The organism is Indibacter alkaliphilus LW1 (assembly GCF_000295935.2).
Taxonomy (GTDB): Bacteria; Bacteroidota; Bacteroidia; order Cytophagales; family Cyclobacteriaceae; genus Indibacter; species Indibacter alkaliphilus.
Window position 1 is genome coordinate 1 of record NZ_ALWO02000015.1, and the last position, 46269, is coordinate 46269.

General features: G+C 39.6%; 47 protein-coding genes. 25 read left to right on the forward strand and 22 right to left on the reverse strand.

What is annotated here, in order from left to right; genetic code table 11:
- Positions 1-111: 111 nt before the first annotated feature.
- Both A33Q_RS03315 and dnaK read right to left on the reverse strand, forming a co-directional pair.
- Positions 112-486 carry a co-chaperone GroES gene (locus tag A33Q_RS03315; protein ID WP_009035815.1) on the reverse strand — a complete coding sequence of 125 codons (375 nt, stop codon included), beginning with the start codon at positions 484-486 and terminating at the stop codon, positions 112-114.
- Between the two features lie 267 nt (positions 487-753).
- Positions 754-2682: a molecular chaperone DnaK gene (dnaK, locus tag A33Q_RS03320; RefSeq protein ID WP_016254586.1), complete on the reverse strand. Its 1929-nt coding sequence runs from the start codon at positions 2680-2682 to the stop codon at positions 754-756.
- Positions 2683-3131: 449 nt separating this feature from the next.
- On the opposite strand from dnaK, the gene A33Q_RS03330 reads away from it, so the two are divergent.
- Entirely contained in the window at positions 3132-3932 is an 801-nt protein-coding gene (locus tag A33Q_RS03330; protein ID WP_009035817.1) for an MOSC domain-containing protein, read from the forward strand.
- A gap of 71 nt (positions 3933-4003) precedes the next feature.
- Here the strand turns inward: A33Q_RS03330 and A33Q_RS03335 are convergent, their stop codons facing one another.
- The 7 genes from A33Q_RS03335 to truA all read right to left on the reverse strand — a co-directional run bounded on the left by A33Q_RS03335 (position 4004) and on the right by truA (position 10879).
- Entirely contained in the window at positions 4004-4762 is a 759-nt protein-coding gene (locus A33Q_RS03335) for a DUF6733 family protein (protein WP_009035818.1), read from the reverse strand.
- A gap of 253 nt (positions 4763-5015) precedes the next feature.
- Positions 5016-6041 carry a uroporphyrinogen decarboxylase gene (hemE, locus tag A33Q_RS03340; RefSeq protein WP_009035819.1) on the reverse strand — a complete coding sequence of 342 codons (1026 nt, stop codon included), beginning with the start codon at positions 6039-6041 and terminating at the stop codon, positions 5016-5018.
- Positions 6042-6178: 137 nt separating this feature from the next.
- Positions 6179-6733, reverse strand: coding sequence for a hypothetical protein (locus A33Q_RS03345; RefSeq protein WP_009035820.1), 555 nt, complete (start codon positions 6731-6733; stop codon positions 6179-6181).
- Positions 6734-7066: 333 nt separating this feature from the next.
- The gene (locus A33Q_RS03350; protein ID WP_040489818.1) at positions 7067-7582 is read right to left on the reverse strand and encodes an AraC family transcriptional regulator; all 516 of its coding nucleotides are present in this window, start codon (positions 7580-7582) and stop codon (positions 7067-7069) included.
- 4 nt (positions 7583-7586) lie between these two features.
- Positions 7587-8171 (reverse strand): hypothetical protein, encoded by a 585-nt coding sequence (locus tag A33Q_RS03355; RefSeq protein WP_016254588.1) that lies wholly within the window; start codon positions 8169-8171, stop codon positions 7587-7589.
- 167 nt (positions 8172-8338) lie between these two features.
- On the reverse strand, positions 8339-10114 hold the full coding sequence (locus A33Q_RS03360; RefSeq protein WP_009035823.1) for an ABC transporter ATP-binding protein: 1776 nt from the start codon (positions 10112-10114) through the stop codon (positions 8339-8341).
- Between the two features lie 12 nt (positions 10115-10126).
- A complete protein-coding gene (truA, locus tag A33Q_RS03365) occupies positions 10127-10879 on the reverse strand; it encodes a tRNA pseudouridine(38-40) synthase TruA (RefSeq protein ID WP_009035824.1) in 753 nt (250 codons plus the stop codon).
- 106 nt (positions 10880-10985) lie between these two features.
- Here truA and A33Q_RS03370 point away from each other — a divergent pair, with 106 nt between their 5' ends.
- Positions 10986-11468, forward strand: a complete 483-nt coding sequence (locus A33Q_RS03370; protein ID WP_009035825.1) for a DUF4293 domain-containing protein — start codon at positions 10986-10988, stop codon at positions 11466-11468.
- Positions 11469-11552: 84 nt separating this feature from the next.
- Positions 11553-12656 carry a trans-sulfuration enzyme family protein gene (locus A33Q_RS03375; protein WP_009035826.1) on the forward strand — a complete coding sequence of 368 codons (1104 nt, stop codon included), beginning with the start codon at positions 11553-11555 and terminating at the stop codon, positions 12654-12656.
- 240 nt (positions 12657-12896) lie between these two features.
- Here A33Q_RS03375 and A33Q_RS03380 read toward each other — a convergent pair whose 3' ends face one another.
- The 9 genes from A33Q_RS03380 to A33Q_RS03420 all read right to left on the reverse strand — a co-directional run bounded on the left by A33Q_RS03380 (position 12897) and on the right by A33Q_RS03420 (position 21369).
- Complete coding sequence (locus A33Q_RS03380; protein WP_009035827.1) at positions 12897-14435, reverse strand: YifB family Mg chelatase-like AAA ATPase; 1539 nt, start codon at positions 14433-14435, stop codon at positions 12897-12899.
- Positions 14436-14510: 75 nt separating this feature from the next.
- The gene (locus tag A33Q_RS03385; protein ID WP_009035828.1) at positions 14511-14876 is read right to left on the reverse strand and encodes a hypothetical protein; all 366 of its coding nucleotides are present in this window, start codon (positions 14874-14876) and stop codon (positions 14511-14513) included.
- A 36-nt stretch (positions 14877-14912) separates the two neighbouring features.
- Positions 14913-16745 carry an ABC transporter ATP-binding protein gene (locus A33Q_RS03390; protein WP_009035829.1) on the reverse strand — a complete coding sequence of 611 codons (1833 nt, stop codon included), beginning with the start codon at positions 16743-16745 and terminating at the stop codon, positions 14913-14915.
- 58 nt (positions 16746-16803) lie between these two features.
- Positions 16804-18489 (reverse strand): hypothetical protein, encoded by a 1686-nt coding sequence (locus A33Q_RS03395; RefSeq protein ID WP_009035830.1) that lies wholly within the window; start codon positions 18487-18489, stop codon positions 16804-16806.
- A gap of 112 nt (positions 18490-18601) precedes the next feature.
- The gene (locus tag A33Q_RS03400) at positions 18602-19333 is read right to left on the reverse strand and encodes a hypothetical protein (RefSeq protein ID WP_040489820.1); all 732 of its coding nucleotides are present in this window, start codon (positions 19331-19333) and stop codon (positions 18602-18604) included.
- Between the two features lie 30 nt (positions 19334-19363).
- Positions 19364-19690, reverse strand: a complete 327-nt coding sequence (locus A33Q_RS03405; protein ID WP_009035832.1) for a hypothetical protein — start codon at positions 19688-19690, stop codon at positions 19364-19366.
- A 61-nt stretch (positions 19691-19751) separates the two neighbouring features.
- Positions 19752-20045 carry a winged helix-turn-helix domain-containing protein gene (locus A33Q_RS03410; protein ID WP_009035833.1) on the reverse strand — a complete coding sequence of 98 codons (294 nt, stop codon included), beginning with the start codon at positions 20043-20045 and terminating at the stop codon, positions 19752-19754.
- A gap of 1 nt (position 20046) precedes the next feature.
- A complete protein-coding gene (locus A33Q_RS03415) occupies positions 20047-20655 on the reverse strand; it encodes a hypothetical protein (protein ID WP_009035834.1) in 609 nt (202 codons plus the stop codon).
- Positions 20656-20751: 96 nt separating this feature from the next.
- Entirely contained in the window at positions 20752-21369 is a 618-nt protein-coding gene (locus tag A33Q_RS03420) for a Uma2 family endonuclease (RefSeq protein ID WP_009035835.1), read from the reverse strand.
- A 141-nt stretch (positions 21370-21510) separates the two neighbouring features.
- On the opposite strand from A33Q_RS03420, the gene A33Q_RS03425 reads away from it, so the two are divergent.
- The 16 genes from A33Q_RS03425 (at position 21511) to cysM (ending at position 34577) form a co-directional block, all read left to right on the forward strand.
- Positions 21511-22392, forward strand: a complete 882-nt coding sequence (locus tag A33Q_RS03425; RefSeq protein ID WP_009035836.1) for a hypothetical protein — start codon at positions 21511-21513, stop codon at positions 22390-22392.
- Positions 22393-22582: 190 nt separating this feature from the next.
- Positions 22583-22828: a type B 50S ribosomal protein L31 gene (locus A33Q_RS03430; RefSeq protein WP_009035837.1), complete on the forward strand. Its 246-nt coding sequence runs from the start codon at positions 22583-22585 to the stop codon at positions 22826-22828.
- A gap of 71 nt (positions 22829-22899) precedes the next feature.
- A complete protein-coding gene (locus tag A33Q_RS03435) occupies positions 22900-24099 on the forward strand; it encodes a GlmU family protein (RefSeq protein WP_040489823.1) in 1200 nt (399 codons plus the stop codon).
- A 9-nt stretch (positions 24100-24108) separates the two neighbouring features.
- Positions 24109-25257 (forward strand): DNA polymerase III subunit, encoded by a 1149-nt coding sequence (locus tag A33Q_RS03440; protein WP_009035839.1) that lies wholly within the window; start codon positions 24109-24111, stop codon positions 25255-25257.
- Positions 25254-25685, forward strand: coding sequence for an ATP-dependent zinc protease family protein (locus A33Q_RS03445; protein WP_009035840.1), 432 nt, complete (start codon positions 25254-25256; stop codon positions 25683-25685). Before A33Q_RS03440 ends, A33Q_RS03445 begins: the two co-directional genes overlap by 4 nt.
- Positions 25682-26596 (forward strand): 30S ribosomal protein S6--L-glutamate ligase, encoded by a 915-nt coding sequence (gene rimK / locus A33Q_RS03450; RefSeq protein ID WP_009035841.1) that lies wholly within the window; start codon positions 25682-25684, stop codon positions 26594-26596. Before A33Q_RS03445 ends, rimK begins: the two co-directional genes overlap by 4 nt.
- Positions 26586-27524, forward strand: a complete 939-nt coding sequence (gene hemC, locus A33Q_RS03455) for a hydroxymethylbilane synthase (protein WP_009035842.1) — start codon at positions 26586-26588, stop codon at positions 27522-27524. The genes rimK and hemC overlap by 11 nt, the downstream gene beginning before the upstream one ends.
- Positions 27521-28366, forward strand: a complete 846-nt coding sequence (locus tag A33Q_RS03460) for a peptidylprolyl isomerase (RefSeq protein WP_009035843.1) — start codon at positions 27521-27523, stop codon at positions 28364-28366. The genes hemC and A33Q_RS03460 overlap by 4 nt, the downstream gene beginning before the upstream one ends.
- Positions 28363-29280 (forward strand): SDR family oxidoreductase, encoded by a 918-nt coding sequence (locus A33Q_RS03465; protein ID WP_009035844.1) that lies wholly within the window; start codon positions 28363-28365, stop codon positions 29278-29280. Before A33Q_RS03460 ends, A33Q_RS03465 begins: the two co-directional genes overlap by 4 nt.
- 39 nt (positions 29281-29319) lie before the next feature.
- Positions 29320-30708, forward strand: a complete 1389-nt coding sequence (locus A33Q_RS03470; protein ID WP_009035845.1) for a sodium-dependent transporter — start codon at positions 29320-29322, stop codon at positions 30706-30708.
- 127 nt (positions 30709-30835) lie between these two features.
- Positions 30836-31207 (forward strand): response regulator, encoded by a 372-nt coding sequence (locus A33Q_RS03475; protein WP_009035846.1) that lies wholly within the window; start codon positions 30836-30838, stop codon positions 31205-31207.
- A 79-nt stretch (positions 31208-31286) separates the two neighbouring features.
- Positions 31287-31877: a porin family protein gene (locus tag A33Q_RS03480; RefSeq protein WP_009035847.1), complete on the forward strand. Its 591-nt coding sequence runs from the start codon at positions 31287-31289 to the stop codon at positions 31875-31877.
- Between the two features lie 146 nt (positions 31878-32023).
- Positions 32024-32311 (forward strand): FtsB family cell division protein, encoded by a 288-nt coding sequence (locus A33Q_RS03485; RefSeq protein ID WP_040489826.1) that lies wholly within the window; start codon positions 32024-32026, stop codon positions 32309-32311.
- Positions 32292-32843, forward strand: coding sequence for a hypothetical protein (locus A33Q_RS03490; RefSeq protein ID WP_009035849.1), 552 nt, complete (start codon positions 32292-32294; stop codon positions 32841-32843). Before A33Q_RS03485 ends, A33Q_RS03490 begins: the two co-directional genes overlap by 20 nt.
- A gap of 22 nt (positions 32844-32865) precedes the next feature.
- The gene (gene epsC, locus A33Q_RS03495; protein WP_009035850.1) at positions 32866-33702 is read left to right on the forward strand and encodes a serine O-acetyltransferase EpsC; all 837 of its coding nucleotides are present in this window, start codon (positions 32866-32868) and stop codon (positions 33700-33702) included.
- Positions 33699-34577, forward strand: a complete 879-nt coding sequence (cysM, locus tag A33Q_RS03500; RefSeq protein WP_009035851.1) for a cysteine synthase CysM — start codon at positions 33699-33701, stop codon at positions 34575-34577. Before epsC ends, cysM begins: the two co-directional genes overlap by 4 nt.
- Positions 34578-34631: 54 nt before the next feature.
- Here the strand turns inward: cysM and A33Q_RS03505 are convergent, their stop codons facing one another.
- From A33Q_RS03505 to A33Q_RS03520, 4 genes are all read right to left on the reverse strand, one after another.
- Positions 34632-35324: a DUF4397 domain-containing protein gene (locus tag A33Q_RS03505; RefSeq protein ID WP_051394806.1), complete on the reverse strand. Its 693-nt coding sequence runs from the start codon at positions 35322-35324 to the stop codon at positions 34632-34634.
- Between the two features lie 130 nt (positions 35325-35454).
- On the reverse strand, positions 35455-36819 hold the full coding sequence (locus A33Q_RS03510) for a Gfo/Idh/MocA family oxidoreductase (protein ID WP_009035853.1): 1365 nt from the start codon (positions 36817-36819) through the stop codon (positions 35455-35457).
- An 86-nt stretch (positions 36820-36905) separates the two neighbouring features.
- Positions 36906-37976: an Ldh family oxidoreductase gene (locus A33Q_RS03515; protein ID WP_009035854.1), complete on the reverse strand. Its 1071-nt coding sequence runs from the start codon at positions 37974-37976 to the stop codon at positions 36906-36908.
- Between the two features lie 32 nt (positions 37977-38008).
- A complete protein-coding gene (locus tag A33Q_RS03520; RefSeq protein WP_009035855.1) occupies positions 38009-38965 on the reverse strand; it encodes a Ppx/GppA phosphatase family protein in 957 nt (318 codons plus the stop codon).
- Positions 38966-39130: 165 nt separating this feature from the next.
- On the opposite strand from A33Q_RS03520, the gene A33Q_RS03525 reads away from it, so the two are divergent.
- From A33Q_RS03525 to A33Q_RS03550, 6 genes are all read left to right on the forward strand, one after another.
- On the forward strand, positions 39131-40714 hold the full coding sequence (locus A33Q_RS03525; protein ID WP_009035856.1) for an acyl-CoA carboxylase subunit beta: 1584 nt from the start codon (positions 39131-39133) through the stop codon (positions 40712-40714).
- 258 nt (positions 40715-40972) lie between these two features.
- Positions 40973-42040 carry a M42 family metallopeptidase gene (locus tag A33Q_RS03530; protein WP_040489829.1) on the forward strand — a complete coding sequence of 356 codons (1068 nt, stop codon included), beginning with the start codon at positions 40973-40975 and terminating at the stop codon, positions 42038-42040.
- A gap of 133 nt (positions 42041-42173) precedes the next feature.
- On the forward strand, positions 42174-42929 hold the full coding sequence (locus tag A33Q_RS03535) for an ABC transporter substrate-binding protein (RefSeq protein WP_235062769.1): 756 nt from the start codon (positions 42174-42176) through the stop codon (positions 42927-42929).
- 94 nt (positions 42930-43023) lie between these two features.
- A complete protein-coding gene (locus tag A33Q_RS03540) occupies positions 43024-44373 on the forward strand; it encodes a Gfo/Idh/MocA family protein (protein WP_009035859.1) in 1350 nt (449 codons plus the stop codon).
- Positions 44370-45131: a 3-keto-disaccharide hydrolase gene (locus A33Q_RS03545; protein WP_009035860.1), complete on the forward strand. Its 762-nt coding sequence runs from the start codon at positions 44370-44372 to the stop codon at positions 45129-45131. The genes A33Q_RS03540 and A33Q_RS03545 overlap by 4 nt, the downstream gene beginning before the upstream one ends.
- Before the next feature lie 231 nt (positions 45132-45362).
- A complete protein-coding gene (locus A33Q_RS03550) occupies positions 45363-45968 on the forward strand; it encodes a 3-keto-disaccharide hydrolase (RefSeq protein ID WP_009035861.1) in 606 nt (201 codons plus the stop codon).
- The last annotated feature ends 301 nt before the right edge of the window (positions 45969-46269 follow it).

Below are 46269 nucleotides of genomic sequence, written 5' to 3' on the forward strand. Positions count from 1 at the left end.
AGAGTTTAGATTACAGTCTCTTATAAAATTTATCGGATAATTAATTCTCAAAAAAAAGCCCTGTCAGATTTAGAAACTGACAGGGCTTTTTTGACCTTGTTTATTTATAAATCAAAAATCCTCCTCTCTTTCCAACATCAAAATAGAGTGTTGCGGTACAATAAAGTATTTTTCCCCTTCGTACATTACCTCGTATGAACCGTTGACCAGAAATACTGCCAAATCTCCTTCCTTGGCTTGTAGTGGAATGTATTTGATGCTTTCATCCCGGTCTTTCCATGGTTCATCATCTTCAACGGGTGAAGGGATAGGATAGCCAGGACCTGTTTTGATGATGTAACCTTGTTGTACTTTTTCCTTTTCCTGCACTCCCGGAGGAAGAAAAAGGCCTGAGGAAGTTTTTTCATCCGCTTTACGGAGTTTGATCAGGACCCGGTCGCCGACGATGATCAGTTTTTTCAGTTTGTTATCTGGGGTGAGTTGCATTTTTTTGGCGTTTAGAAATTAAAAGCGAGAAGCTAGTGACAATTTTAGATTGTAAATTTCAGAATTTAGATTTGTGACCGAGAAAACAAGGCAAGACATGCAAACAAGATCATATACAGATAAACTTTATGAATTGCTCTTTCAAATGATTTGTTGCAATGAACACAAAAAAGTCTTGTAATTCGTAAATCGTAATTGTCCCTAGCTTCCCAAAAAAAGAGGCATCCATATCAGATACAGATGCCTTCTTTTGAGTATTGATTTATTTTACTTTTTGTCTTCAGATACTTCTTCGTAGTCCACGTCAGATACGCCATCACCTGATTCAGAGGATGCGCCAGTACCTGCATCTGCAGCGGCACCTTGATCAGCACCTGGCTGAGCGCCTTGGGTTGCATTGTAGATTTCCTGAGAAGCGGCTTCCCAAGCTTTGTTTAGGCCTTCCATTGCGGAATCTATTCCTGTTAAATCTTGGGACTGATGTGCTGATTTTAAAGTTTCCAATGCAGAAGAAATATTGGCTTTGTTGCCATCAGAAAGCTTGTCTCCGTATTCTTTCAATTGCTTTTCGGTAGAGAAAATCAAGCTGTCAGCCTGGTTAAGTTTTTCGATTTTTTCTTTTTCGGCTTTGTCCGATGCAGCGTTGGCTTCTGCTTCCTGTTTCATTCTCTCTATGTCGTCTTGAGACAAACCTGAAGAGGCCTCAATTTTGATCTTCTGCTCTTTACCTGTGCCTTTATCTTTTGCAGACACATTGAGGATACCGTTAGCGTCAATATCGAAAGTTACTTCAATCTGAGGAACCCCTCTTGGTGCTGGAGGAATATCACTCAACTGGAACCTTCCGATTGATCTGTTGTCTTTTGCCAAAGGTCTTTCGCCTTGAAGTACGTGGATGTCCACTGCAGGTTGATTGTCAGCTGCTGTTGAGAATACCTCTGATTTTTTGGATGGAATGGTCGTGTTGGCTTCTATCAATTTGGTGAATACACCACCCATTGTTTCTATACCCAATGAAAGTGGAGTCACATCAAGCAATAATACGTCTTTTACTTCTCCGGTCAATACACCACCCTGAATAGCTGCCCCTATGGCTACAACCTCATCTGGGTTTACACCTTTTGAGGGTTTCTTGCCAAAGAATTTCTCTACTTCTTCCTGAATTTTAGGGATTCGTGTGGAACCACCTACCAAGATAACTTCGTCTATATCAGAAGCTGAAAGTCCTGCATCCTGAAGTGCTTTTTTACAAGGATCCATAGATCTTCTCACCAAATCTTCGGAAAGTTGCTCAAACTTAGATCTGCTCAAGTTTCTAACCAAGTGCTTAGGCCCTGTCTGAGTAGCCGTGATGTAAGGCAAGTTGATCTCAGTAGAAGACGAGCTGGACAATTCGATTTTAGCCTTTTCTGCGGCTTCTTTTAATCTCTGAAGTGCCATTGGGTCTTGTCTCAAGTCAATTTGTTCCTCAGCTTTGAACTCGTCTGCCAACCAGTTGATGATTACTTGGTCAAAGTCATCACCACCCAAGTGAACATCACCATTAGTGGATTTTACCTCAAATACACCATCGCCCAACTCAAGGATAGAAACGTCAAATGTACCACCTCCAAGGTCATACACTGCGATCTTCATGTCCTGATTTTTCTTGTCCATACCATAAGCCAGAGCAGCTGCAGTAGGCTCATTGATGATTCTTTTTACTTCAAGCCCTGCGATTTGACCAGCTTCTTTTGTTGCTTGCCTTTCTGCATCATTGAAGTAGGCCGGTACAGTGATAACTGCTTCGGTTACCTCTTGGCCTAAGAAATCTTCCGCAGTGCTCTTCATTTTTTGAAGGATCATTGCTGAAAGTTCCTGAGGGGTATAAGAACGATCGCCGATTTTCACTACAACGGTGTCGTTAGTCCCTTGCTCTACTTTGTAGGAAGCATGTTTTTTCTCTTCAGATACTTCGGAGAATTTTTTCCCCATGAATCTTTTTACGGAGGAGATGGTGTTGGCCGGATTGGTGATGGCCTGTCTTTTGGCAGGATCACCTACTTTTCTTTCTCCATTACCATTGTCCAAAAAGGCAACAATGGACGGTGTTGTTCTTCTACCTTCGGAGTTTTGGATTACTACCGGCTCATTTCCTTCCATTACGGCTACACATGAGTTGGTTGTACCCAAGTCTATACCTATGATTTTTCCCATGATTATATATTTTTCAGTTATAGATGCTTATTCATTGAACACTTGCTTCATGACAAGGGATGTGCCAATAGAATTATTAAGTGTTTTTGTGTCAGATTGACAGGATTCTGTCAGGTGAGTGTTTCTGATTTCCACAAGATGTCACCTAAGAAGCATCCGAATTGTCAGTTTCATTCCGGCAAAAGATTAGGGTATCCAACTTTTTGTCAAATGGAAAGCAACTTTTGCCGCTGGTTGTGTATCTGAGAGGTATGGTGTCCAGAAATATTAAAAAGGAAAGGTTACGTTGGCTGATGATAGGCCTTATTTGTTGGTTTTTTACTTTTTGGAGCTCTACTGAATCCCTTCCTGTCTTTTCTTTATTGAAGCTTTTTCAATCTGTCTTTTGAAAAATAAGTGTTCCTAAAGGGAATGTGCTTAAATTCACAGTTCGGACAAAAGATTGAAATATGCAGCTACAGGATATTTATATATACCCTATCAAGTCTTTGGGAGGCATCAGGCTTGATTCTTGGGTTTTGGAGGAAAAAGGATTCAAATACGATAGAAGGTGGATGCTAATTGATGAGCGGGGTGTTTTTCTGTCTCAAAGAAAGCATCCAAAAATGGCATTGCTTCAAGTGTCTTTGGGGAAAGATGGGCTTAAGGTAGTTTCGAAAACTGATTCTGAGAATTATTTGGAAATACCGTTTGAATCCAAAGCTGAAGGGAGAACCATGGTTCAAATTTGGGAAGATGAAGTAGAGGCAGAGGTTTTGGAATCTAAATTTTGTACTTGGTTTTCTGATTTTTTAGGTTTTTCAACCCGACTTGTAAGTATGCCTGACAGCACTGAAAGAAAACTCAAACCCAAATATGCTATCAATGATGAGTCAGTCAGCTTTGCTGATGGGATGCCATACTTACTGATAGGTCAATCATCTTTGGATGATCTGAATTCCCGTCTGGAAAAACAGATCCCTATGGATAGGTTTAGGCCCAATCTTGTCTTTTCGGGTGGGAGTGCTTTTGAGGAGGATACTTGGGATTCTTTGAAAATAGGCGACTCGATTTTTAAAGTGACCAAGCCATGCGCCAGGTGTGTGATGACGACTGTTGATCAAGATACTGCCAAAAAGGGGAAGGAGCCTCTCAAGACTCTCTCTTCTTACAGGACAGTCGATAAAAATGTCTTATTTGGTCAAAATATGTTGCTCATAGAAGGGAAAAAGGTGTCGGTGGGAGATGTGTTGATACCCCAAAAAAAGTAAGGCCGGAAACATTCCCGGCCTTTACTTGATAGTTTAGCTTAGTTGATAATTTGGCTGTAGTCAATAATTTTTTAGAAGCTATACCCAACAGTTAGCTTGAAGAATGAAGGTTGGGTCCAACCGCTTTTTGCGATCATATCATCACTTCTTAAGTCTGCACCCGAAGTGAATCTTGCAAAAGCACCTCCATTAGGATCAGCAAATTGAACGTATGGGCCCAATGCTAAATAAAAATCGTATGCAGGATCCTCGGGTTGATTCATTCCTCCTGTAAATCTTAATTGTTCCAGGTGAAGGCCAGCTGAGAAGAAAGGGGAGAATTTGACCCCATAATTGACCCAATAGTGAATATAGTTATTGGTGTTTGGATTGCCGTGATCAAAACCACTATAATACCCGAAGTAAATTTCACCTTCAGTTCTTGCCTTATCTATCCCGATAGTCAGGTTGGGAACTATGCCTTCCCCAAGTACCGGAGTACCTAAGCCTGATGTCAAGCTACCACTAAGTAACCCGATTTGAGGGTTAATATTGATTCCCTCTGCTACTGTGAAGTCCATACCGATACCAAATTCAGTCCAGTTTCCCCAGCTTCCACCGGCAGCTCCTCCAGACCATAAGATCCCATAAAATGTAAAGGCTGATTTTTCACTTAAACTGTAAGACCCTGCAAAAAATGGATAGAACCCGAAGAAAATGTCTGAATTGAGAGTGACATCCATGGAGAATCTGTCGTCATCCTGCGCTTTGGATTCATGTGGTAAGACAATAATCATCACGAAGGCCAATAACATGGTTATTAGACCTGCTTTTGTAAATCTTCTTTTCATAAGTTTAATAGGTTTTGTTGTAAAATAGGTTTTAAAATGAACCAGTATTTATAAAATTAATGTATAAATCCTGAATTCAAGGTTTGAAATTACCTTATATTTTTAAAAATGCAATAGAAATGATTAAAATATGTTAAAAATTTAAGCAATTGAAGTTTTATTAATGACTATGTAAAAACATTACGGAATCGTTATAAAATAAAAAAAGAGGCCTTTTGGGGCCTCTTTGTGGTATTGCTAATGAATTGATGTTTTATTTAAAATTTTTCACGGTTTCTATGAAAATCTTTACCATTTCCGGATTGATGTCGGGATAAACTCCATGTCCCAGGTTGGCTATGTGCCGGCTTCCTCTAAACTGTTCCATCATGTTTCTGGTGGCAGCTTCTACTTGCTTGGGAGAGCCATAAAGAGCTGCTGGATCCAGGTTTCCCTGAAGGGTTTTTCCATTTCCGATCATTTTTCTTGATTCTGCAATTCCCATGTTCCAGTCCAATCCAATAGTTTGGCATTTGAGTTTTGCCATATCCTCTCTTGCAAAGAAAGCACCTTTCGCAAAGACTGTTTTGGGTACTTCAGTAATGGCATCACAGATCTTGGAAATGTAGCGAAGAGAAAATTCCTCGTATTGGTCAGGAGGCAGTATGCCTGCCCAACTGTCAAATAATTGTATTAAGTCCGCACCGGCCTTGATTTGGGCTTTGAGGTAATTGATGGTGCTGTCTGTGATCATCTGCAAAAGCTTATGGGAAAAATCAGGTTGTGTATAGAGCATTGCCCGGGCTTTTGAGAAAGTTTTACTTCCTGAACCTTCGATCATGTAAGCAAAAATAGTCCATGGGGCACCAGCAAAGCCGATCAAAGGAACTCTTCCGTTTAGGGCTTTCTTGGTGATTTTGATGGCGTCAATGACATAACTCAGGTCATCTTCCCCATCTGCAATTCTTAATTTTTTCAGATCGGTTTCCGATTGCACAGTCTTGGGAAACCAAGGGCCTCTTTTTTCAACCATCTCGTAAGGAAGTCCCATGGCCTCTGGGATTACCAGGATATCCGAAAAAATGATAGCAGCATCTACTCCAAGCAGGTCAACAGGTTGGATGGTGACTTCTGCGGCAAGTTCAGGTGTCTGGGCAAGCTCAATAAAACCACTGACACTTTCTCTTACTGCTCTATATTCAGGAAGAATTCTGCCAGCTTGTCTCATCAGCCAAACAGGAGTTCTTTCTGTCTTTTCGCCTTTGGCTGCACGTAATAGTAGGTCGTTTTTCAATTGCATGGCGCAAAGATAAAATAGGAAGCGGATATATCAGGGCTATAATCCAAAACATTCAATTATCTTCTTGCTTTTATTGGAAATAAAAAAATCCCGACATAATCAACAGGTCGGGATTTTAAATAACAAATGGAAGAAGTTTACTTGACTTTCCTCTCTAATTTAATGAAATCTTTTTCTTGGATTCCTGTCATTCTTAGTAGCTCGTCCATATCTGAAAGATCAAGTCTTCCATTAGCAAAATCTACCGGTAGGACAACAATTCTAAATCCTACATCAAGTTTCCAAGAATCATCCAATATTTCCGGATCAAAATTGGTTTCCAGAAAAAGTGCAATATCAAATTCCGTGAAGTCGTAATTATATCTCAAAAAGCCTTCCTCGAAAAAGACCATTTGAGGTAATAGTCTCCATACCCTTACTCCATCAAATGTTTCCCAATTGATGAAAGTCAATACGATATCACTTTCCACTAAAGGCTCTGGAAACTCCAATACTTCAAAATAATCGTTTTCTGCTGTGAAATCCAGTGTTACTTCATAGGCCAGACCAACAAAAGAATCTCCAGGCTGTCCTTGAGGCCCTTGCTGACCCTGCTCACCTTGTGGTCCCTGTGGACCTTGAGGACCCATTGGTCCTTCGCATGCCTGAAATATCAAGGCAAATAGTGCGATTGCTCCAAGTAGTTTTTTCATTTGATTATTTTTTAGCGGTTAAATTTTTGGATGAAATTTAGAATGAGATTTTGCAATCTAATCTCTGATTAAATCCAGTGCAACTTCAAAATTTGAGTTAGGTTAATTTATAGCATGATTGTCCGCTCGCAGGACAGTAGAACCTTTATAATAGAATAAGTCTTTGATTTAAAGCGAATCCCGATAAACCGGGATAAATATCCAATCCCGAAGACTCAGGATGGGATTGATTCAAGACCCACATTAAATAGGTTGCTGATCCAATTGCCGATATACATAATCTATAATTAACTACCAATATATTTGAAAGTTATAGATTTTCCTTTTTTTTGATCATTTTTTGACTCCAATGACACGTACTTTACTTGGGCTGAAAATCTGGTCAATATAGAGGTCAGGAGTTTCTTTGTTATTTTCCAACGCATATGCTTCGATTTTTTTCTGAACCTTTTTTGGTCCAGGCATCACAAACCTATGGCCTTGTATGCTGGCAATTATTGCGTCTGAGCCATCAAAGCTTTTCGAATCCAGCCCATCAACATTCTCTATCCATTGCTTCTCGACTCCCACAAAAACTTCCATGGTATCTAGCTTGCCTGCGGGCTCTATATAGTAGATTGTATTCAGGAATGCCTCAGGATTAGCATTGGCAAATTGCTCCATTTTTTCAAAAGAAGCTTTGAGTTCCGGGTTTTGGGGGGTGCCTTTATAATGAACCCCAACTAATTCAATTTGCCCCAAGTCTTCACTGGAAATTTCAATTTCTTCAAACCCACCAAACATATAAAACCCTATTACTGCTAAAACAAGCATTAAGATTAAAATAAAAAGGAGAGGTTTTTTTGACATGATCTTAGAATATATACCTTACACCAATTGCTCCTTGCAAGCGAAGATGGCCAAATCTATCCAAAAGCTCCATAAATAAACCAATCTCAGCAAATACATTTAACGGGAGATCATCAAAATAATATTCTCCTCCTCCATAAACCTCAGGTCCAAAGTCAATGTTTCTTCTACTATCTCTCAAAGTGTTGATCGGAGAAATCGAAGTGTCTGTATATGCATAGTCAACCCTAACAGATCTAATTTGGGCACCTACTCCCGCATAACCCAAAAGGTATCCTTCCGTGATACCAAATTCGTCGGTAAAATCCTCATTGTACGCAATCCGCCCACTGAGAGAAAGTGCACTTCCTGCGCTATGACCGGAATAAAAGGCATTGGCACTGGGTCGGTTGTTTTCAAAAGATCTGCGGTAATATTGAGCACTGTTTACACCTGCTCTTCCAAAAAGTCCTTCTACTGAGAAGTTTTCATCCAAAAAAGTTTTGTAGGTGATAGAAAGCGGTTCTCCTAATCTTAATCCTACACTAGATTCCTGTGCAAACGTTGCCAATGGAATTAAAGTCATTAATAGTAAAATAATTTTTTTCACACGCTTTTGTTTTTTGTTTTCAACTTGCCTTAACGGGGCAAAATTATGTTCTGTTCTATCAAATTTAGGACCTCATTCAAAGTATTCCCTGAATTTTTTTGTAGTCTTTTGAAAATTAGAGTTTTAATTTTTGACCAAAGAATCAAAAAATTAGAAATAAGGCAGAATCAGCCAATTGCCATTGTTTTTAGCTGCATTTGATGGAGTTGGGCATAGTAGCCTTCTTTCTCTAAAAGGGAATCATGTGTGCCAACCTCTTTGATTTCTCCTTGATGCAGCACAATGATTTTATTGGCTTTCTGAATTGTAGAAAGCCTATGAGCAATGACAATGGAGGTTCTCCCTTTCATCATTTTTTCAATGGCTCCTTGGATCAGTTCTTCCGTCTCTGTATCCACAGATGAAGTGGCTTCATCCAATATAATGATTTCAGGATTGTAGACCATTGCCCGCACAAATGAGATCAATTGCCTTTGTCCTACAGAAAGAGTAGCTCCTCTTTCCATTACATTATAATCCAACCCAGCTGGCAACCTTTCTATAAACTTTTTGGCTCCAACCAATTCCGCAGCTTCCATTACCTGTTTCCTGCTGATATTTGGATTGCCCAAGGTGATGTTGTAATAAATAGTATCAGAAAACAGAAATACATCCTGAAGAACCACACCTATATGTTTTCTCAAAGTATCCAATTCAAACTCACGGATGTCTGTTCCGTCAATTTTGATAGCTCCCTTGTTGATTTCATAAAATCTGCTGATAAGGTTGATGATAGAGGATTTGCCTGCACCGGTGGCTCCTACCAAGGCTACAGTTTCGCCATGTTTGACATCAAAGTTGATGTTTTTCAGTACCCATTCCTCATTATTATAGGCAAACCAGACATTTTCCACGTTGATATTTCCTTTGATCTTCGCCGGACTATAATCTCCCTCATTGGGTATTTGCTCTTTGGATTCCAGGAGTTTGAAAATCCTGGAGGAGCTTACTACACCAAGCTGTAAGGTATTGTACCTGTCGGCAATCATTCTTATTGGTCTGAAAAACAGCTGAAGGTACATGATAAATGAAATCAAAACCCCTACTTGAATATCGGTGTCGAAAACCCCCGTGGCACCGTACCAGACCACTAGCCCTATTCCTATGGCTTGAATGATTTCTGCCACGGGGAAGTAAATGGAATAGTACAGAACTGATTTGATGTGTGCTTTTCTGTGGTCTTTGTTTATTTCTTTGAATTTTTCAAATTCCCGTCCTTCTCTATTGAATATCTGCACGATATTCATTCCGGTGATATGTTCCTGTAAAAAAGAGTTGAGATTCGAAACGGCGTTTCGAACATCGTTAAAAGCTACTTTGATTTTTTCTTTGAAAATGTAGGTGGAAATAATCAGAAGTGGGAGGGTGCATAAACTGACCAAAGTAAGCCTCCAGTCTATGTAAAACATCACTCCTAAGATAGTAACTAGCTGCAGCAGGTCTCCTATAATGGCTGCCAGTCCTTCACTGAAGACATCAGCAAGGGTTTCTATATCAGAAATATTCCGTGTCACCAGTCTACCTATGGGTGTGTTGTCAAAAAACTTAAGTCGCATTTTAAGCAAATGCTTATAAAGCTTAATCCTGATATCTTTGATGATAACCTGACCAATCCATCCTGACAAATAGGTGTGTGCAAACTGAACGATTGCCTGAAGCACTAATAGAAAGACCAATAAATAGATGATTTTTACTAGGCCTGGTCCGTCTCCAACAGCAACATAATCATCTATGGCTACCTGAATAAAATAGGGTCTGGTGGGTGCAAGTATCGCCAATGCAATGGTGAGAAATACTAAAAAATAAAACTGTGCCTTGTAAGGCTGTACAAACCTGTACAGTTTTTTCAGTACTTCGGTGTCTATGATTTCACCGCTTTTGACATTTTCTTTTTCCAGGCTCAATGGGTAGTCTATTTAGATAAATATTTTTTCGGGATACGTGACCCTGCAAAGGTATAGCCCTTGCGCGGGAGCGGATGATTTGGCTTCTTTACGGTTCTTACTTTCTATAATGGTTCTGAAATCTTCAACGGTGATTTTTCCAAGCCCTACTTCCATTAAAGTACCAACGATGGCCCGGACCATTCCGCGCAAAAATCTATTGGCAGTTATATGAAATAACAATTCATGGGCATTTTGTTCCCAGATGGCTTCTTTTATTTCACAGCGAAAATTATTGACTTCTGTTTTCACTTTGCTGAAGCACTCAAAATCATCGTATTCGAGAAGAAGTTTGGCAGCTTGATTCATCAAATCAATGTCTGGATTGCTGTAAATCTGCCAAGAAGATTCCGATTCAAATGGATTTTTCCGCTTGATACAACGGTAAAGGTATTCTCGTTCTACAGCATCAAATCTTGCATGGGCCTCATTTTTAACTTGTATCAGATCGTAAATAGCAATGCTTTTCCCTAAGATTCCATTTAATTTTTTAGTGAACAATTCTTTTTCCAACTCAATGTCTGAATCAAAATGGGCAAAAGTCTGACTGGCATGTACCCCGGTATCGGTTCTTCCACTGCCTACAATAGGAGTGTTTTTTCCCAATAAAACACTCAATGCTTTTTCTATTTCTTCTTGCACCGAATTGGCGTTTTTTTGGATTTGCCATCCATGATAGCCACTTCCTTTATAAGCCAATTCCAGAAAATATCGCTTTGTTTCCATTTTTCTCCTGCAAAGATACTATTCCGCTCCAAAATTAAGCGTCCATTTATACAAACCTTGCGAATCAGAAAATAAGGCGTTTTCTTTGTCAAAATTTAAAAAAGACATGATACAAAGAATTCAGACTGTTTTTCTTTTTTTATTGGCAGTAGCCATGATTTTGGTTTTGATCTTTCCTATATGGCAACAGGTAAACCCTGATCAAACCCAGCTCATGACCCTTACTGCTTGGAGCTTGACAACTATAGATGTAGCCAGTGAAGAGGTCTTGGCCAGCGAATCTAAGGCGATTGTAATAGGCATACTGGCTATTGTTTCAGTTGCATTGGCCCTTTTCAGCATATTTTCATATAAAAATAGAGGAAAACAAATGATGCTCAATATGTTCAATTCCCTTGCGATGGTAGCAAATGTAGGCCTGATCGTCTGGTTTACGCATACTGCCAATGCGGATTTCAATCCTAATGTCAATGGAGCCTTTGTTTTGGGATTTTGGGCGATATTTGCAGCTCTGGTCATGAACATGCTGGCCAACCGCTTCATTCGAAAAGATGAAAAATTAGTCAGATCTGTAGATAGAATCAGGTAATTCAAAGTATTCTAAAAGATAATTAGCCAGCGAGTAAATCCGCTGGCTTTTCTTTTTTAATATTATGTGCCAAAACTTAACGAAATGAAACTTGAAACTATAGCCATTCATGCGGGGAATTATGTCAATGATTCAAATAAACCTGCAGTCCAACCCATTACCACTTCCACTACTTTTCTTCATCAGGAAGATTCTATGGTTTATTCCCGGGCAAACAACCCTAATAGGTTTGCTTTAGAGAACCTTTTGGCAAAGCTGGAGTTCGGAGAAGATGCTGCTTCCTTCTCCTCAGGAAATGCTGCTGGGATGGCTGTCTTTCAGGCTTTGGAGCCGGGAAGTCATATTGTTGCACCTGATGACATGTACCATGGGTTACGGGCTCAGTTGGTTCAAATGTTTCAAGGAATCCACACAGTCAGCTTTGTGGATATGACCAATCCTGAAAATGTAGCAGAAGCAATACTTCCCGAGACAAAATTGGTTTGGGTGGAAACACCTTCAAATCCACTTTTGAAGATTTCTGACATTAGAAAAATTTGTTCAATTGCAGCTGGAAAAAAGGTAAGAGTGGCTTGTGACAACACCTTTGCTTCTCCTGTTTTTCAAAATCCGTTGTTAATTGGAGCAGATATTGTGATGCACAGCAGTACCAAATACCTTGGTGGGCATAGTGATATTCTAGGAGGTGCTTTGGTGGCAAAACATAAAGATGATTTTTGGGAGAAAGTGAAGTTTGTACAAAAAACAGGTGGTGCAGTCCCTTCTCCATTTGATGCCTATCTCCTGTGTAGAAGTATTAAAACATTACCGTACAGGATGAAAGGACATGCGGAGCATGCAGGGATATTGGCAGAATATCTAAACAATCATTCTCAGGTAGAGGCTGTATATTATCCAGGAATAAAATCACATCCCGGACATGAAATTGCGGTCACCCAAATGTCAGGCTTTGGGGGTATGCTTTCTTTCTTGGTCAAAGGTGATGCACTTAGGGCAGATGAGGTCATCGGTAAATTGAAGTATTTCACCAATGCCACAAGCCTGGGAGGCGTAGAAAGTCTGATAGAAAGAAGAGCTGCTTCAGAAGGTCCTGATAGCCTTACTCCTGAAAATCTGATTAGGGTATCGGTCGGGCTAGAGCATATGGACGACCTTTTAATGGATATGGATCAGGCATTATCAAAATAGAAAAAGGCTGTACTAACAGCCTTTTGGGTACTATTTTTTAATATTTAGATAAAAAAACAGGGTGATTAAAGCAACTTGTAGCTAAATGTCTTTAATTCTACCAAATAAATGCATGTTTTTTGATTTTGTAAAATTTTTCACAAATTATTTTCGCCTTTCACAAAATTTTGTGAAAAATCAGGTAGAGAAATGTTTGAGTCTGAAAATGTGTTTTAGGTAATATGGTTAAAAGCAATTTGGCTACCCTGCCCAGCCTTCTCTGTCTAAGCTACGATATTGTATAGCTTCAGCGAGATGTTCCACTTTGATTTCTTTGGATTGGGCTAGGTCAGCGATTGTCCTGGAAACTTTGAGAATACGGTCATAAGCTCTTGCAGAAAGGCCAAGTCTCTCCATGGCTGTTTTCAATAGTGTCTTGCCAGCCTCATTGATTTGACATACCTCCTTGACTACATGAGATGGCATCATGGCATTGCAGAATACATCGGGCTTGTCCTTGAACCTTTCGACCTGGATGTCTCGGCCTATGATGACTCTATCTCTGATAGATTTACTGGATTCAGTTTTTCTGGTAGAGGTCATTTCATCAAATTTCACTGGGGTGACTTCGACATGAAGATCTATTCTGTCCAAAAGTGGGCCACTGACTTTATTCAAATATCTCTGAACGATTCCCGGTCCGCATACACATTCTTTTTCCGGATGATTGTAATATCCACAAGGGCAGGGATTCATGCTTGCAATCAACATGAAGTTTGCCGGATAGTCTACAGAAACTTTTGCCCTTGAAATTGTGACTTTTCTTTCTTCAAGAGGCTGTCTCATGACTTCCAATACGGTTCTTTTGAATTCGGGCAACTCATCTAAAAACAAAACCCCATTGTGAGATAGGGATATTTCCCCCGGTTGTGGGTTTCCACCGCCGCCCACCAAAGCAACATCAGAAATTGTGTGGTGGGGAGATCTGAAAGGCCTTTGAGCGATGAGGGAGGCATTTCTTCCTAGTTTCCCTGCGACAGAATGGATTTTTGTAGTCTCTAGGGCCTCCTGTAAAGTTAATGGGGGGAGAATTGAAGGTAGTCTTTTGGCCAGCATGGTTTTGCCTGCTCCTGGAGGCCCAATCATGATCACATTATGACCACCTGCAGCAGCTATTTCCATAGCCCGCTTGATATTTTCCTGGCCCTGAACATCTGCAAAGTCAAACTCATAGTTTTCAACTGAGTTGAAAAACAAATCCCGGGTATCCGTCACCATTGGGGTGATTTCCATGGTTCCCTCTAAAAAGTCTATGGCCTCGTTAAGTGAATTTACTCCTATGATATCGAGGTTATTGACGATAGAAGCTTCAGGTGCATTTTCTAAAGGCAAGATAAAGCCTTTAAACCCTCTTTTTCTCGCTTCTATGGCTATAGGTAATACTCCCTTTACGGGTCTTAACTGACCGTCAAGAGATAATTCGCCCATGATCACGTATGATTCCAACCCGGGGAAATTTACTTGTTCTGAAGCTTTGAGAATTCCCAGTGCTATGGGCAGGTCGTAGGAAGAACCTTCTTTTCGGATATCGGCGGGTGCCAGGTTGATCACTGCCTTTTGCCTGGGCATGCGATAACCAAAATACTTGAGAGCGGACTCTACCCGCTGTTGGCTCTCTTTTACAGCACTATCAGGAAGACCAACCATGAAAAAACCCGTGCCTTGCCCCACATTAACCTCGATAGTGATCAGCTTGGCATCTACTCCCGATACCGCACTGCCAAAAGTTTTTGCTACCATAAAACAAAATTTTGTTCAATAAAAAAGGAATCCTTGCAGATTCCTAAATTTAACGATTTTGAATTAAAAATCTAATTATTTGAAATTCTGCCTTGGCCTAATTGTAGATGTTTCTTTGCCTTCATCTTTTTGATCGATTTTTCTTTCCAGATTAGTGAGTTTGATCCCTTTTTCAAGATCATACAGTGTGGCCTTCAATTCTTTCTTTTCAGCTTCTTTTTTTGAAATTTCTTCTTCTAGACCATTTCTGACCATTTTGCCAGTACCAAAAGCGATAAGAAAAAGGATTAGTCCTATCAGTAGGAAATATACAACTAGGGTAGAGTTTAGTTCTTCGATCCCAAACAAACCTTTGATACCATTGAAGGAAAGGAAAAACACTAAACTGATTCCGAAAAAAAGAAGCACTAATAGATGTGCTATTTTATTGATTTGTCTCATTGATTTTTGGTTTTTTTGAGTTCTGCTTTGAATATACTAAACAGACTGCATAGTAGAAAGATTCCGATAGAGACCTTCTTGTGCCATGAGTTCATGATGCGTTCCTCTTTGTACAATTTGGCCTTTTTTGATCACAAGGATTTCATCGGCATGTTGGATTGTGCTTAGTCGGTGGGCAATGACCAAGGTAGTTCTGTTGGCCATAAGGTTGGTCAGGGCTTCTTGGACCAGTTTTTCAGATTGTGAATCCAAAGCAGAGGTGGCTTCATCCAAAATCAGAATAGGTGGGTTTTTCAAAACTGCACGGGCTATACTCAACCTTTGTCTTTGGCCACCGGAAAGTTTGGACCCTCTTTCTCCAATGTTGGTTTGATAGCCATTTTCCAGTTGGACAATAAACTCATGGGCATTTGCGATTTTAGCAGCTTCCAACACTTCTTCTTCTGAGATGTTTTTTAGGCCAAAAGCAATATTGTTGAATACTGTATCATTGAATAAAATGGATTCTTGTGTCACAATTCCCATCAAAGACCTTAATCCCAAAATATCAAGGTCCCTGATATCTTCTCCATCTAGGGTAATTTTTCCCGAGCTAGGGTCGTAAAACCGGGGCAATAAATCAGCAATTGTTGATTTTCCTCCTCCTGATGGACCCACCAGTGCGACTGTTTTTCCTTTTTCCAGCCTGAAATTGATATCTTTCAGGACGGTTTCTTTTTCGTATTTGAAGGAAATTTTATCGAAAATAACTTCCAACTTAAAATCTTGAATTTTTTTGGAATTGACTTTATTGCTGATTTGACTTTTGGTATCCACCACTTCAAAGATTCTGTCTGCCGAGGCTAAGCCCCTCTGTATACTGCTGGCAGCCTTGGAGATTTCTTTGGCTGGATTTAGAACTTGGGTAAATATGATAATATAGGTGATGAAATCAGAAGCACTCAACTCTGAACTATTGCTCAAGACCAAATTTCCTCCATAGACCAAGATGCCAGCTACCACGGATACTCCCAAAAACTGTGAAATAGGCGAGGCCAGCTCATTTTTTTTAGCCATGGATACATTCACATTTGAATAAAACTCTGTTTCCTTGTCAAATTTTTCTTCTACATACTTCTGGGCCCCAAAAGCCTTGATGACCCGCATTCCTGAAATGGTTTCATCTAAAATATTGACAATCCGCCCCAATGATTCCTGACTTTCTATGGCTTTTTTTCGGAGTCTTTTGGTAATCGTACCGATGATGGCTCCTGAAATGGGAATCACCAATATGGTGAATAAGGTCAGCTTGACCGACATCATAAAGAGTACAGCAAAATAGAGAATAATGGTTGCAGGTTCTTTAAAAACGACTTTCAAAGACTGAACGACCATATTTTCTACCTCTTGGATGTCATTCGTGATTTTGGACATTAGATCACCCTTTCTTTCGTTGGAAAAATAGCCAATGTGCATTCCGGATACACGGGTGAAGATCCTCAACCTCATTTTTTGGATGATTTCAGCCCTGACCTTAGCGAGGACTACTCCTGACAGATAGGTGAATAGGTTGGAAAGAAAAACCGAAATGACTATGATCAGACAGACATAGACCAATGTGCCAAATTTTCCGTAAGTTTCTGCGGTCTGGAGAAAATAGTAATTGAACAAATGGATGAAATAATCCAAGGAAAAGGCAAAGTCTGGCTTGATAAGATACCTGCTCATTGCTTCTGGTTCCACCTGTTCGAATATCACATCAAAAAGTGGCTTAAGAAGCGTGAAATTCAATAAGCCAAAAATGATGGCGAGTAAAGTATAAATAATATAAACAGGGAAGTACCTTCTGTAAGGTTTGGCGAAGGATAGTATCCTGAGGTAAGTCTGCATTCGGTCAATTACGGTTTAAGGCCGCAAGTTAAACATTTTAAACCCAAAACAGGAGGCATTAGTAGTTGAAGTCATTTCGCGTCATGTTTACCCTAAGGGAGAGTTGCGTGAAGGAAGTATTTCTGGTTTGCTCTTCATTTTCCACACTCTGGGTTCTAACTGAATGGCTGAAGTCTAAAAACACATTCTGCCTTACCATGTAGCTTAGGTTGAGATTGGCCATCAAGACCCTGTTTTCTACACCTTGGCCAATAACATTTCCAAACAGACCAATCCCTGTATTTGGACTCATTCGGTTTTTCAATACATTTTTCCCGAAGTTCACCTCTTCAGATGGGTCATCACCAAAATACTGATAAAGAGCAGTCAGATTTGTGAAAAATCTCGGTGCAGGCTGATAACGAACTATGGCAACTGCCTCCCGGAAGTTTGCACCTAGTGGATGTGCTAAAGGGGTACGGTAATTGGTGAAAGACTGATTTTCGAATTTTTCCTGATAGGTATAAGGTCTTACCTGATTGTATTCCAATTGCAGGTCGAGATTGCTCACTTTGAAAGCATTGATGTATTTGTAGCCTGCCTGTAGTGCGTGTTTGTTTCGGATTGAATTTGGTCCATCTATGCCAAAAAACTCCCCAAACACAAACTCATCCAGCACAAACTGCCCATAAAATTGCATGCCTGGTGTAAAATTCCATTTAAGATCAGTTCCCAACATGACTTTATCCGGAGTTCCCAATTGATGCTCTACCCATCGGTAAAAAATCAGTGGATTCAGGTAATTCCAGTCAAATTCATTTTTCATGACCGATTCAAAAACACCCACATTTAAATTTTTACCGATATTGATGCCAAGCCTGTGGTGGGAAAACCACTTTTGTGGATATCTATCGTCTGTAGGCCTTCCTGCAAAGTCATAAGTCACATCAGCTGTTTTTTGAGACCATAGGTTGGTAAGGTTGAATTTCCAGATTTTGGTGTTGAGTTTGACAAAGACATATGGATTGGAAAAATCAGAAATGATCAGCGACCGGTAACCTTCCCCAACAAAATTTCGATCATGTCCAAATTGTGCCTGAATACTTTTGCTGATGTTGAAATTCACATGACCCATAGCGGAGAAGTAGCCGTATCCTTCCCCCTCGTACCTTTTCCAAAACCCTTCTCCGGGTACAGCACCGTTCTGTTCCACATATTCTTTTACCCAGGAGGGAAAAATGGTCTGTGTAGTAGTGAAATAGGTGTAGAAAGAGACTTTTCGGTCAATACTTCCCCTGAATTCAACCCCTCTACTGTTTCTCATTCGGAAATTCTCCTGATTAGGCTCCATACCTCCTGAAAGGTATATGACCGGATTGATGTGGAAATCAAAAATAGAGTCTCTATAATGGAAAAAATCAGAAGGTTTTCTGTAGAGGCCTCCAAGAAGGGGCTTTTTGGAGTTTTCTGTTTCCCTGTCTATAAACTCCCAGTTGTCATTGCTCAGGTAGTTAAGATTAAACCTGTCTGCATTTGATTGTATGAGCTTCCCCGTAGCCAAAGTGTCCAAGTAGGAAGCAACCTGGTCCCTTCTATAAGGCTTGAATCCAGTGTGGAAAATAGGATTGTTTTTGCCTTCCAAAATTTCATAGCGTTCGATCAGGTGATAATAATCCCTGTTGTAGGGGATGTAGGCACCTTGTCCAAATGAATTTTCACTGAAAAATAGCAAAATCGAACAAGCGAAAAGCAATTTGTTTTTCATGCGGGGTTAAGCTAGATTGTTGTAAAGCTAAAAAAAACAGGTGATAAAGAAAGTACCCCCTGTTTTTTGTTTTGGAATGAAAAAAAGAAACTCTCAGCACCCCCTTTTAAATTTAATTTCCCAGAATTTTCAAACATTCGCTTAAAGGTTTGCCGGAGATATGAATACATTGGCAAAACTCCTGACCTATCAGTTCATTTTCTGTATTGGTAAATTGGGAATTACAGTCTTTGAAGGAATTTCGGGGCATAACAGAATATCCAAAATGAGCTAGCCAAACCGTAAAGCACATCGTGGAAAAAACTCCTATGAAGAATACCACAGGAAATTTTGTTTCATATTTTTTTGGCTTAGGAAGGGAGACTGTATTTGAGTGGCAGTTGAATGGAAGGATGTATTTCAGCTTGTCATAGTGCCAGGCCAGAATGTAGAGATTGGCCAATACCATTAAAGGTGAGCTGACGAATGAGCCTTCAAACCGCACTGCAAAAGAAAGGATCCAGATATTTACAATAATGGGTAAATAGATCATTGCCCCCAAGAGTACTGTTTGGGGAATTAATAAAAATATCCCTGCCACCACCTGGGCGTATCCGATAAATGTATAATAGTATCCTGTATGGTGCAAAGCTTCCAAGTAGGCTCCCATGGGATGAAGTTCCGACAATCCGCTTGCAAATCTTTCCCCGAAGATCTTCACCAAGCCTGCCGCAATGAATGCAAAAGCCAGGAGAGCTCTGCAGATGATATACAATATCCAATGCCACCGATTTTGCTTGATGCTTCTATAATAATCTTCCAATTTGGAGAAAATTAAGGTAAGTGTTGCTTCTTGCTTTTTCATGTAGATAAAATGAAATAACACTTAAGTTTTTTAATCCCAGTGACCGGTAATTGCAAAAGCCATCACGGCCGAAATCCAAAGTGCAACAAAATAAAATATTGTGCAGAAGATGATGGCAATAAGTTGTCTGTTTCCGGAAGGAAACCAATAAAAACCCATCAAATAGAAAAATACCCCTCCAAATGCCCCTCCTGAAGGAATGATAATTAGTGGAAAAAACATCCAGAGTTCAAGTTGATCTTCTTTTGAAATGATCATGGTAATAAGCCCTATAAGTGGAATTGCTGCTCCAAAAAGGGCCGAAAGGAAAGCGTTTTTGACTACTTGTTTTTGGGGAAATTCTGCTGAAGGTTTCATAGTGTTTTGATAGGGATAAGGTTAATTCACTTTGGATTTCAAAGTAGATGGATAAATTTTTTTAGAGTTTATTTTCATGGATAAGATTTTCAAGAAAATCCAGGTGCGATTGAAAAGCTTTTTTTCCAGCCTTTGTTGCGGAATAATTGGTTAGGGGTTTTCTTCCCTGAAATGATTTTTCCACTAATATGTATCCGGAATTTTCCAGGTTTTTGAGGTGAGAAGCAAGGTTGCCATCAGTTACTTCAAGCAGCTCTTTGAAGGAATTGAAGTCGTATCGTTCATTGACCATCAGGACAGACATGACCCTGAGCCGGATTACATTTTCGAAAGCCTTGTCGTAGTTTCCTTTCACTTTATCTTTCGTATTTGAAGTACATGATACTGCCATACAGGATATGGAGGACACCGAAACCTATTGCCCAGAAGAAAAGTCCAAAAGCAGGGAAAAAGGCAGCCAAAATACCTAAAACAACTTGACCAAACCCTAGGTACCTGATATCATTCAAAGTAAACAGTGATGCCTGTATCAGTCCTATACCATAAAAGAGTAAAGTAGAGGAAGCAATCAATTCGAATTGTCCCAAGTGTAAGAGAGCAAAACAGAATAATGCCCCAAGGGTGACCGGTAGGAATAGCGCGGTTAGAAATCTTTTCCCTGCGGGTGTCCATAGTTTGCTGGAAGTACGTCGGCTGTTTTTTTGGCTCAAAAAATAGGCTGTAAAAATGGATAATAGGAGTACAGAAATGCCAATCCAAACGATACTGCTTATTCTCCCGGAAATTGCATCTGTAAGGTTTGATGTAGTCAAATTGGGTCTAGCTACCCAATAATATATCAGTGAAGCTCCTAATAAGGCATAAATGCCGGCCATGATTCCGGACAATCCACTCAAGGAAAGGAATTTGATACTCCTTTCCATCATTGACTTGATTTCTGATAGTTCTTGCTGAGGGTTTTTCATTTAGAAAGTACTTTGAAATACAAAGTAAAATCAAATAATAATATCTTGTATGCATTTCCAAAAGAAATTTTTTGAAATGGCTAAGGTTAAATTAAATTATATGCTTTCAATACCCTCAAACAATTCGTCAAGATCAAGAACAAACCCTTGGATGCATTTGGAAGCAACATGATCTCCAAGCGTAAAAAGCTTTGATGGAACATACTTTCCATGTATCAAAGCGTACACCAAAAGTGTTTTTTCATACGGGTGTATGATCCAGTATTCCTTGACACCGCTTTCCTCGTAGACCTCATATTTGTTTTGGAGTTCCTTTTTATTGTTGGAAGGAGAAAGGATTTCCATAATCAGGTCAGGGGCGCCCACACAGCCCAGGTCATCCAATTTTTCTGGATCACAGACCACACAGATATCCGGTTGCACCACGGTATTGATGTCTTGATGTTTTTTGGACTTGACAGGAAGACGCACATCGAATGGGGCAGAGAAAACTTTACATTTCTTCTTTTCTAGTTTGAGATATAATTTAAAAAATATTCTACCCGATATTTCCTGATGAATTCTTCTAGGAGCAGCGGCTGCCTGTCTAAAAACTTTTCCTTTGATCAATTCGACCATATGGTCAATTTCCCATGTCAGATAGTCTGCATAGGTGTAGCTGCCATATTCGGAATAGGGCTCTTTAAAGAGGTTTTTTTCATCTTCCATTTCCATAGGTTTAATTTAAGAAAAATTAAGATCGGGCAGAAAGTATTTTTAAGTATGTTGAACATCTAGTAAAATTAATAAATTAGTCAATTGTTTTTGATATCTGTCATTTAATTTCTAAGTTGGTTTAGTTTTCTTGGATAATCAATGGTGAAATTATTACGAATATTTTCCGCTCTGGTAATCTTTTTGATCAGCCAACAGTCCTTTTCTCAAAATTCTGAAGGCAGATCTTTCTTTAAGAATAATTATTACCCGGATTATCCTGTTGTTTTATTGAGAGAGAATTTCTTTGGTAACCCCGTCTATTTTATTGAAGGAGAAAAGGTCAGTGCTAGAGAAGTCCGTGCCTACATGGAGATCATGCCGGGAGATGCCAATGATTTTTCCCAAACCCATACCAAAGCCTTGACAGGAACGGGGGTTTTATTAACTGGACAAGCTGTTGTTTTAGGCGCCTTAGGTTATGCCTATGACAACAGAAACAGGTTGAACAATCAGATTGTGTTGAATTGGTTTGTTGCTACAACAGCTGGTGGTGTAGGTGGAGCTATAGGCAGATCGATGAACCGACAAGGGGTCAGGAAGATCAATGGTCTGATTGATAACCACAATTACTTGATTAGACAGGAAGACTTGAACAAGCCATATTTGAAAATGGACTTTAGGAGTAATTTTCTGGGCGAAAAAATAGACATTTATGATGGTCCAAACTTGTTAAGTAAAGATCGAATTGATCTATACAAAGAAACATATCCAGAATTTGCTGAATACTACAGGAAGTCACAGCGCAATCAGAATTGGAGTTTGGCCATTGGGATTTTGGATTTGGCTTCTACTTTTGTATTCGTTGGCTATATACTCTCTCCGCAGATACAATCTTCCGCTCCTAGTAACTTGTTATTGCCACTGACGATTGCTAGTTTTGGTACAACTATTTCTGGAGGGATTTTCAGAAGGGCGGCCAGAAACCAAACCCGTATGGCATTGATGAAATTCAATTTTGGAGAAGAATTTAGGGAACCTTAAGCTAATTTTTTACTCAAAGGGTTAAGTGATTGAACGCTCGCTTATTGGTTTTGTACGACTAATAGCAAGATTCTTTGCAGACTGAATAACTCAGAGCCAAATATTTTTTGGTTCAATTTGGATACATTTGGAAAAAGGGATAACTTTGTGCCTCATTTCAGAAAAGCGATCTAAGATAAATAGCAATACAATGAAAAAAGAAATTCATCCTAACTACAGAGAAGTCGTATTTTTCGACACCTCAAGTGATTATAAATTTATCACAAAGTCCACTATCGAAACAAGTGAGACAATCGAATGGGAAGACGGAAAAGAATATCCGCTTTATAAGATTGAAGTTAGTTCAAACTCGCATCCTTTCTACACAGGTAAGAAAATGTTGTTGGATACAGCTGGTAGAGTTGAGAAATTTAACAAGAGATACGCCAAAAAATAATTTCATCTCTAGGATGGAAGGTATAGGTCTCCCGGAACTTGTTTTCCGGGAGACTTTTTTATTTTTGTGCCATGGACAATATTATTTTATTTGATGACCCGGCATTTAGGGGGTCACTTTTACCGTTTACTTTTACCAGGCCTATAGCAGATATTAGAATTGGGATCCTGAAAATTTCGGAAAAGTGGATGCATTATTCGCAAAGTAAACCAGGTTTTTTGACACAAGATTATCTGAGTGAAAAGTTCACCAAACCTTCAGGTCCGGCATTGATGGTCAATGGAGCTGTTTGTCCAGATGAAAAACTTTGGCAAATCATAAGTCAGCTTGAAAAAGGGCAGGCTCTTTACTCCGACTCCTTGTTGTTGGCTTGTCATTCGGATTTTCCTGAGGAATTTCATCCAGACCATGGAAAAAACCTTGAGCGGATAGAGTTTGCTGGAGTTCCGGTTTCTATCCAGAAATCATGGCATATTTTTCAATATAATTCCGCAGAAATCAAGAAAGATTTTCACTTGATAACCAAAGGGCGTGGCTCCTTACCTATTTCAGACCAGTATACCATAGTCTACGCTAAAGAAAATATTTTTGTAGAAGAAGGAGCTGTGATAAAAGCAGCGGTTTTGAATGCTGAGAATGGGCCAATTTATATAGGTAAAAATTCAGAAATTCAGGAAGGAGCAGTGATAAGAGGTCCTTTTGCACTTTGTGAAGGTTCGACGGTCAATATGGGGGCAAAGCTGAGAGGAGATACCACTGTTGGTCCACATTCCAAAGTAGGTGGAGAGATTTCCAATTCCGTGATTTTTGGATATAGTAACAAAGGTCATGAAGGTTTTCTCGGCAACTCCGTGATTGGTGAGTGGTGCAATCTCGGCGCAGACACCAATACCTCCAATCTTAAAAACAATTATGCCGCGGTCAAACTTTGGGATTATACCAAGGGTGGTTTTGCCAATACTGGACTTCAGTTCTGTGGGCTGATGATGGGAGATCATGCCAAGTGCGGCATCAATACCATGTTCAATACCGGTACGGTTGTAGGAGTTGGAGCTAATGTCTTTGGCGATGGCTACCCTAGAAACTTCATCCCTTCATTCTCTTGGGGGGGTGCCGCCGGCTTTTCTACTTTTCAAGTAAGAAAATTTGAAGAAACGGCTTTAGCAGTAATGAAAAGAAGAGGGTTGATATATGATGAGCAAGAAAAAGAAATCATCAAAAAGATTTTTGAATTGACCAAGCATTATCGTATTTGGGAAAAAGAAGTTTAATCTGGTTTTATGCTATTTTCATCAATTCCGGGTTTAAGTGATGTCAAAAACAAGATAGTTCAGGCTGTCAAAAATAATCATTTGGCCCATGCTTTACTCTTTCACGGTCCTGAAGGATCTGCCAACCTCAAAATGGCATTGTCGCTTGCTACCTATCTTCATTGCCATAATCCCGGTGAAGAAGATGCCTGTGGAGAGTGTGCTTCTTGTCAGAAAATGGCAAAATTAGTCCATCCTGATATGAATTTTGCTTTTCCAATGCCGGGAGAGGTCAAGGAAGACGAAGAGGAAAAAAAGAAAAAAGTAGATGTAGTAGGGTCGTTTAGAAACTTCGCCATTCAAAATGGATATGGGAATATTTCTGATTGGATTTACCAAAATGATTTTGAAAAAAAACAATTGAATATTTCAAAAGGAGCGGCTCGTCAAGTAATTCGAACTCTTTCTTTGAAGTCCTTTGAAGGAGGGTATAAAATCATGATGATTTGGTGTCCTGAATTTTTGAATACAGCCTCAGCCAATTCATTGTTGAAAATACTTGAAGAACCACCAGAGAAAACAGTCTTTTTGTTAGTGACATCTCAGCCCGAGCAGTTACTGACTACCATTTTGTCCAGAACCCAAAAAATCATGGTGAGGGCTTTTTCAGATGAAGAGATAATGGATCACTTGGTTTCTGAAGATTTGTGCAGCAGAGAAGCTGCTGTTCAGATTGCTCCACTTGCCGATGGCAATATGAGGGAAGCATATCGTTTGATAGATCAGGTACAAGATGAAAATACAGCTTTGATCAGAGATTGGTTTAGAGCATGCTATACTGTTGATATCAATCAGATTTTTGATTTTGTAGATAAATTCAGCACCAGAGACAAGGAGGCCCAAAAATCACTCCTTCTTTCAGGGGCCAACGTATTGAGAGAAGTGATGCTGGATAAAGCACAGATTCCTAACCTTATGCGGAGCGCAGATACGGATAGGCAGTTTATTCATAATTTGGGAGTTCACGTGCTGGACGGTGAAAAAATCAGTCGCATTTATGAATTGATAAATCAGGCCTATTATCACTTGGAGAGGAATGCAAACATGAAAGTTCTATTTGGAGACCTTTCTTTTCAAATTGCAAGAGTTATGAAACCTAAGCAAACAGCATCTAGATGAAAAGACTGATAGGGAGAAGAGAAAAAATAGCAATTCCTGAATGGGGTCTCATCAATGTAACAGCCAAAGTGGATACAGGAGCGTATACTTCTTCCATACATTGCGAAGGGATAAAGGAATTTGAGGACGGTGGAAAGATGTTTTTGGAATTTCAGCCCTTAGAGCCAAGTCATAAATTTTATAAGCTTGGAAAGATCAGAACAAGCAACTATACTCAAAAGAAAGTAAAGAATTCTTTTGGTCAGGCGGAAATTAGATATAAAGTCAGTACAGAAGTCCTTATGTTTGGAGAGAAGTTTCCAGCAGAGTTTACTTTAACCGACAGGTCAAAAATGAAAAACCCAATTCTATTGGGCCGGAAGCTGCTTCAGGGCAGATTTATTGTAGATGTGGAGGAAGTAAACCTTTCAAAAAAGTCTTCAAAATGAAAATTGCAATTTTATCAAGAAACCCTCATTTGTATTCTACAAGAAGACTTGCGGAAGCGATTAAGGAAGCTGGGCACGAAGCGCAGATTGTAGATCACTCTTTATGTGATCTTATTATTGAGCAGGTGGGCCCGTCTATTATTTATAAAGGAGAAAAACTCGAGGGGATTGATGCAATCATCCCAAGAATCGGAGCTTCTGTTACTTTTTACGGGACAGCAGTGGTCAGGCAATTTGAGTTGATGGGTACATTTTCTGCTGTAGAATCCCAAGCTATTGTGAGAAGCAGAGATAAGCTGAGAAGTCTCCAGATTCTGTCAAGGGCTGGGTTGGGTATGCCTAAAACAGCATTTACAAATTTTTCTAAAGGTGGAGAAAAAGCCCTTATCGAGAGAGTGGGAGGTGCACCATTGATTATCAAACTTCTTGAAGGAACTCAGGGTCTTGGAGTGGTTTTAGCAGAAACAAAAAAAGCCGGTCAATCTGTAATAGAGGCTTTCCATGGACTAAAAGCTAGGATCATTGTCCAGGAATTTATCAAAGAAGCAAAAGGTGCTGATATTAGAGCTTTCGTGGTAAATGGAAAAGTAGTAGGAGCCATGAAAAGGCAGGGAGCTGAAGGTGAGTTCCGATCCAACCTGCACAGAGGAGGGAAAGCCACTGTAATCAAACTTTCAAGAGCCGAAAAAACAGCAGCCTTAAATGCCGCCAAAGCCTTGGGGCTTGATATTGCTGGAGTGGATATGCTTCAATCTGAAAGAGGTCCTCTTATCCTTGAAGTAAATAGTAGCCCGGGGCTAGAAGGAATAGAAAAGGCCACTGGAGTCAACATTGCGGGAGAAATTGTAAAATTTATAGAAGGAGCTGTAAATAAGCAGCCTTTGAAAAGGAAAATCAAAAATGAACCATAAAATCCGAATCGGTACAAGAGGCAGCAAACTGGCTCTTTGGCAAGCCTATCATGTAGCAGACTTGCTAAAAGCCAAAGGGCTTGATAGCGAAATTGTGATCATTGAAACCAAGGGCGATAAGGTTTTGGACGTTTCTATTGCCAAAATCGGGAGTAAGGGAGTCTTTACCGAAGAGCTTGAAGACCAGTTGGCATCAGGAATTATCGATATTGCTGTGCATAGCGCTAAAGATATGCAGTCTTCACTTCCTGAAGGGTTTGAACTCATTGCTTTTACTGAAAGAGAAAAAGTAAATGACATCATTTTAAGCCACCAAGAGGATATCGATTACAAGAACCCAGATAAGTCCCTGGTGCTCGGTACTTCTTCTACTAGAAGAGTAGCTACCCTCAAACACTTTTATCCCCACATCAAAACAGTGGAAGTCCGCGGCAATCTTCAAACCAGAATAGCAAAGATGGAATCCGGAATTTGTGATGCATTACTGCTTGCCTATGCTGGAGCACATAGAATGGGATATAATGAAAAAATAAGGCATCTTTTGTCCTTGGAGGAGTTTACACCTGCTGTAGGGCAGGGCTCCGTGGCGATAGAATCTTCAAAAGGGTTGAATACTGAAATAAGAAATCAAATTATCAAAGCCTGTCACCATGAGGAAACCGGGTGGCGTCTTTTGGCCGAACGTGCCTATCTAAGAGTGTTGGAAGGAGGGTGTAGCATACCTGTTTTTGCCTTGGCCATCATTGAAGGAGATATGCTGAAGCTTAAAGGGGGGATTGTTAGCTTGGCAGGAGATAAAAGAATTGTGGAAGAAGTCGAGGGAGAAAAAGTCAAGGCCGAAACACTTGGAAAGAAACTTGCTGATAAGGTTCTTAACAGTGGAGGTGATAAAATATTGAAAGAAATTAAATCCACACTGAATCAATGAGAAAGGTCAATTTATGCTTTATAGCCGTGTTTTTAGGTGTATTTCTTATTTCTTGTGTATCTGAAAAGGACTATTTGATCAAAATCGAAACCAGACATGGAGACATGTATGCAATTTTATTTGACGAAACTCCGAAACACAAAGGCAATTTCATTGACTTGGCAAAAGCAGGGCGTTTTGATTCCACGGAATTCCATAGAGTCATTCAAAATTTTATGATTCAGGGAGGGGATGTTTTTGGAAAAGAAAAATTACCGGAAGAAGAGTGGTATACAATACCAGCAGAGATCAGGCCTGGACTTATTCATAGCAAAGGTATGATAGCTGCGGCACGTCAGGGTAACAATGTCAACCCTGAAAGAAGATCAAGCGGATCCCAGTTTTACATTATTCAAGGAAAAGTCTATTCCAAAGAAGAATTGGTCACAGATATGAAATTGTTGTCAGAGACATTTTTTAAATATATTCAATTAGGAAGTAATGTCGAGCTCAAAGAAAAGTATAGCGAACTTTATGAAGCAAAAGAATTTGACGCCCTGAATAAGATGATGCTGGATGAGAAGCGCAATCTGGAGCAGTTTTTTGGAGTCAACTTGGAAAAGCCGATAACGCCGCAACAAGTAGAGGCATACACCACAGTAGGAGGAACTCCTCATCTGGATGATGAATATACTGTATTTGGGAAAGTTATTCAAGGATTGGAAGTAATGGAGAAGATCGCAGAGGAGAAAACCGGTCCTCGGGATAAACCAATCAATCCGGTGTGGATGAAAGTGAGTGTTGAACAAATGCCAAAATCTGCAATATCCAAGCAGTTTGGTTATGAATACATGGAAAAATGAAAAAAGTACTTATTACAGGATCAAATGGATTGTTAGGGCAAAAGCTAATCAAAAAATTAAAAGATAATAAGGCTATTGAGTTATTTGCAACAGGAAGAGGTGAGTCCAGACTCCCTGAAAGCTGGCAAGGAGATTATGAATGGATAAGTCTTGATGTCTGTGATAAAAGTGCTGTTTTAGAATTGATTGCGAAGAAAATTCCTGATTGTGTCATTCACACAGCAGCCATGACACAGGTAGATGATTGTGAAGCAGATCAGAATGCTTGTTGGGAATCCAATGTTACGGCTGTTCGAAATCTTATAGAAGCATGTGAAAAAAACCAAGTTCATCTTATTCACCTTTCCACAGATTTTATTTTTGATGGGAAAGACGGTCCTTATGATGAATCTGCTTCAGCTAATCCAGTGAATTACTATGGAGAAACTAAGCTTGCGGCAGAGGAGCTGATCAAGGCATCGAAATGCAAATGGGCCATCGCAAGAACTGTTTTGGTATATGGGGTAGCCGCAGATATGAGCAGATCCAATATTATCCTTTGGGTAAAAAATTCATTAGAACAAAGAAAAAAGATCAATGTTGTGACCGATCAATGGAGAACTCCTACTCTTGCCGAAGATTTGGCTGAGGGTTGTATTTTGTTGATGGAAAAAGGTTCAGAGGGGATTTTCAATATATCAGGAGAGGATTTTCTGACGCCTTATGACATGGCTATGCAGACCGCAGAGTACTTTGGGTTGGATAAATCAATGATTAAGAAAGCCGATTCAAGTAATTTTTCGCAGCCGGCCAAGAGGCCAATGAAGACAGGATTTGTTATCGACAAGGCAAAAAGGGAGTTGGGCTACAGCCCCAAAAGTTTTATGGACGGAATTGGTATTTTATCAAAACAACTTAAATTAGCCGATTCTTAAAATTAAAATTTTCACTTAAAATCAATTAATTCAAATAATATGGCAATGAATTCAGATACCCAAGGAAGAGGCCAATGGGGTTCCAGTTTGGGTTTTATTATGGCTGCAGCCGGTTCTGCTGTGGGATTGGGGAACATTTGGAGGTTTCCATATCTCACTGGAGAAAATGGAGGAGGAGCTTTTGTATTCGTTTATGCAATATGTGTTCTTCTCATCGGACTCCCCCTTTTGCTGAATGAAATTGCCCTTGGACGTAAATCCGGGAAAAATCCTATAGGAGCTATTAAAGCAACCGGTGGAAATGGGTTTTGGCAGATAGCTGGTGTGTTGTGTATCCTAGTCTGTTTCTGTGTGCTCAGTTATTATTCTGTAATTGCTGGCTGGACAATTGGGTATATTTTTACAGAATTGATCAATATCCCAGTGGATTTTGAAGAATTTCAGGATACGCCACAATATGTGGTACCGCTTTGTTTCCTATTCATCTTTATGACAATCGGAGTTGTGCTGGGTGGAGTATCGGGTGGAATTGAGAAAGCGGCGAAATTCTTAATGCCTGTTCTTTTCGTAATTATCATATTTATTGCTGGAAGGGCGGTTACACTAGAAGGGGCAAGTGCCGGGATTGAGTATTATTTATATCCGGATTTCTCCAAAATCACCACCAAGGTCATTTTACAGGCACTTGGTCAGGCGTTTTTCTCCATGTCTGTAGGATGGGGACTAATGATTACTTTTGGTTCATACTTACCTAAGAAAAGCAATATTGTCCAATCTTCAGGTTGGATTGCCGGTATGGATAGTATGGTAGCACTTTTGGGAGGTCTGATGGTGTTCCCTGCTTTATTTGCATTGCTACCTGGAAAAGATCCTGCAGGTGGTCCTGCCTTGGTTTTTGAGGTTTTACCAAAAGTTTTTGATGCAATGCCAGGAGGTAATTTCATTGGTGCAATGTTCTTCTTATTGTTATTGGTAGCTGCTTTGACTTCTAGTATTTCAATGTTGGAGGTACCTGTTTCTTATTTTATCGATGAGAAAAAATGGAGCAGAAAGAAGGCAACATGGTCAATTGGAATTGCAGCAATGTTTTTGTCAATCCCATCTGCGCTTTCCTCAATTGAAGGAAATTACTTCAATGAGTTGACCATTACTTTTCTCGGAAATACCCAAGAAGGGTTCTTTGCCATCATGGACTTCACCTTCGGTACTTTTGCAGTGGTAGTGATTTGCCTCATGTTGAGTTTGTATACTGGCTGGGCCAAAAAAATTGGCGATTATGCCAATGAGTTGGCAGAAGGTTCTCCAGGCTTCAAAGGATTTTTGAGATCAGCGTGGATTTTCTTTATCAAGTGGGTTTGCCCAATTGTTATTGCATTGGTATTGCTTGACTTACTGGGGATCTTCGGGACGCCACAGGAGGGCGGTTAAAAGACTTGTTGTGACATTAAATCAGGAAAGAGGGGTTTCGCGCCCCTCTTTTTTCGTTTATATGTTTAAATATGTATTTTAAATTAATAAATATGTATATTGTCGGACAAATCAACCCCAACTGACAATGAAAGTTCTTGTAGTAGATGATGATGCTATTAATAGACTAATCCTAAAGAAAGTTTTTGAAAAGGAAAATCACGAAGTTTTTACTGCCAATAATGGGGTGGAAGCTATTGATATTCTAGAAGAGCAGGCTGGCTTTGATCTGGTAATTACCGATATCATGATGCCTCAAATGGACGGACTGGAGCTTTTGGCCAAAATTAAACATAATAAGAAGATTAATAAGCTGCCCATCATTGGCTTGACAGCAGGAAATGTTGATTATTTTAGAAATGCTACTAAGCTTTCCTTTGATATACTTCTTCAAAAGCCAATGGATTTTTATGAAATTTATGCTATTGCTCAAAAACAGGCAAGTAAAGGGCTGGACTGATGCAATTACTGTTAATTATTTTTCGTTTAATATTTTGATGATTTTTGTGTAGATTGATTCAGCAAAATTTAATTAATAAATGAAAAATATTATTTTACTGTTTGTGGGCCTGATAGTGAGTAATTGTATTTTCGCTCAGGAATTTTCTATAGGTCCTAAAGTAGGGCTTTCTCAGGCAAACATTTCAGTAAATGGAGAGGATTTTTCTTCAGGGGAAAGTGTGACAGGTTATCATGTCGGACTTTTTGTAAGAATGGGCGGTTCTTCAATCTTTGTTCAGCCTGAATTCCTTTTTACCAATACAGGAGGTACTATAATTCAAAGAACTTCTAGCAGTACGGATGTTTCATTGGATGCTAATTTCAATAGGTTTGATATCCCGATGATGTTTGGGTTTAAGCTGGCCAACTTTTTTAGAGTACAGGCAGGGCCCATCGCTTCGATATTATTAGATTATAAATTGGAAGATGCTGTTCAGTCTGCTATTGATATTGACTATAGTAATTCAACAATCGGTTATCAGGCTGGAGTCGGGCTCGATGTTGGAAATCTTATCCTAGACTTCAAGTATGAAAACTCTTTGAGCAAGATTTCCAGGAGTGTTGCCGGGTTTGAAACAGATCAGCGTCAAAACCAATTGATTATTTCTGCAGGATTCAGGCTTTTCTAACCGTATATTCTCCAAATAAATAATTTTAATAAACTCAGGTCGTACTCATGGCCGGGTTTTTGGTTATCAATGCCAAGGGATATAGTTTTAAAAATGGTTTAATTTGTTACCATTTTCTATATTTGTTTGAGTCAACAATTCAGAAAATGCGGAAATACCTTAAATACACCAAAAACTTTTACTTTCTGTTCACACTATTTTTTATCCTTTGGATGGTATTTATTGATTCCAATGACATCATAACCCAGTATAAGCTTAGGTCTAAAATCAAAGAACTGGAGAAACAAAAAGAGTTTTATCTGGAGCGTAAAGAGAAAATCAGAGCAGACAGAGAAGAGTTGATGAGTAATTATGAAATGCTGGAGAAATTTGCCAGAGAACGATATTTGATGAAAAGGAAAAGTGAAGATTTATATGTGGTTGTGGAAGAGTAAAGTATTGCCGGTATTTGTATTGTTTTTTTTCGTTGCCGTATTTTCTTCCAATGGCCAGCGGGTAATTGATGAAGAAATGAACCCACCACTTAAAGATAGACTTTATTATGGGGGGAATTTTGGGGCTTCTTTTGGAACCATAACCTTCGTTGATATTTCCCCCTTAGTAGGGGCTATGATTACAAACAGACTTTCCGGAGGGGTTGGAGGTACTTATCAGTATTTTAATGATAGAAGGTTCTTTGGAGGCAGTAATAGTCTTTACGGGGGTAGGGTTTTTGGCAGATATAATATTTTCCCCAATTTCTTTGCTCATGCCGAATTTGAAAATGTCAATTACGACTGGTTTGATAATAACAGAAATGTATTTGAGAGAATATGGGTACCTGCCTTTTTTCTAGGAGGGGGGTATTTCGTTCCTTCAGGTGATAGAGGAGGCTTTAACTTTACTTTTTTGTACAATTTGTTGCATGATAACAGAAGATCTCCATATTTTGAACCTTATGTAATCAGAGTAGGTTTTATTCTGTAATCACCACCTATTTACCTTACCTATGTCGGATTCACTGGTTCAGAAACTTAGCAAGGCTCACAAAGAATGCCCTGAATGTCCATCACCTAAAGTCATCCAGTCTTTTTTTGAGAATATTTTAGGCTTATTATTCCCTGATTTTGCCCATGAACTGCTTAAAGAGGAGGCTCAGGTATTGGCGAAAATTGAGGAATTAAGACACAAACTCAGTAATCTTCTTATCAAAAATAAGCACTTACATAATAGTGAGGGGGGCTTGATAGCTGATCAATTTTTTGAGGAATTAGAGCATGTATATGACCTTATCCAAAAAGATATTCAAGCGATGTATGCCGGTGACCCAGCTGCAAAATCCATCACAGAAATCATTCGTTGTTATCCCGGATTTTATGCAATAGCTGCATATAGAATTGCACATTTGCTACATAGCTTTGGAGTGAATCTAATTCCTAGGATGATTACGGAGTTTGCACATAGCCGTACTGGAATCGATATTCACCCCGGAGCAAAAATAGGTCAGCGTTTTTGTATAGATCACGGGACGGGAATTGTTATCGGTGAGACGACTGTAATTGGCAATGATGTGAAAATATATCAAGGTGTCACTCTAGGCGCTTTAAGTGTGGAAAAGGAAGATGCTGATAAAAAAAGGCACCCGACAATAGAAGAAGGAGTGGTCATTTATGCAGGCGCGACTATTTTAGGAGGCAATACTGTAATTGGAGAAAGATCAATTATCGGTGGAAATGTATGGGTAACTAAGAGCATCCCTGCTTTTAGTAAAATTTATTATCAGGCCAGGATGTATAACCCAGATTCTGAACAAACTGATACATACATAATCAGAAGTCAAGGATGAAACTTGTTGATTTAATAGGTAATACACCTCTTGTAGAGCTTTCAAATATTCCCCAAAAACAGAGTGTGAAAATTTTTTGTAAGCTTGAGGGTCAAAACCCTGGAGGTAGTGTGAAAGACAGAGCTGCCTATAACATGATAAAATGTGCACTGGAAAGGGGGACTATCAGACCTGGAGATAAACTGATCGAAGCTACCAGTGGAAATACCGGAATTGCACTGGCTATGGTTGCAAATATCTTAGGTGTTGACATGACTTTAGTTATGCCTGACAACAGTACCAAAGAAAGGGTGCTTTCTATGGAGGCGTATGGTGCTAGAGTGATTTTGACTCCAGCAGCCAAGACTATCGAATATTCTAGAGCGCTGGCAGAAAAAATGGCGGAGGAAGAAAATTATGTTATCCTGAATCAGTTTTCAAATCCAGATAATTACATGGCGCATTATCACACGACAGGTCCCGAAATTTGGAAAGACACTGATGGTGAGGTAACCCACTTCGTTTCAGCAATGGGGACTACAGGTACTATAATGGGAGTTTCCAGATATTTGAAAGAGAAAAACCCAAATATTCAAATTGTTGGCACGCAACCCACTGATGGCTCCAGCATTCCTGGTATCAGAAGATGGACTCCAGAGTTTTTGCCTAAAATTTTTGAAGCCGAAAGAGTAGACCGGGTGATTGATGTAAGCCAGTCGCAAGCTACTGAAACGACCAGAAGGATGGCCAAAGAAGAAGGTATCTTGGCTGGAATGAGTAGTGGGGGGGCCTTATATGCTGCTTTGGAATTGGCTCAAGAGCTGGAAAAAGGAGTAATAGTATGTATTACTTGTGACAGGGGTGATAGATATCTTAGTTCGGATTTGTTTGGGTAAAAAATCCCGGAAGACGAACCGTCCCCCGGGCTACCACAAAATACTTGAGAAAGATTAGAATTTTATATAGTTGGTAAGTAATTGTGCACTCAATGGATTATTTCCATTTTGAGCATCTGAGAACCCTCTGATGATTAATGTATAAACTCGGTTTCCTCGGATATCTAAATTATCAATGGTAAGAACTTCCTCTCCAGAGTTATCCATGATAGTGATTTTCACTTTATTCTTTTCAATTTCTTTGAAATCAGTGATCCCTTTAAAAGGGATACTTTCTCCAAAAAAGTCAGCCTGTTCATCTATCTTGATTTTAAGATCTCCTGAGTCAGGAGACAATTGCGCCAGCCTGATCTGAGCTTTTTCAGAGGTTGGTTCTTCCCATTTGTCCTCAACTTTCAAGGCTTGAATTTCACTCATCTTGTTTACAAGAAATATAGAATAGACCTTATCCTTTTCTAGGGTATGTGTTGTCTCCAAAACAGTATTGGCGGCATTATGCGGGGTGAATCTCAGCAGTCGCTCAGCAGCAAAAAACTGACTGTATGGAAATGATGTGCTATACCTTAGAGGATTAGTATTGATCCTGTTGCTTTCTGCATAAATATCAAGGTCTGGTGAATCAGGTGAAGCATGATAAATAGTGAGAAATGCCGCATCAGGTGGAGTGACAGGGTCTCTGTCTTGTAGGCATGAATTAAGCAGCGTTGTAACTCCGATTACAAATAAGACCATTAAGCTTCTTTTCATAGCTATCAGGATAGATGAATATTTAATCATAAATAATAGTTGGTTTAGTTATTTGTCCACAGGACGCTGGAATAGTCAGATGTGCTACATAGGTAAAAAAAAATCCCCGAATTTTCGGGGATTTTTACTTTTAAACTGTATCTGGTTCCGGATGCACCCAGGGGGCTCGATAAGGTCTCCTGAGTTTAGCGGTAGCTTCTGGGTCATTCACTACTTCCATTTTTTGTGGATCATAGACTAGGGGTCTCCCGAGCTCCATTGAAATATTTGCCAATATGCATGAAGCAGTAGAAATATGTCCTTCTTTTATATCGGCCACTGGCAATTCGCCTGTTTCAATAGATTTAATCAGGTTTTGCATTTGCCTTCTTGTTGCAGGAGCGGCGTTCAATTCAATTCTGTCCTCAGTAAGGTCTTCAGGATATTTTTCTCTTTCGTAAAGCACGTCAAACAATACTTTTTCACCTTCCATTGGAATAAATTCCGCTTTCATGGTACTACCTGCTAAAGTCCCTTTTTCACCAAAGATTTTAAATGCCCATGGGTATTCAGGGTCTACCGGGGCACCCCAACTTCTGTGTTGCCAGACTACATTCAATTTATCAAATTCAAATATCGCAGTCTGGGTATCTGAAATATTTGATTTCCCATCTTTTTGAACATAAATTCCTCCAGTAGAGGTGATTTTAGTTGGCCAATCAAGGGCAAGTAGCCACCTTACTGTATCCAGCATGTGGACACACATGTCCCCGGTTATACCATTTCCATATTCCATGAATGTTCTCCACCAGCGAGTATGCGGAAGCCCGTCATATGGGCGCAAAGGTGCAGGACCAGTCCACATTTCATAGTCCAAAAAATCCGGTACTGGCTGTACATCAGGATTTCCATTGGCGCGCATATGATAATAGCAGCAGATTTCAACATGAGAGATTTTGCCCAGCTTGTTTTTTTCTAAGATTTCTCTTTTTGCATCCCAAAGATGCGGTGTGCTTCTTCGCTGTACTCCTACTTGGACCATTTTGTTATACTTCCTGGCTGCGGCCACTACCGACTCGCCTTCTATTACATCTACTGAGATGGGTTTTTGAAGATATACGTGGGAACCTGATTTGATAGCAGCAATTGCCTGGAGTGCATGCCAGTGATCAGGACTACCTATGACTGTAATGTCGAGTTTGTGATTTTTTAGAAGCTCTCGATAGTCTTTGTACAGTGTAGGTACTTTTCCTGATTTTTGTCTTTGGGAAACAAGCTCTCCGGCTTCTTTGAGCATATTAGCATCAACATCGCAAAGTGCGACCACTTCACAGTCGGCAATTTGGATCAATCGGAAAAGATCACTTTTGCCATACCAGCCACTTCCTATGAGTGCGACTTGTAATGTTTTTTCAGTTTTGACAAAATTCATACCCATAAGCCCCATACTTGCTAGGGCTAATGTGGCTCCACTTCCTTTTATAAACTGCCTTCTGTTTAGTGAGAGATTTTTCATTGGTTACTGGGTTTGATAGGTGAATGTTAAATACCCAACCAATTTACAAAAAGGTAAAAACCAATCAAATCGGTTTTGATGGATGGTCAGAGGCTTACTTCAAATCTTTCTCCCAATTTGGTCAAATCATCAATTACGGCTTGTAAAAGCGGGATTCCATCTTCAATTCTGGCTTGTTCCAAATCCCTTTCCGGATCCCCAGGTATAAGCACTCTAGTATTCCCATCTGTGGGTTTTGCTTCTCTGAATCTGGAAATCCAGTTATCCATATGTGATTTGAAATCCTCAGCAGGTCTAAATGCATCAATTCTCATTGCTCCCATAAAATGGCCAAGACCTTCTCCTACAGGGTTGGGATCCGGCTTTAAAAATGCAACGAAGGGAGGTACCCATGGGCCGTAATTTGCACCTGAAAGCACTGCTGAAAAAATGTCCACTATGGCTCCTAAAGCATATCCTTTATGAGAGCCATGCTCCCTGTCTCCTCCCAAAGGAAGTAAAGCACCACCTTTTTTTACACCATTTGAGTCTTGAGTAGGGTTGCCTGAAGCATCTTGCACCCAGCCAAACGGAGCATTTTCATTTTTTCTTTGAAGTATTTCCAATTTCCCGTTAGCAGCTGTGGTAGTTGCCATATCTGCAACAAATGGGGGTTGTTTTCCAGCTGGAATAGCTACTGAGATAGGATTGGTTCCCAAAAGCCTTTCCTTGGAAAATGTAGGAGAGACTAAAGGACTTGCATTGGTAAAAGATAGGCCTATCATGTCATGTTCCAAAGCCATCATACTATGATACCCTGCAATTCCGTAATGGTTTGAGTTTTTTACAGATACCCATCCAGTACCTGCTATTTTGGCTTTTTCAATGGCGACTTTCATCGCATATGGTGCCACGACCAATCCCAATCCAGCATCTCCGTCGACTACTGCCGTACTTGGTGTTTCATGGACTATACGGATATTTGGCCTAGGGTTGATCCGATTCTTTTCCCAAAGTCTGACATAGCCTGAAAGACGTGCTACGCCATGAGAATCAACTCCTCTCAAATCTGCAGAAAGCAAGACATCCGCTCCAAGCGCTGCATGTTCAGCTGAACAACCGATTTTTAAAAGTATATTTTTGGTGAAATTATAAAGTCTCTTGTAATCAACTGTCATTTTCCAAGAATTGGGTATTTGAGATTCGGGATTTATCTGCTAACAGCCGGTGCCAGGGAGTGTTTACCCATAAGTTGTGCAATCGCGCCTTCCTTTAAAGCAAAATTGGAGCATGTCAAAACATCCACAGGGACCATTTGAAGGATAAATTTTATCAAACAGGAGGCCACGACTATCATATCAACCCGCATGGGTATCATTCCAGGGATTTTAAGCCGTTCCTCCTTATTTAGGGTTAATAATTTGTCGGCTATTTCATCAAACGACTTTCTGGGAAGTTGAAAAACCTGCTGGTTTTTTGTCTTTTGCAGTTTCAGAGTATGATAATAAATATCCGTAAGTGTGTCAAAAGTCCCAGAAGCACCCACTAAAGCAGTAGGCCTGTAAAGATCTACAGCTTCCTGTAGTTCAAAAAGATTTTCTTTTAAATAAGCTGTTAGGTTGTCTACTTCTTCAGAATGAATGGGATCATGGTAATGAAATAAGTCTAACATTCTTTGACCGCCTATTTCAAAACTTTTTCTCCAAAAGGCTTCATTGGCAGTTCCGATAATGAATTCTACAGACCCTCCGCCAATATCCATCATGAGGGCTGTTTGTCCATTGAGAGATCCACTGAAACGGATTCCTTCATAAATCATCTGTGCCTCTTCATTTCCATCAATAACATTTACTGAAATACCGAAACTTTCTTTGATCTCCCTTACAAATGCGGGTCCATTTTCAGCATTTCTTACAGCACTCGTTGCAAATGCAAATACACTTTTGATTGATTCTCCATCAATTAGGCTCCGGAAATGCTTCAATGTGTGAAAAGCTCTTTTTTGCGCATCAGGGTGAATCAGGTTTTGACTGATGCCTCCCTGTCCAATTTTAACAGGGATTTTTTCTTTATAAATCGTGTGAAACCTGTCTTCGTACAATTCAACCAATAACAAATGAAATGTATTGGTACCCATATCAATGATTGCTGCTTTATTTGGGATCATTCCGCCCTGAATTTTAGTTGTGCGAATATAGAAAGTTTATCTCAAAACCATGAGAATGACTATTTTTTCTTAAGTTCAGGAGAATTGTTTGATGTATTTACACAAATATTTTTGAGCAAAGATACCCCTCCTTATATTTGAGATAACCAAATAACTTTAGACTCAATGGATAGCAATATTAAAGGACTTTACACTTTGCCCAGTAACAAGGATAAAATCGACTTGTTGAATAAAAAAAATGAAGAAGCACTTCTCGGCGGTGGGCAGAAAAGAATAGAAGCCCAACATAAAAAGGGGAAACTTACTGCAAGAGAAAGGATTCATTTTTTATTGGACGAAGGTACTTTTCAGGAAATCGACAAATTTGTAATGCATAGAGCCAAAGATTTCGGACTTGATAAAGAGCATTATCTGGGCGATGGGGTTGTGACAGGGTATGGAGAGATCAATGGGAGATTGGTTTATATTTATTCCCAGGACTTTACAGTTTTTGGGGGCTCACTATCCGAAACACATGCCGAAAAAATATGTAAAATAATGGATATGGCCATGAAAAATGGAGCTCCTGTAATTGGTTTGAATGATTCAGGTGGAGCTAGGATTCAAGAGGGAGTGGTTTCTCTTGGGGGCTATGCTGATATTTTTTATAGAAATACCTTGGCATCAGGTGTAGTACCCCAGATCTCTGCTATTATGGGACCTTGTGCCGGTGGAGCTGTTTATTCACCTGCGATTACAGACTTTATCTTGATGGTAGAGAACTCCTCCTATATGTTTGTTACAGGTCCAAACGTAGTAAAGACAGTTACACAGGAAGATGTCACTGCTGAAGAATTAGGTGGAGCGAGTGCGCATAGTACGAAAAGTGGGGTGACGCATTTTGCTTGTGCCAATGAAGTTGCATGCATGCAGCATATCAAACAACTGTTAAGTTATATTCCTCAAAACTGTGAAGATGATGCTCCAATTTATCCCTATGAAGTAAAAGATTCAGAGACAAGAGAAATTCTGGATAAAATAATCCCAGATAACACCAATCATCCGTATGACATGCGGGAAGTCATAGAAGGCATAGTGGATGAATCCTCTTTTATGGAAGTTCATAAAAATTATGCAGACAATATTGTAGTAGGCTTTGCCAGGATTGCAGGTAGAAGCATTGGTATTGTTGGTAATCAGCCGCAGTCTCTAGCTGGTGTGCTGGATAATGATGCCTCAGTCAAAGCTGCAAGATTTGTAAGGTTTTGCGATTCTTTCAATGTGCCTTTGTTGGTATTGGTTGATGTCCCTGGTTTTTTGCCGGGGACTGATCAGGAGTGGAATGGCATTATTGTCAATGGAGCCAAGTTGTTGTATGCATTCTCTGAAGCGACAGTACCACGGGTAACAGTGATCACCAGGAAAGCTTATGGTGGAGCTTATGATGTCATGAACTCAAAGCATATCGGAGCGGATCTGAATTTTGCTTGGCCTAGTGCTGAGATCGCAGTGATGGGAGCCAAAGGCGCCGCAGAAATTATATTCAAAAGAGAAATTGCAGTAGCAGAAAACCCTGAAGAAAAACTTCAGGAGAAAATAGATGAATACACTGCAAAATTCGCCAACCCGTATAGAGCGGCCCACCGTGGGTTTATAGATGAGGTGATTATGCCTTCAGAGACTCGTGAAAAGCTGATTAAAGCTTATAAAATGTTAGAAAACAAAGTAGACAAATTGCCGAGGAAGAAGCATGGGAATATACCGCTATAGCAATTGGAAGTTTTACAAAATGCAATTGATGAACTGACGAATTGAGTACCTGTTTTACTAATTCTCAGTAACGGGTATGATGAAAAGATCGATAGAGTCTTTGTTAGTTGGAATTTCAAGTATGGTAATTGTCTGTCTAACAGAAATGCTTACTACCGAAAAAAGCAAGGTTATTTGAGTTGCTCTTCGTAAATCGACTTCGTGTATCGTAATTTTTGTAATATGAATCTAATAATAAAGAACTAAATGCCTAATCAAATGAGTGAATCAATCATCTTTCTATATAAATACCTCAACAATGCATCTCCGACTGGATTTGAAGCTTCTGGCCAGAAAATCTGGTTAGACTATGTCAAACCTTTCGCAGATACACATTTTACTGATCAATACGGTACAGCAGTCTGTGTAATTAATCCTGATTCCAAATATAAAGTTGTTATCGAAGCACATGCTGATGAGATATCTTGGTTTGTCAATTATATTACCCCTGAAGGATATATTTATGTGAGAAGAAATGGAGGGTCTGATCATATGATAGCCCCCTCCATGAGAGTTAATATTCATACCGATGAAGCCATCATTCCCGGTGTTTTTGGCTGGCCAGCCATTCATGTTAGAAAAGATGGAAAAGAGGAAGCTCCCACCTTGGATAATATTTTTATAGATGTAGGCGCCCGGACAAAAGAAGAAGTTGAAGAAATGGGAGTTCACGTGGGTTGCGTGGTTACCTTCAAGGATGAACTTCAGGAATTAAACGGCAAGTTTTATTCAGGTAGGGCACTTGATAATAGGATAGGAGGCTACATGATTGCAGAAGTAGCTAAGAAAATTAAGCAATCCGGAGTAAAGCTACCCTTTGCTTTATATGTAGTCAACGCAGTACAAGAGGAAATTGGGCTTAGGGGTGCAGAAATGATAGCTGCCCGTATCAAGCCCAACTTAGCTATCATTACAGACGTTTGCCACGATACCACTGCACCTATGTATAATAAAAATGTCAGTGGTGATCAAGTGGCAGGTAAAGGTCCTGTATTGACCTATGGAGCAGCAGTGCACAAAAAACTTCTGGATCTGATTATAGCTACAGCAAACAAAAAAGAGATCCCCTTTCAAAGAGCAGCTGCCTCAAGAAGTACGGGGACTGATACAGACGCTTTCGCATATTCAAATGAAGGTGTCCCCTCAGCATTGGTTTCTTTGGCTTTGAAATATATGCATACCACGGTGGAAACAGCAAGTAAGGATGATATTGAACAAGTGATTGAATTGATTTACCAGTTTTTGCTTGATTTTGATCCCGAATTTGACTTTAGGTATGTGGTTTAGAAGCGAGATGCGGGAAATGAAAAACAAGCCAAGTAATTTCAGGGTGGGACATCATATTAAGACTCACTCAATCACCTAATCACTGACCAATAATCACGAGCACACTCTTCCCATGCCTTTCTTTTTCGACCAGATGAACCGGAGGATCGAAATTCCCAAGCGGCCAGAGCGCATTATTTCGCTGGTTCCTTCACAGACGGAGTTGTTGGTGGATTTGGGTTTGGAGGATAGGCTGGTTGGGCTTACCAAGTTTTGTGTTCATCCTAAAGGGCTTAAAAAGCAAAAGTCCATCATCGGAGGTACTAAAAGTTTTCATTTTGATAAAATTGAGGCCCTCCAGCCTGACCTGGTCATCGGCAATAAAGAGGAAAATTATCAGGAAGGAATTGACCGTTTGTCTGAAAAATATCCAGTGTGGATGAGTGATATTTATGACTTGGAAGGCGCTTTCAACATGATGCAGGGAATAGGTGAGATTACTGGAACATCAGAGGAAGCAGATACATTGGTTCAGAAAATCCGTCAAAATATGAATATTACCCAACCCAAGTTAGGGTCAGCAATATACCTGATTTGGAAAGACCCCCTAATGGTGGCCGGGAGAAATACTTTTATCAATGATATGCTACAAAAAGCGGGTTTTGAAAATTTGGTTATTAATCAACGCTATCCGGAGCTAACTGTGGAGGAGATTAGAAGATTGGATCCAGATTATCTGCTACTGAGTTCAGAACCTTTTCCTTTCAAGCAAAAGCATATATATGAATTTGGTGAGCTTTTACCGGATACAAAAATTCTATTGGTAGATGGGGAGATGTTTTCTTGGTACGGGAGTAGACTACTTTATTTGACTGCTTATTTAAAAAAGCTTCAAACTTCATTCAATTAAGTTTCCGTTCATAAAAAATTCAATCAAAAGAGGCAACTTTTGTAAAAAAATTAATTAACTTTTCTGCTCAATTCAATAACCATAACCTAATACCATGAAGAGACAAAGGAGGGATTTTCTAAGAAAATTAGGCGCAACGGGAGCAATAGCAGCATTGAGTCCCATCGCCTTGTCCCAAGAAGCTCAGGCCAAAAACCTGATAGAAATTAAAAATCAATTCAATTCTGAGAATGATACCACAATCAAATTAGGGCTGATTGGCGCTGGGATTATGGGAATTGAAGACACCAATTCTGCGCTAAGACATGCCAATGTGGAGCTTGTAGCGGTCTGTGATCTATATAAAGGAAGATTGGACTCTGCAAAACAGCGTTGGGGTGACCATCTTTTTGTAACACAGGATCACAAAGAACTCCTGAAAAGAAGTGATGTTGATGCTGTTATTATAGCTACATCAGACCATTGGCATAAGCAAATCAGTATTGATGCATTGAATGCCGGGAAGCATGTGTATTGCGAAAAACCCATGGTACATTCTGTCAAAGAAGGCATGGATGTGATCAATGCCTGGAAAAAATCGGGTAAGGTAATGATAGTTGGTAGCCAAGGTGTCTCATCTCTAGGAAATGAAAAAGCGAAAGAACTTTTAGCCGAAGGTGCAATTGGAGATATAGTTTATGCTGAGGGTTTTTGGGCAAGGATGTCTCCTGAGGGAGCTTGGCAGTATGCAATTCCAAAGGATGGAAATGAACAAACTGTTGATTGGAAAAAATATGTTTCCAATACAAAAAGCAGAGATTGGGACCCTCTCCGATTTTTTAGATGGAGAAATTACCTCGATTATGGTACAGGAATGTCAGGAGATTTGTTCGTTCATTTATTTTCAAGCTTACATTTTATTACCGATTCTTATGGTCCAAATAAGATTTCCTCAATGGGAGGCTTAAGATATTGGAAGGACGGAAGGGAAGTTCCAGATGTTTTATTGGGAACCTTTGACTATCCTGAGACAGAAAAACATGCAGGTTTCAATCTTTCTTTGAGATGTAATTTCGTAGACGGTACAAGTGGTACAACGTATTTAAGGATTGTAGGTACGAAGGGGTCAATGGATGTAAAGTGGGAGGAAGTGGTTGTGAAAATGAATCAAACCATGACTTCAGATGATCCTTTTCTGCAAGAACAGGCTAGATTAAGAGGTGATTCTGATACTAGAGCTGCAATTTTGCCTCCAAAAGAATTGGTATATACTGCCCAAAGAAATTGGAAAGGAGCACATTATGATCATTTTGGAAACTGGTTTCAGGCAATCCGTACTGGAGGTACTGTTGCAGAAGATCCAGTATTTGGTTTTAGAGCGGCAGCTCCAGCCCTTTTGTGTAACGACAGTTATTTCCAGAATAAATTTATTCAATGGGATCCTGTAAACATGAAACTGATATGATAAGAAAAAGTGATTTTTATTTGCCTTTGATTCTCCCCCTTTTTGTATGGGCCTGTAGTCCCGAAAAGACGGTTGAGGAAGAAGAGATTGAAGAAGAAATAATCATACTAGATAATTCCCTTACTGAAGATGAAAAATCGGAAGGTTGGATGTTGCTCTTTGACGGAGAGGATCCATCTGGTTGGAGATCATTTAATGGAGAGACGTTTCCCGAAGGATGGACAGTAGAAGACGGTGCTCTGAAGGCTCTCGGAACAGGTGGTGATATTGGGGGAGATATTGTTTTTGGTCCGATGGACTTCGAAGAGTTTGAAATGGAGTTTACATGGAAAATAGGACCTGAGGGTAACAGTGGTGTGTTTTACCATGTGGTAGAGGATCCTAAATACAATGCTCCTTACGAAACTGGGCCTGAGTATCAGGTGATCGATCAGTTAGGTTTCCCTGAACCGCTGGAAGACTGGCAATCCCTTGCTTCAGATTATGGTATGTATCCTGGGGATATTGATGGTGTAGTCAAGCCTGCAGGGGAATGGAATACATCAAAAATTATTTTCTCTAAAAGGGGTGCGAGTTACTGGCTTAATGGTAAGAAAACTTTGGAGTTTGTTCCTTATTCGGAAGATTGGGAAAAGAGGAGAAATAGTGGGAAATGGGATGACTTTCCTGATTACGCTATAGCTAGAAGAGGATTGATTGCATTGCAGGATCATGGAAGTGAAGCTTGGTTCAAAAATATTAAAATTAAACCATTATAAAATTAGCCGCTATCCAATTTTTATGAGGATGGATTCTAGTTTAATTAAATCGACAATTTGTATTTAAAGGATAGTTGAAAGATTATGCAGTAAATACACCTATATAGCAGTACTTTAACAAAGCAAATTAGCTACTTGTGAAGTAGGGGATGACAGAGTAGTTACTCCATGGCATTAACCTTTATTTATGCAAAACTTCAAATGATCAATGAAAACATTAATTAAAAAAACATGAAAAAATTTAATATAATCCCGGTGGTTTTAGCAATAGCACTAGGTATCTCATCATTTATTTATAATGAAGAAATAGAGCTATTTAATGGCAAGGATTTGTCTGGATGGATAATCTATGGTACTGAAAAGTGGTATGTTGAGGACGGACTTCTAATTTCCGAAAGTGGGCCGGATAAGGAGTATGGCTATTTGGGAACCGAAAAAAATTACAAAAATTTTGAATTGAATCTTGAATTTAAACAAGAAGCTGATGGTAACAGCGGTGTTTTTATCCGATCAACTGTAGATGGTACCATTGTTTCAGGTTGGCAGGTTGAAGTAGCCCCTCCAGGTTATGATACCGGTGGTATTTATGAATCTTACGGTAGAGGCTGGCTTGTCAAACCAGATAAGGAAAAAGATAGCGCCTTAAAGTTTGGAGATTGGAATCATATGAAAATAGTTGTAAATGGCGATAGAGTAATTTCTTATCTTAACGGAGTGGAAATGGTCAATTACTCGGATTCAAAGATTGGTCAAGGAGAAGGTGGAATTTTACTTCAGATTCACGATGGAGGAGGCATAAAAGTATACTGGAGGAATATTAGATTGAAGCAATTATAAATGTACCAAGACTTAATCAAATCCCGGTCAAATTAAGATCGGGATTTTTTTAGCTGTTTATCAGGCTAGTTGGAGATTTTCTTATGAAATATTTCTATTTGGATTTTGAGATTTGACCAAAGCTCACCACCTTTGCAATCCCATAAGGGGAAAAGATTGAAACAAAGAGATAATTTTAAAATAAATTTCAATTTATCTCTTGCCTAAAGAGATTTAATTTCTACCTTTGCAAACCTGTTCGGGTAACGGGATTTAAAAAAGAGCTACGTAAGGTAGTTTTCGATACGGCGGTATATCTGCT

Excerpts from the sequence above, each read along its gene's own strand:
- A33Q_RS03315 (WP_009035815.1), bottom strand. The coding sequence starts at position 486 with ATGCAACTCACCCCAGATAACAAACTGAAAAAACTGATCATCGTCGGC.
- dnaK (WP_016254586.1), bottom strand. The coding sequence starts at position 2,682 with ATGGGAAAAATCATAGGTATAGACTTGGGTACAACCAACTCATGTGTA.
- A33Q_RS03330 (WP_009035817.1), top strand. The coding sequence starts at position 3,132 with ATGCAGCTACAGGATATTTATATATACCCTATCAAGTCTTTGGGAGGC.
- A33Q_RS03335 (WP_009035818.1), bottom strand. The coding sequence starts at position 4,762 with ATGAAAAGAAGATTTACAAAAGCAGGTCTAATAACCATGTTATTGGCC.
- hemE (WP_009035819.1), bottom strand. The coding sequence starts at position 6,041 with ATGCAATTGAAAAACGACCTACTATTACGTGCAGCCAAAGGCGAAAAG.
- A33Q_RS03345 (WP_009035820.1), bottom strand. The coding sequence starts at position 6,733 with ATGAAAAAACTACTTGGAGCAATCGCACTATTTGCCTTGATATTTCAG.
- A33Q_RS03350 (WP_040489818.1), bottom strand. The coding sequence starts at position 7,582 with ATGTCAAAAAAACCTCTCCTTTTTATTTTAATCTTAATGCTTGTTTTA.
- truA (WP_009035824.1), bottom strand. The coding sequence starts at position 10,879 with ATGGAAACAAAGCGATATTTTCTGGAATTGGCTTATAAAGGAAGTGGC.
- A33Q_RS03370 (WP_009035825.1), top strand. The coding sequence starts at position 10,986 with ATGATACAAAGAATTCAGACTGTTTTTCTTTTTTTATTGGCAGTAGCC.
- A33Q_RS03375 (WP_009035826.1), top strand. The coding sequence starts at position 11,553 with ATGAAACTTGAAACTATAGCCATTCATGCGGGGAATTATGTCAATGAT.
- A33Q_RS03380 (WP_009035827.1), bottom strand. The coding sequence starts at position 14,435 with ATGGTAGCAAAAACTTTTGGCAGTGCGGTATCGGGAGTAGATGCCAAG.
- A33Q_RS03385 (WP_009035828.1), bottom strand. The coding sequence starts at position 14,876 with ATGAGACAAATCAATAAAATAGCACATCTATTAGTGCTTCTTTTTTTC.
- A33Q_RS03390 (WP_009035829.1), bottom strand. The coding sequence starts at position 16,745 with ATGCAGACTTACCTCAGGATACTATCCTTCGCCAAACCTTACAGAAGG.
- A33Q_RS03395 (WP_009035830.1), bottom strand. The coding sequence starts at position 18,489 with ATGAAAAACAAATTGCTTTTCGCTTGTTCGATTTTGCTATTTTTCAGT.
- A33Q_RS03400 (WP_040489820.1), bottom strand. The coding sequence starts at position 19,333 with ATGAAAAAGCAAGAAGCAACACTTACCTTAATTTTCTCCAAATTGGAA.
- A33Q_RS03405 (WP_009035832.1), bottom strand. The coding sequence starts at position 19,690 with ATGAAACCTTCAGCAGAATTTCCCCAAAAACAAGTAGTCAAAAACGCT.
- A33Q_RS03415 (WP_009035834.1), bottom strand. The coding sequence starts at position 20,655 with ATGAAAAACCCTCAGCAAGAACTATCAGAAATCAAGTCAATGATGGAA.
- A33Q_RS03420 (WP_009035835.1), bottom strand. The coding sequence starts at position 21,369 with ATGGAAATGGAAGATGAAAAAAACCTCTTTAAAGAGCCCTATTCCGAA.
- A33Q_RS03425 (WP_009035836.1), top strand. The coding sequence starts at position 21,511 with ATGGTGAAATTATTACGAATATTTTCCGCTCTGGTAATCTTTTTGATC.
- A33Q_RS03430 (WP_009035837.1), top strand. The coding sequence starts at position 22,583 with ATGAAAAAAGAAATTCATCCTAACTACAGAGAAGTCGTATTTTTCGAC.
- A33Q_RS03435 (WP_040489823.1), top strand. The coding sequence starts at position 22,900 with ATGGACAATATTATTTTATTTGATGACCCGGCATTTAGGGGGTCACTT.
- A33Q_RS03440 (WP_009035839.1), top strand. The coding sequence starts at position 24,109 with ATGCTATTTTCATCAATTCCGGGTTTAAGTGATGTCAAAAACAAGATA.
- A33Q_RS03445 (WP_009035840.1), top strand. The coding sequence starts at position 25,254 with ATGAAAAGACTGATAGGGAGAAGAGAAAAAATAGCAATTCCTGAATGG.
- rimK (WP_009035841.1), top strand. The coding sequence starts at position 25,682 with ATGAAAATTGCAATTTTATCAAGAAACCCTCATTTGTATTCTACAAGA.
- hemC (WP_009035842.1), top strand. The coding sequence starts at position 26,586 with ATGAACCATAAAATCCGAATCGGTACAAGAGGCAGCAAACTGGCTCTT.
- A33Q_RS03460 (WP_009035843.1), top strand. The coding sequence starts at position 27,521 with ATGAGAAAGGTCAATTTATGCTTTATAGCCGTGTTTTTAGGTGTATTT.
- A33Q_RS03465 (WP_009035844.1), top strand. The coding sequence starts at position 28,363 with ATGAAAAAAGTACTTATTACAGGATCAAATGGATTGTTAGGGCAAAAG.
- A33Q_RS03470 (WP_009035845.1), top strand. The coding sequence starts at position 29,320 with ATGGCAATGAATTCAGATACCCAAGGAAGAGGCCAATGGGGTTCCAGT.
- A33Q_RS03475 (WP_009035846.1), top strand. The coding sequence starts at position 30,836 with ATGAAAGTTCTTGTAGTAGATGATGATGCTATTAATAGACTAATCCTA.
- A33Q_RS03480 (WP_009035847.1), top strand. The coding sequence starts at position 31,287 with ATGAAAAATATTATTTTACTGTTTGTGGGCCTGATAGTGAGTAATTGT.
- A33Q_RS03485 (WP_040489826.1), top strand. The coding sequence starts at position 32,024 with ATGCGGAAATACCTTAAATACACCAAAAACTTTTACTTTCTGTTCACA.
- A33Q_RS03490 (WP_009035849.1), top strand. The coding sequence starts at position 32,292 with ATGTGGTTGTGGAAGAGTAAAGTATTGCCGGTATTTGTATTGTTTTTT.
- epsC (WP_009035850.1), top strand. The coding sequence starts at position 32,866 with ATGTCGGATTCACTGGTTCAGAAACTTAGCAAGGCTCACAAAGAATGC.
- cysM (WP_009035851.1), top strand. The coding sequence starts at position 33,699 with ATGAAACTTGTTGATTTAATAGGTAATACACCTCTTGTAGAGCTTTCA.
- A33Q_RS03505 (WP_051394806.1), bottom strand. The coding sequence starts at position 35,324 with ATGAAAAGAAGCTTAATGGTCTTATTTGTAATCGGAGTTACAACGCTG.
- A33Q_RS03510 (WP_009035853.1), bottom strand. The coding sequence starts at position 36,819 with ATGAAAAATCTCTCACTAAACAGAAGGCAGTTTATAAAAGGAAGTGGA.
- A33Q_RS03515 (WP_009035854.1), bottom strand. The coding sequence starts at position 37,976 with ATGACAGTTGATTACAAGAGACTTTATAATTTCACCAAAAATATACTT.
- A33Q_RS03520 (WP_009035855.1), bottom strand. The coding sequence starts at position 38,965 with ATGATCCCAAATAAAGCAGCAATCATTGATATGGGTACCAATACATTT.
- A33Q_RS03525 (WP_009035856.1), top strand. The coding sequence starts at position 39,131 with ATGGATAGCAATATTAAAGGACTTTACACTTTGCCCAGTAACAAGGAT.
- A33Q_RS03530 (WP_040489829.1), top strand. The coding sequence starts at position 40,973 with ATGAGTGAATCAATCATCTTTCTATATAAATACCTCAACAATGCATCT.
- A33Q_RS03535 (WP_235062769.1), top strand. The coding sequence starts at position 42,174 with ATGAACCGGAGGATCGAAATTCCCAAGCGGCCAGAGCGCATTATTTCG.
- A33Q_RS03540 (WP_009035859.1), top strand. The coding sequence starts at position 43,024 with ATGAAGAGACAAAGGAGGGATTTTCTAAGAAAATTAGGCGCAACGGGA.
- A33Q_RS03545 (WP_009035860.1), top strand. The coding sequence starts at position 44,370 with ATGATAAGAAAAAGTGATTTTTATTTGCCTTTGATTCTCCCCCTTTTT.
- A33Q_RS03550 (WP_009035861.1), top strand. The coding sequence starts at position 45,363 with ATGAAAAAATTTAATATAATCCCGGTGGTTTTAGCAATAGCACTAGGT.